Below are 42236 nucleotides of genomic sequence, written 5' to 3'. Positions count from 1 at the left end.
CTCGCGAGCGCAGGCCCTTGACAACACGCACCAGCCGCAAACTTCACGGCCTTGGCACTAGACCCCCGCCCGCTTCTGGGCCTCCCCCACCGCCCGCACGGCCTCCTCCACCTCGGCCTCGCTCGTCAGCACGACGGCCAGATCCCGCCCCGCGACGCTGATCTGGTCCGCCGCCGCGAACATCCCCGCGTCCGGCATCTCCCGCGGCTCACTGCCCGGCGCCTCCACCGACTGGGCCCACCGCGCGAACTCCCTGGCCAGCGCCAGCGCCTCGGCGGCGGCGCCCCGCTGCAACCGGCTCTGCGGCGCCGCCCGCAACCGGTCCGCGAATTGGTCAACCGCACTGATCAGACGCGTCGTATCCACCACGGCCGCAGGCTACCCGCACTGTTGCCAACGGACGAACGCTCAGGCACGGTGACCTGAAGGACCGGCTTACACCCGATTGCGTCCGGAGGCGCCGATGTCCCAAGTCTTCTCCGAGGAGACCCATCGCAATCTGCTCGCCCGCATCCCCCATTGCACCGGTCGCGAAGTCGGCGACTGGCTGCGCACCGTCGAGGAAGGCCCCGCTCTCCGCTTCGAGGAGAAGGTCAGCTGGCTGCGCCACGAGTACGACCTGGCGTACGGCCACGCCAAGGCGATCATCCACGAGTACGACCTGAGGAGGGCCGCGCGCAAGCTGCTCTGAGCGCGCGGACAGCGAAAAGGGCCCCGGGTCGAACCCGGGGCCCTTCGCGTCCTGCGGCGTGCGCGGCGGCGGTCGGCCGCGCGCCGTCACTCAGTCGTCGCTCAGTCGTCGCCGCTGAAGATGGCGACCAGCCGCAGCATCTCGATGTAGATCCACACGAGCGTCATGGTCAGGCCGAACGCGGCCAGCCAGGACTCCTCGCGCGGAGCGCCGTAGGCGATGCCGTCCTCGACCTGCTTGAAGTCCAGCGTCAGGAAGAACGCGCCGAGCACGATCGCGATGATGCCCACGATCGCACCGAGCGGACCCATGCTGCGCAGTCCGCCGTCCTCGGCGACGCCGAAGGCGACCAGCAGCAGGTTGACGGCCATGACCAGGACGAAGGCGATGGCGATCGCCATGCCGATCCGGGCGTAGCGCGCGGTGACGCGGACCCAGCCGGCCTTGTAGACGAGCAGCGTGGCGCCCGAGACCGCCATCGTGCCGAGCACCGCCTGGAAGGGCGCGCCGGACCACGCGGTGTTGAACATCTCGCTGATCACGCCGAGGAAGACACCCTCGAACGCGGCGTAGGACAGGATCAGCGCGGGCGAGGCCTTGCGCTTGAAGGACTGCACCATCGCCAGGACGAAGGCGATCAGCGCGGCGCCGATCGCCAGGCCGTAGCTGCCGGACGACACCGGCAGCAGCGCCCAGGCGAGGACGGCACCGACGACGACCGTGCCGAGCGTCATCGCCGAGCGCATGACGACGTCGTCCATCGTCATCCGGCCGGCGCCGGCCGGGGCCTGCGGCGGGGCGCCGTGCTGCAGGTCCTGCTGGGCGTACGGGTTCTGTGCGTAAGGGTTCTGCGCGTACGGGCTGGCGCCGGGCTGGGCGTAGGGGTTGCCCTGCGCGTACGGGGTGCCCTGGGTGCCCACAGCTGCGCCCCCGGCCTGCGGCGCGGTGTTGAAGCCCGCGTAGCCGTTGTCGCGGCTGAACCCCCGTCGCGAGAAGACCGGGTTGCTGCTCCTCATTTCACTCCTCCATGGCCACCCTGCGTAGCCTTGGCTCAAGAGTAATAGACAGGCAAAGGAATGACCCTAGTGCTTGGGGAGGATCTTTCCCTCCTCGTGCTGCGCAACACGCTAGCCGGATGCCTGATTCCCGCCTGCGGAGCACGTCATTCCTGACGAACTCGGTACACGGCCGGGACCGGTCGGTGATCAAGCGCGCGGGTGGCCCGGGTGATCAGTGCAGCGGGAACCCGGTGTGGGCCTCGGCCAGGTCGGTCTCCGCGGCCCGCGAGGAGGCGATCCGCTCCAGCCGGGCGAGCCGGAGCCGGTCCTGGAAGGCGGTGGTGGCGTCCGGGGCGCGGCGCAGCAGCGTCGTCATGGCGTACGAGAACCGCTCGGCCTGCCAAACGCGGCGCAGGCAGGTCTTTGAGCAGGCGTCGAGCAGCCCGGTGGAACCCGGCCGCCACCGGCGGGTCAGTGCCCGGGCGAAGGTGACGACGTCGCCGACGGCGGGGTTGAGGCCCTTGGCGTCGGCCGGCGGCGCGATGTGCGCGGGCGTCGACGGCCGGGAAGAGCCGTCCGCGCCGCATCGGCTCGTGCACGAAGGAGCGCGGGGGCGTGACCGCCTTCCGGGTGATCGGCCCGCGCCGCAGCCGTTGGCCGTCGGCGGGGACGCGGTGGCGGCACCGGTCGAAGCGCAGTTCGATGCCGTCGTGCCGCAGCCCCCCGCGGTCCGTCCGCTCCCCGGCCCCGGCCGCGCGGAGCACGTCCACCGTCCCCTGTTCCAGGATCCCGGCCCGCATGTTCCGAAGGGTGAGTCTCCGCCCCGTACGCCGGGTGTCAACGGTTGCGCGGTGAAGTCAGCGATGCGCGGAGCAACCGGCCGACAGCCGTCGGAGATGCCCGGAACCGGACTCGAACCGGTACGCCCGCGAGGGGCAGCGAGGTTTAAGCTCGCCGTGTCTGCATTCCACCATCCGGGCAGGCCATGGGCTCCGCATCGAGCGCCCCGAGCCTAGCGGGACGCATCCCCCGAACAGCGGACGGGCGGACCGATGTTGTCTTATTTTATTGACGTCTGAGGGGGCATCAGCAGGCGGGGCAAGCCGTCGTCACTTGCCAATAGCCTTGCGTGCGAGGGTCGGCCGTGCATGCGGAATGACGGAATTTCACCGCCCGAACGAGGGGGCTCCACCTGTTCTCGACAGGTGGCCCCTCCGGGGGTGCCGCAGGGCCCGTCCGTCATCCCCAGGGATGAGACGGGCGCCCGCAGTGCGACCCCAGACTGCCTCCGGAACCGGAACAGCGGCTGACTCCACGGCGCCGCCCGGCCGAGACGATGGAGCACGTCCCGAGCACCACCCGTCGTCCCCCAGGAGCGTCACCCCGTGACCAGCACACCCGTCACCGGCCGGACCACCGCCGTGGCCGCGCGCGCCACGGACCTGTCGAAGATCTACGGGCAGGGCGAGACCCAGGTGGTCGCCCTGGACCGGGTCTCCGTCGACTTCCGGCAGGCCGAGTTCACCGCGATCATGGGCCCCTCCGGCTCCGGCAAGTCCACCCTGATGCACTGCGTCGCCGGTCTGGACACCTTCTCCTCCGGCTCGGTGCGCATCGGCGACACCGAACTGGGCTCCCTGAAGGACAAGCAGCTCACCAGGTTGCGCCGCGACAAGGTCGGCTTCATCTTCCAGGCGTTCAACCTGCTGCCGACGCTGACCGCGCTGGAGAACATCACCCTTCCGATGGACATCGCCGGGCGCAAGGCGGACCGGCAGTGGCTGGACACCGTGATCGGGATGGTCGGCCTGTCCGACCGGCTCGGCCACCGCCCCGCGCAGCTCTCCGGCGGTCAGCAGCAGCGCGTCGCCGTCGCCCGCGCCCTGGCCTCCCGCCCCGAGATCGTCTTCGGTGACGAGCCGACCGGCAACCTGGACTCCCGCTCCGGCGCCGAGGTGCTGGGATTCCTGCGCAACTCCGTGCGCGAGCTGGGCCAGACGGTGGTCATGGTGACCCACGACCCGGTCGCGGCGGCCTACGCCGACCGGGTCGTCTTCCTCGCCGACGGCCGGATCGTGGACGAGGTGCACGGGCCCACCGCGGAGTCGGTCCTCGACTTCATGAAGCGGTTCGACGCCAAGGGCCGCACGAGCTGACGTCCCCTCATCCACCGACCGAGGACTGACACTTCCATGTTCCGCACCGCCTTGCGCAACGTACTCGCGCACAAGGCCCGGCTCCTGATGACCGTCCTCGCCGTGATGCTCGGCGTGGCGTTCGTGTCGGGGACCCTGGTCTTCACCAACACCATCTCCGAGGCCTTCCAGAGCAGGTCCGCCCAGGGCTTCGACGAGGTCGACGTCGCCGTCACGCCGCGCTCGCAGGACGCCGAGGGCGACCGGGTCGGCCGGCAGCCGGAGCTGACCGAGTCCCTGCTCGACGAGAGCGCCCGGGTGCCCGGCGCGGCGTCCGCGATCGGCGTCGTGGAGGGCTTCACCGCCCTGGCCGACCAGGACGGCAAGCTGGTCGGCGGCAACTTCGGCACCCGGGGCGGCAACTACTGGGGCCCGGAGGACCCCCGGTACCCGCTGGCCGACGGCCGCGCCCCCCGGGGCCGGGACGAGATCCTCATCGACTCCGAGACCGCCGAGCGCACCGGGTACCAGGTGGGCGACACGGTGCGGCTGTCCGTCGACGGGCCGGTCCTCACCCCGGTCGTCAGCGGCGTCTTCACCACCGACGACGGCAACGTCGCGGCCGGCGGCAGCCTCGTCCTGTTCGACACGGCGACCGCGCAGCACCTGTTCGGCAAGGTGGGCACCTACGACGAGATCGACGTCCGGGCGGAGCCGGGCGTCACCCAGGCCGCGCTCAAGACGGAGCTGGACGAGGCGCTGCCCGGGGACACCGTGGAGACCACGACCGGCGAGCGGCTCGCCGCCGACCAGGCGGAGACGATCGCCGCCTCGATGGGCGGGCTGCGGCAGGGCCTGCTGGTGTTCGCGGGCATCTCGCTCTTCGTCGGCACCTTCATCATCGCCAACACCTTCACCATGCTGGTCGCCCAGCGCACCAGGGAACTGGCGCTGCTGCGGGCGGTCGGCGCCTCCCGCCGCCAGGTCACCCGGTCGGTGCTGATCGAGGCGTTCGTGGTCGGCGCGGTCGCCGCCGTGGTCGGCCTCGTGGCCGGCATCGGCATCGGTGCCGGGCTGCGCTCCCTGATGGGCGGCCTCGACGCGCCGGTGCCGGACGGCCCGCTGGTGGTCACGCCGGGCACGGTCGGCGCGGCTCTCGCGGTCGGCGTCCTGATCACCATGCTGGCGGCGTGGCTGCCGGGCCGGCGTGCCGCGAGGATCCCGCCGGTGGCGGCGATGAGCAGCGTGCACGCCCGGGCGACGACCAGGTCGCTGGTGCTGCGCAACACCCTCGGCGCCCTGTTCTCGGCGGCCGGCGTCGCGGTGGTCCTCGCGGCCACGACGATGGACGGCTCGGACGGGCAGGCGCCGATGGGGCTCGGCGCGGTGCTGCTGATCATCGGCGTGTTCGTCCTGACGCCGCTGCTGTCCCGCCCGCTGATCGCCGCCGCGACGCCGGTACTGCGCGTGTTCGGCGTCGCCGGCAAGCTGGCCCGGCAGAACTCGGTGCGCAACCCGCGCCGCACCGCCGCCACCGCCTCGGCGCTGATGATCGGCCTCACCCTGATCACCGGTATGACGGTGCTGGCGGGCAGCCTGCAGACGTCGATCGACAAGATGGCGTCGGCCGCGATCGAGGCCGACTACGTGGTCTCCATGGCGAACTACAACCCGCTGTCCCCGGACGTCGCCGAGACACTGCGCCGGACGGACGGGGTCACCGCCACCAGTCCGCTGCGCAACGCGCCCTCCCGGATCGACGGCGGCACGGAGAACCTCACCGGCGTCACCGGTGCCACCATCGGCGAGCTGACCGACCTCCCGGTCCGCGGCGGTTCCTTCCGGGTCGGCGGCACGGACGTGGTCGTGGACGCCGTCACCGCCGAGGAGCACGGCTGGCGGGCCGGGTCGGGCTTCACCGTCACCTACGAGGACGGCGCGCGGCAGCGGCTGACGGTCGCCGGGATCTACGAGGGCAACGAGATGATCAGCGGCATCATGCTCGACACCGCCACCCTCGCCCCGCACCAGCCGGACCCGGTCGACATGCAGGTCATGGTGAAGACCGCCGACGGGGCCTCGGAGTCGGCGAAGGACGCGCTGGAGAAGGCCCTGGGCAGCAACCCGGCCATCAGGGTGCAGGACAAGCAGGACATCTCCAACGAGATCGCGCAGACGTTCACGCTGATCCTCAACATGCTCTACGGTCTGCTGGCCATGGCGGTGATCGTGGCGGTCCTCGGGGTCGTCAACACCCTGGCGATGTCCGTCTTCGAACGGTCCCAGGAGATCGGCATGCTGCGCGCCATCGGCCTGGACCGCCGGGGCGTCAAGTGGATGGTGCGCCTGGAGTCCCTGGTGATCTCCCTGTTCGGCGGCGTGCTGGGGGTCGGCCTGGGCGTGTTCTTCGGCTGGGCCGCCGGTGAGCTGCTGGGCTCGCGGATGGCGACGTACGAACTGGTGCTGCCGTGGGCGCGGATGGCGGTCTTCCTGCTGCTGGCGGCGACGGTGGGGGTGCTCGCGGCGCTCTGGCCGGCCCGCCGGGCGGCACGCCTGAACATGCTCGCGGCGATCAAGTCGGAGTAGCGCGAGCAGCGCCCAGGGGCGTACGGGGGGGCAGGGCCCCGCTTCCTTCCGGAGGCGGGGCCCTGGGCCGTTCAGGTGTTCCAGGTGCGCGAGCGCAGCGGCACCCCGGAGGCGCCGGAGTCCGGAGTGCGGACGGCCAGGACCTGGTTGACGCCGATGCGGTTGTGCTCGAAGGCCAGCGCGGAGGCGGCCATGTACAGCTGCCAGACGCGGGCGCGGCCGGGGCTGGTCAGCTTCACCGCGCGGGCCCAGTCGGCCTCCAGGTTGGCGACCCAGCGGCGCAGGGTGAGGGCGTAGTGCTCGCGGATCGACTCCGTGTCGCGCACCTCGAAGCCGGCGCGCTCCAGCTGGGTGACGGTGGTGCCGACGGGGGCGAGCTCGCCGTCCGGGAAGACGTAGGCGTCGATGAAGGCGTCCACGTCGTAGGCGGTCTCGTCGCGCTCCGGGCGCCGCGCGATCTGGTGGTTGAGCAGCCGTCCACCCGGCCGGAGCAGTCCGTACAGGGTGCGGGCGTACGCCAGATAGCGCTCGGCGCCGACGTGCTCGGCCATCCCGATGGAGGAGATCGCGTCGTAGGGTCCGTCGGTGACGTCCCGGTAGTCCTGCACGCGGATCTCCACCCGGTCGGTGAGCCCCTCGTCGGCGACGCGCTTGCGGGCGTACGCCGCCTGCTCCTGGGACAGGGTGATGCCGACGACGCGCACGCCGTGCTCGCGGGCGGCGTGCACGGCCATGGAGCCCCAGCCGCAGCCGACGTCGAGAAGGCGCTGACCGGACGTCAGGCCGAGCTTGCGGCAGACGAGTTCGAGCTTGTCGTGCTGGGCGGTCTCCAGCGTGCTGTCGGGGGCGGGCCAGTAGGCGCAGGAGTACACCATGGACGGTCCGAGGACGATCTCGTAGAAGTCGTTGCCGACGTCGTAGTGGTGGCTGACGGCGCGTTTGTCGCTGCGCCGGGTGTGCATGTTCCGGCGGGGTCTGCGCACCTCCTCGGGGGGCGGGGCGGGTGGCAGCGCCGGCCCGGCGAGCTTCACCAGCCCTCGTACGGCGGAGCGCACCTCGGGGTCGCGCAGCGCCTCACCGAGGCCGCGGGCGTCCTCGCCGCGCTCCCAGATCAGGCCGGCGAGCAGGTCCAGGGCGGTGTAGAGGTCGCCCTCCACCGCGAGGTCGCCGGCCACCCAGGCGCGGGCCAGGCCCAGTTCGCCGGGTTTCCACAGCAGCCGGCGCAGGGCCCGCCGGTTGCGGACGACCAGGACCGGCGTGTCCGGCGGACCCGCCTGCGAACCGTCCCAGGCGCGAACGCGCACCGGGATCGGACTTCCCACTGCCTGCTCCAGCAGCCCCTTCAGCCGCGACGCGGCGTCAGCCATGGCGCACACCTCCGTGACGGTGATCCGACACCACGTAAACACCTCCGGGGCCCGGCCGCAGTCCCCTGTTCGCGTCATGTCTGGGCAAAGCCCATGCGTAAGGGGCCGTCTGCACCACGGATGGCAGACGGCCCCTTCACGGGACGTGCGGGTGACCGGAGGTCAGGAGGCCTTGGCCTTCTCCTCGGTCTTCGGGGCGGCGGCGACCGGGGCCGGCTTGGCGGCCTCGTAGAACTCCTCGCGCGGGGACTCCAGCGCGCCGAGCGCGACGACCTCGCGCTTGAGGAACATGCCGAGGGTCCAGTCGGCGAAGACGCGGATCTTGCGGTTCCAGGTCGGCATCGCCATACCGTGGTAGCCGCGGTGCATGTACCAGGCGAGACGGCCCTTGAGCTTGATCTTCATCTTGCCCATGACGATCATCGCCACGCCCTTGTGCAGGCCGAGGCCCGCGACCGCGCCCTTGTTGGCGTGGCTGTAGTCCTTCTGCGGGAAGCCCCGCATGCCGGACACCACGTTGTCGCCGAGCACCTTGGCCTGGCGCAGCGCGTGCTGGGCGTTCGGCGGGCACCAGGCGTTCTCCACGCCGGCCTTGCGGGCGGCGAGGTCGGGCACCTGGGCGTTGTCGCCCGCGGCCCAGATGTAGTCGGTGCCCTTGACCTGGAGGGTGGGCTCGCAGTCGATGTGGCCGCGCGGGCCGAGCGGGAGGCCGAAGCGGGACAGCGCCGGGTTCGGCTTGACACCCGCCGTCCAGACGATGGTGCCGGCGTCGACCTCCAGGCCGTTCTTGAGCACCACGTGACCGTCGACGCAGGAGTCCAAGGAGGTGGAGAGGTAGACCTCCACGCCCCGGCTCTCCAGGTGCTCCCTGCCGTACGTGCCGAGCTTCGGCCCGACCTCGGGCAGGATCTTGTCGGCCGCGTCGACGAGGAGGAAGCGCATGTCCTCACGGGACACGTTCTTGTAGTACTTGGCCGCGTCCCGGGCCATGTCCTCGACCTCGCCGACGGTCTCCGCGCCGGCGAAGCCGCCGCCGACGAAGACGAAGGTGAGCGCCTTGCGGCGGATCTCCTCGTCGGTGGTGGAGTCGGCCTTGTCGAGCTGTTCCAGCACGTGGTTGCGCAGGCCGATGGCCTCCTCGATGCCCTTCATGCCGATGCCCTGCTCGGCGAGGCCGGGGATCGGGAAGGTGCGGGAGACCGCGCCGAGCGCGACGACGAGGTAGTCGAACGGCAGCTCGTACGCCTCGCCGACCAGCGGGGCGATCGTGGCGACCTTGCGGTCCTGGTCGATGGTGGTGACCCGGCCGGTGAGCACCTCCGCCTTCGGCAGCACGCGTCGCAGCGGGACGACGACGTGGCGCGGGGAGATGTTGCCGGCGGCGGTTTCGGGGAGGAAGGGCTGGTAGGTCATGTACGACCGGGGGTCGACGACCGTGACGGTCGCCTCGCCGTAGCGCATCTTCTTCTGGATGCGCCGAGCTGCGTACAGGCCTACGTACCCACCGCCTACTACGAGGATCCTGGGACGCTCCGTGGTGCTCATGCCATCGAGTATCCACCCGGCCTGAGGGGTGCGCTCGTGCGCCCCTTCACAAGCTCCGGCTGACCCTGTGCTACACTCCCCGGCTCGCGTGAATCAGATCATGCCCGAGTACGGGAACCGCCATCCGGCCCGCTCCGTTGTCAATGCCGCGTGAGCTGCCTCTCTGGCCGGGACGCGGGTGCGTGAGGCCGTCGAAACATCCCCTTCGGCACGGGATCCGAAGCCCCCGGACCGAGCCCATCCGAACGCGTTCAACGGGCCCTCGGGCCCCCGCAGAGGCCGTCCGGCCCCTCCCCGCGCCCCCACCGGGCCGATTTCCTTGTGAAGAACTTCACGAACTTTTCCGAAGCCACGTCAACGAGGGACTCCGGAGGGCCCCTCAAGGCCGCTCATACGCTATTCCAGCTGCTCAACCGTGGACTACCGTCGAGTAGCGAAAGTGCGCCACGCCACCGGCCACCCACCTCCTGGCAGCCCGACTCCGTGTACACACGTGCGCGTACAGGCCTCACGGCTGAGAACACCGTGACCGTACGCGAAGCCCGCACCCACCTCGCCGGCCACGTCAACCGGGCCGAGGAAGGCGTCCCGACCGTCATCACGCGCAACGGCGCCCCGGTGGCGGCTGTGGTGCCGATCTCGTACTGCGCAGCGTTGGAGGAGGCGGCCGACGTGATGCTGGCGCGTGAGGCCGAAGCGGTGCTGGCGAAGCGGTGCTGGCCCAGAACGCCCCCACCTGACGATGGCGGAACTGCTGGCGGACCTGTTCACCGAGCAGGGCGAAGAGGCGCCGTGAAGTACGCCTGCCGGTTCACCACGGCGGCACAGCGTCAGCTCCGGGCCCTGAGCCGACCCGACGCCATGCGCATCCTGACCGCGCTGACCGCACTCGGTGACGACCCGTACCGCCAGGACGCCGACGTCGAGAAGCTGACCGGCCCGTCGGGCCTCTACCGGCTCCGGGTCGGAAGCCACCGGGTCGCCTACCAGATCGACGACGGTGAACTCGTCGTCCTCGTCGTCAAGGTGGGCGACCGGCGGGACGTCTACCGCAACCGGTGACGATCCGCCGGACACCGCCGTCGGGCAACGCCTCTCAGCACGCCTCGGCGGCCGTGTGAAATGCGATGCCGTCGAGGATGTCGTGCTCGCTCACCACGACCTCCTCCGCACCGGTCCGCTCCATGATCGACAGCAGCACGAGGGCCCCCGCGGCGATCACGTCGACGCGGCCGGGGTGCATGGACGGCACCGCCGCCCGCTCGGCGTGGGTGGAGCGCAGCAGCCACTCGGTGATCTCGCGGACCCTCGCCCGGGAGACCCGCGAGTGGTGGATGGCGGTGGAGTCGTACGCGGGGAGGTCCTGGGCGATCGCCGAGACCGTGGTGACCGAGCCGGCCAGGCCGACCAGCGTGCGCGCCTCGCGCAGCGGGACCTTCTCCTCGGCCAGGTCGAGCGCGGCCTCGATGTCGGCCCGCATCGCCGCGATCTGCTCCTCGCCCGGCGGGTCGCTCACCACCCCGCCGACGACCAGGTGGCGCTCGGTCATCCGGACGCAGCCGACGTCGACCGAACGGGCGGCGCGCACGTGCTCCTCGCCGACGACGAACTCGGTCGAGCCGCCGCCGATGTCCACCACGAGGTAAGGCCGGTGCAGGTCCGTCCGGCCGGTCAGTTCCTTCGTCGCGCCGGTGAAGGAGAACTCGGCCTCCTCCTCGCCGGTGATGACCTCGGGCTCGACCCCGAGGATGTCCACCACCCCGCGGACGAAGTCGTCCCGGTTCTCCGCGTCGCGGGAGGCGGAGGTGGCGACGAAACGGACCCGCTCGGCGCCGTGCCGCTCGATGACCGCGGCGTACTCACGGCAGGCCGCGAAGGTCCGCTCCAGCGCCTCGGGGGCCAGCCGCCCGGTGCGGTCGACGCCCTGGCCGAGCCGCACGACGGTCATCCGGCGGTCCAGGTCGGTCAGTTCGCCGGTCTCCGGGTCGGCGTCGGCGACCAGGAGCCGGATGGAGTTCGTACCGCAGTCGATGGCGGCCACACGGGTCACTTTCCGTCCTCCTCGGCGTCGGCACCGGCGTCCAGGGGCCGGGCGGCGACGTGGCCGGACTCGTCCCCGTCGGCCTCCCCGTCCGCGCCCCGGGGCGGCCCCGGGACCGTCACGCACGGCCCCTTGCGCCACCACTCGGGCAGCATGGCCAGCGCCTCGTCGCCGAGCGGGTTCACGCCCGGCCCGGCGGCCAGGCTGTGCGCCACCAGCACGTGCAGGCACTTCACCCGGTCCGGCATGCCGCCCGCGCTCGGGAAGCCGGTCAGCTCCTCGATCTCGTCGCGGCGCCGGACGTAGTCCTCGTGCGCGGCACGGTACGCGGCGGCGAGCTCGGGGTCGCTCTCCAGCCGGGCCGTCATCTCCTTCATGACACCGTCGGCCTCCAGGGTGCCGATGGCGGACGAGGCCCTGGGGCACGTCAGGTAGTAGAGCGTGGGGAAGGGCGTGCCGTCGGGCAGCCGCGGGGCCGTCTCCACGACGTCCGGCTGCCCGCAGGGGCAGCGGTGCGCGATCGCGCGCAGCCCGCGCGGCGGCCGGCCGAGCTGCTGCTTGAAGGCCTCGACGTCCGCGTCGGTGGGCTCGGTGCGCGGGGTGGGCGGCGGGGGCGTTTCCATACCTGTCTTTCGGTCTGTGTCGTTCACTGGCCGGCGGCGTCGGACTTGTCGACGCCGTCCCAGACGTTCGCGTACCAGGGGCGGTCGGCCGCGCCCAGGTCGGTGCGGGACTGCCTGGCCGCGTCCGGGTCGATCACGATGTACCCGGTCTCGCCCGGCATCACGTAGTGCAGCCGCTGCCGGATCTGCTGCTCGGCGTACGCGTCGTCCTGCCAGCGCGCCTTGAGGTCGCGCAGCTCCTCGACCCGCTCCTCGGCCTGCCGCTGCTGGCGCCGCAGATCGGCGATCTCGGCCCGCTGGGCGACGTACTGCCTTATCGGGTAGGCGAGCGCGACGACCAGGGAGCAGACGACGAGGGCGAGCAGGGCCGCGCGGCCGGTGAGCCGGGAGCGGCGGGCCTGGCGGCGGGTCTGCGAGCGGTAGACACGGGCCGCGGTCTGCTCGCCGAGCAGCCTGAGCCTGGTCGCGGTGGAGAAACGGTCGCGTTCCTTCACGGCCATCTGGCTCTCGCCTCCCCATGCCTGCGTGGTGCACACGCGCGTACGTCCCCGCACACGGTACGGGACCGGGTGCGGGGACGTACGGACGACGCTGCCTGTGCGGGCGTCGCTCAGCCCTTGAAGCGGGGGAAGGCGCCGCGGCCGGCGTACACCGCGGCGTCGTCGAGGATCTCCTCGATGCGCAGCAGCTGGTTGTACTTGGCGACGCGCTCGGAGCGGGCCGGGGCGCCGGTCTTGATCTGGCCGCAGTTGGTGGCGACGGCCAGGTCGGCGATGGTGACGTCCTCGGTCTCGCCGGAGCGGTGGGACATCATGCACTTGAAGCCGTTGCGCTGGGCCAGCTCGACGGCGTCCAGGGTCTCGGTGAGCGAGCCGATCTGGTTCACCTTCACCAGCAGGGCGTTGGCCGCGCCCTCCTCGATGCCGCGGGCCAGGCGCTCGGGGTTGGTGACGAACAGGTCGTCGCCGACGAGCTGGACCTTGTCACCGAGCTTGGCGGTGATGGTCTTCCAGCCCTCCCAGTCGTCCTCGAACAGCGGGTCCTCGATGGAGACGAGCGGGTACGCGTCGACGAGCTCCGCGTAGTACTCGGTCATCTCGGCCGCCGAGCGCTCCTTGCCCTCGAACGTGTAGACGCCGTCCTTGTAGAACTCGGACGCGGCCACGTCGAGCGCGAGGGCGATCTGCTCGCCGGGGGTGTAGCCGGCCTCCTTGACGGCCTCCAGGATGAGGTCCAGGGCCTCACGGTTGGAGCCGAGGTTCGGGGCGAAGCCGCCCTCGTCGCCGAGGCCGGTGGCCAGGCCCTTGCTCTTCAGGACCTTCTTGAGGGTGTGGTAGACCTCGGCGCCCCAGCGCAGGGCCTCGGAGAAGGACTCCGCGCCGATCGGGGCGATCATGAACTCCTGGATGTCCACGTTGGAGTCGGCGTGCGAGCCGCCGTTCAGGATGTTCATCATCGGCACCGGCAGCAGGTGCGCGTTCGGGCCGCCCAGATAGCGGAAGAGCGGCAGGTCGCTGGCCTCGGAGGCGGCGTGCGCGACGGCGAGCGAGACGCCGAGGATGGCGTTGGCGCCGAGCGAGCCCTTGTTGTCGGTGGCGTCCAGGTCGAACATGGCCTGGTCGATCAGGCGCTGCTCGGTGGCGTCGTAGCCGACCAGCTCCGGGCCGATCTGCTCGATGACGGCCAGGACGGCCTTCTCGACGCCCTTGCCGAGGTAGCGGTCGGGGTCGCCGTCGCGGAGCTCGATGGCCTCGAAGGCGCCGGTGGAGGCGCCGGACGGGACGGCGGCACGACCCGTGCTGCCGTCGTCGAGGCCGACCTCGACCTCGACCGTGGGGTTGCCTCGGGAGTCCAGGATTTCCCGGGCTACGACGACGTCGATGGACGGCACGAGCATCTCCTTCGTGGATGTGACGCGGTGAGCAGGACCGCAGCGGCTCTGCGAGACGAGCCTAACCGGCTCCGTGCGATCGGCCAGCCGGTCGCCCATCTCGTGGACGGAACCGAGAGTAAATTGTTTCCGAACCAAACAAAGACATCGATGCCCAACAGTGACACAAAGAAATCCCCGCCCTGGCGCGTACGGGGGAACACGCACCGGGGCGGGGAGCCCGTGGGGACGGGGGGAGCCCGCACGGGAGACTCGGCGGCGGACTACTGCAGGTGCAGCTGCTGGCCCGGGTAGATGAGGTCGGCGTCCTCGACGATGTCCTTGTTCAGCTCGAACAGCTTCTCCCAGCCGCCCTGGACGTCGCGGTCGGCGGCGATGGTGCTGAGGGTGTCGCCCTCGACGACCTCGTACTCGCCGTCACCCTTCTCGACCTTGTCGCCGGCCGGCGTGGTGACCGTCTCCCCGGCGGCCGGGCGGTCCTGCGAGCGGGAGGCCGGCTGCTCCTCGGTCGCCCGCGTGCCGGCGCCGGCGCTCTGCTCGGTGCCCTGCTCGGCGCTCTGCTCCGTGCTCTGCCCGGTGCTCTGGGTGGAGCCGCCGCCATAGGGGGCGTTCGACAGGCCCGTGCCGCAGACCGGCCAGGCACCCTTGCCCTGACCCGCGAGCACCTTCTCGGCGATCTGGATCTGCTGCTCCTTGCCGGCCTGGTCGGCCGTGGCGGCGAACTGCGTGCCGCCGTACGCGGCCCAGGTCGACGCGGAGAACTGCAGACCGCCGTAGTAGCCGTTGCCGGTGTTGATGGCCCAGTTGCCGCCGGACTCGCACTGGGCGACGGCGTCCCACTCGGCGGCGGTGGCGGCGGAGGCGCTGCCGGCGGCCACCAGCGGGGCGGCCACGGCGGCGGCACCGGTGACGCCGACGGCGGCGATGGCGCGGACGGTCCTGGACGGACGACGGTGCTTGCCCTTGCTGGAGAACAGCATGGTTGGATCCCCTCACCGACGCCTGCGAGGTGAGCTGTCGGGTTCGGGCCGGTTGAGTTGCCCGGCCACACCTCCGTGGGAGGCGTGGCTTCACCCCTAGCCGGTTCCGGCGCTGAGTCTCCTCAACCGCCGGGCCCGGCACTTACCTTGGGTCCCCCGCTCCTGCCTACGGCGCTTGACGCGACGACTGTTCCCGGACGGCCGCTGGCAGGATTCGGCGTTGCGGCAACCGGGGCCCGCGTTGGCGAGCGGTCATGACCGTAGACAGGTGATCGGCCGGATATCAAAGACGATCAGCATTTCTGAGACTCATCCCACACTTTCGCCGTATCGGACATTCGGCTCGAAGTGTGACATGAACTCCCGTCACCTAGGGGCGTTTTCCGGACTGGTGTCCGGCTCGTCCCGGTGACTGCCCGGCATCCTGCCCGACGCCGATGTCCAGCGTCTGACCGGGGACGATGAGGTCGGGGTCGGTGCCGAGGGAGTCCTTGTTCCCGGCATAGAGGGCGGACCATCCGCCCTGCACGCCAAGGGAGTCGGCGATGCCCCAGAGGCTGTCGCCCTCCCGGACGGTGTACGCGCCCTCGACGGCCGCACGGGCGGTGGCGCCGTCGCGCGAGGCATGCCGCCCGGCGGACTCGCCGGCACGGCCGCCGGCCAGGTCTTCGTTCGCGCTTCCACCACGGTGCCGGCCGACGCTCAGGGCGCCCGTATCGGTGAGGTTCGAGGTGCTCGGCGTGTTCGACGGCACGTCAGCCGACGGAGAGGACGGGAGGAATGCGCCCGATTCGGAGGATTGGGTGGGTTCGGGCGAGGGGGTGGATCCGTCGCCGGACCCGGCGGAGGAGGAGGGGGTGGGCGAGGCGGATGCACCGCTACCGGCAGACGGGGTCGATGTATCCGCTTCGGCGGACTTGGTGGAGTCTGTGCGGGAATCGCTGGTACTGGATCCCTTGGTCCTCTTGGAGTCCTTCGTGCCCTTGGAGTCCTTGGAGCCCTTGGTGCCGCTTGAGGTGTCGGCGCCGTCGTCGCCGGAATGGGTGCGGCCGGACGAGTGGGACAATCCGAGCGAGTGGGACAGCTCGCTCGAACCGTCGGGTCTGGAGGGCAACGGCGTACTGGACGCGTCACCGGCCACGCCGGTGTCGACCTGGGCCGAGGCGGAGTCCGTGTCGAGCCCCACGAGCGGGCCGCAGGTCGCCCACGCGCCGACGCCCTGGTCCGCGAGGACCTTCTCGGCGACGGCGATCTGCTGCGAACGGCTGGCCAGGTCCGCGCTCGCGGCGTAGGTGAGGCCGCCGTACTTCTCCCAGTCCCGCTGGGAGAGTTGCAGCCCGCCGTAGTAGCCGTTGCCCGTGTCGGCGCTCCAGGAGCCGCCCGTCTCGCACTCCGCGACCCGGTCCCAGGTCGTTCCGTCGGCCGCGCTCGCGCCGGAGGCGCCGAGGAGGGGGATGGCGATGGCGGAGCCGGTCACTCCGGCCGCGACGACAAGAGCGGGTGCCTGGCGGGGGCGACGGTGACGACCGTTCCCGGAGAGCATGCGGGGGCCTTTCACGAGACAGCGGGGACCTGCGCGGCGAGTGGTGCCGGGGCGCCACGCTGATGGGTGAACGTATCGGCAGACGATCACTTGTCACAAGTTCATGCCGCGCAGATCACGTGAAGATCACAGACTTGAGAGCGTGTCACGTTGGTGCCGGTGCCCGGCGTTTGCTCAGGGGGAGGGCGTGAATTCCACCGGCAGGGTCCGCAGTCCTCGCATGATGAGCCCGCCGCGCCAGCGCAGTTCGTCCGGATCCACCGCGAGTCGCAGGTCCGGGAGGCGGGTGAGGAGGCCGGCGAGCGCGGTCCGGCCCTCCAGCCGGGCCAGGGGCGCGCCGAGGCAGTAGTGGATGCCGTGGCCGTAGCCGAGATGCTGGTTGTCGCGGCGGGCCAGGTCGAGGGTGTCCGGGTCCGCGAACCGCTCCGGGTCCCGGTCGGCGGCGGCGAGGACGACGAGCACGGGGTCGCCGGGTGCGATGTCCTGGCCGCCGATGGTGAGCGGCCGCGTGGCGAACCGCCAGGTGGCGAGCTCCACGGGGCCGTCGTAGCGCAGCAGTTCCTCGACGCCGGTGGCGAGGAGGGCGCGGTCGCCCCGGGCGAGGGACCGTTGCAGGCGGGTGCGCTGCCCGGGGTGGGTGAGCAGCGCGTACATGCCGTTGCCGATGAGGTTCACGGTGGTCTCGAACCCGGCGAACAGCAGGATGAACGCCATCGCCGCGGCCTCGTTCTCGGTGAGGTGCTCACCGTGGTCGGAGGCGCGGATGAGGCCGGAGATCAGGTCCTCGCCGGGGACGGGTTCGGCGGGCAGGGACTCGCGCTTGCGGTGGATCAGCTCCGAGAGGTAGCCGCGCATCTTCTTCACCGAGCGCGCGACACCGCCCCGGGGGCCCTTGCCGTGCCGGATCATCATGCCCGCCCAGTCCCGGAAGTCGTCCTGGTCCTCGCGCGGGACGCCGAGCAGGTCGCAGATGGCGTGGATGGGCAGCGGGAAGGCGAACTCGTGGATGAGGTCGGCGGAGCCCTCGCGGGCGAACCGGTCGATGAGGCCGTCGGTGAGCTCCTGCACGCGGGGGGCGAACTCGGCGACGCGGCGCGGGGTGAAGGCCTTGGAGACCAGCCGCCGCAGCCGGGTGTGGTCCGGCGGGTCGATGTTGAGCAGATGCGTCATCAACTCGGCCTTGCGCTCACCGGGGATCCCCGTCCTGCCCCTGGCGTGCGGGGGCTCGTCGTGGTGCGCGGGGTTCTTCGACAGCCGCTGGTCGGCGAGGGCCTGCTTGGCGTCCGCGTACCGGGTGACCAGCCAGGCCTCCACCCCGCTGGGCAGCCGCGTCCTGTGCACGGGCGCGTGCTCGCGCAGCCAGGCGTAGGCGGGGTACGGGTCGGTCGCGAACTCCCAGGTGAAGAGTTCGGGTGCCGCCGAAGCGGGGGCGGGCGCGGGGGCGTCGGGATGGTGCTGGTCGGTCACTCCTCGACGGTAGCCGCCGGGGCGACGGGAGCGTCGGGCGCGGGCCGCCCCGCCGTGCCCGCCCTCATCGGCCGGCGGTTCGCCCGCACCGCCGGCTCCCGCACCGCCTGACGCCCGCACCGCCTGACGCCCGCACCCCTTGACGCCCACACCGCCTGACGCCCACACCGCCGACGGCCGCACCGGCCCCGGGCCTCGCCCCGGCCCTGGTCACCGGCCCTGGTCACCGAAGGTCCTCCAGGATGCCGTGCCAGACCGGGGTGTGGTCCGTGTCGGTGGGGGTGCGGGGGCTCTCCGGGTCGGAGTGCGCCACCGCCGCCGCCCGGTCCGCCCCGCCGCTCCCCGGCGGTGACGGCCGCGCCGGCTGCGCGGCCTCGGGATCTCCGGCTTCGGCTCCGGCGCGCAGCCACCGTCGTGCACGGTTCAGCAGCAGTCTCCCCAGCAGCGTCGCCGCCGCCTCGTCCCCCGCTTCGGCGGCGGTCTCCAGGAAGGGCTCGGCCTCTCTGGTGCGGCCGCGCTCGGCGAGCCGTCGCCCGAGCCGCCCGGCGGACTCCGCCTGCCCCGCCTCGGCGGCCCTGCGCAGCCACGCCTCGGCCTCGTCCTGCGCGCCGAGGCCCTCGGCGACCAACGCGAGGTGGTGCATGGCGCTGCTGTCACCCGCTTCCGCGGCGGGCCGGAACGCCTGCCACGCGCGCGCGGCGACCGTCTCGAAGTCGTACGCCGCGTCCGCGTCCGCGGCCGCCAGCGCGCACCGCCACACCGCGCGGGCCACGGGCGGGAAGTCCTCGTCCTGGGCGGCGGTGTCCACGAGATACGCCGCGGGCTCCCACATCCGCGCACCGCCGCGCCGCAGCATCCGCAGCACGCCGTGACGCTTCTCCGCCGCCCACGCCAGCGCCTCGTCCACCGGCTCCCGCTCCATGCCGGTGACGGCCTGGTACCCCTCGTGCACCCGCAGGAGCAGATCTTGGGGCAGCGGGCCGCGCAGCCCGCACCGCGCCAGGTCGACGGCGGCCCGCACCAGCGCGTACCCGCGCGGATGGCGATCGGGCCGCCGGGCCCGCTGCCACTCCCGCCACACCAGTGGCCCGACCGCGAGGTAGGCCGCGACGCCCTCCGCGCCGCTGTGGCGAGCGGCCTCCGCGAGGCGCGGGTCCCCCGCCTCCTCCGCCCGCCGCCGCTCGTCCCCACTCCACTCGCGGGGCAACTCGACCACCTGCGCCACGTCCAGGACCCGCCCACCGGGGCCGTCCCGGCACGCGTCGTAGGCGCTCTCGCGCAGCGTGGCGACCACGACCGCCCGCTGCCCGAACAACTGGGCCAGCAGCCGCGGCTCCAGGCCTCCGTGACCGAGATGGGCGTCGAGATCGTCGAGCCAGAGCAGGCAGGGCTCGGGGTGGTCGCGCAGTGCGGCGGGCAGCGTCCGCAGATCCTCGCCCTGCGCGGGCACGAACACCCGCACATAGGGCAGGGCGTCGACCACCGCCTCCAGCGCCGTCCGGGTCTTCCCGGCGAACGGCTCGCCGAGGACGACCACCAGCCCGCCTTTCGGGACGGCCTGCGCGAGGGCCGACCTCACCCTGCCGTCCGCGTCCCGGCGGACATACGGGGGCAGCACCGGCAGCCCTTCCGCCCGGCGGGTCGGACGTACGCCGTGCGCGAGTGGCTCCAGGTCCACCGCCGGCGGCCAGTCGGTCGGCCGCGGGCGCCCGGAGCCCGGCGGGTCCCCGTACAGGTGCCGTACGTGCTGGACGCCGACGACCGGACCGTGGAACGTGCTGCCGCCGAAGTCGAGGTGGTCGGCGCAGGCGGCGTGCGGTGCGGGCGGGCCGGCCGGGGAGGACGGGGTGGGCGGGAGGTCGAGCGCGGTCCTGCGGTGCAGCACCAACTCGACGAGGCTGACGAGTTGGTCGGCCGCCTCCCCGGCCGGCCGCTGTCTGAGACCGGTGCGCAGACGTCCTCGCCACAGCGGTTCAAGGAAGAGGGCGGCGGTGGCGGGGGTCGCGTCGCCGTCGAAGGCGAGCAGGCTCTCGGCGTAGTCGGGCAGCTGACGGCGCTGGAACCAGTGCACGAACCAGGCCCGGTCCTCCGCCCGGTCCGGTGCCGCCAAGCACTCCACGAGTAACTTGGCGGCCTGGGCGGCCAGCAGTTCCGTATCCCGCGCCACGCCCGCCCCCCACGTCGTACGTCTGCCTGTGTCCCAACCGTACTGAGCGCGGCGCCCGTTGACACACCGACGGGGCTGCCGCCTACGCCGTGGGGTCCGCCTCCCTCGCCCTGATCGCGTCCCGGTAGGCCCGGGCCGCTCCGCGCAGTGCCGCCTCCGGGTCGACGCCCTCCGCCTCGGCGCGTATCGCCAGCGTCAGCAGCTCGTGACCGATGTCCTCGCCGGCCGGGAGCGGCACGTCCAGGCCGGCCGTGCGCACCCGGGACGCCAGCTTCGCCGCGAGGGCCAGGCCCGGCTGGTGCAGCGGGACGCCCTCGGTCACCGAGGTCCGCTGCTTCTCCTGGGCCTTGGTGCGCAGCCAGTGCTCCTTGACCTCCTCGGGGGTGGAGGCGGTCTCCTCGCCGAAGACGTGCGGGTGGCGGTGGATGAGCTTGGCGACGATGGTGGCCGCGACGTCGTCCACGGAGAAGGGGGCGTCCGGGTCCTCCTCGGCTATCCGGGCGTGGAAGACGACCTGGAGCAGGACGTCGCCCAGCTCCTCGCGGAGTTCGTCGCGGTCGCCGTCCTCGATCGCCTCGACCAGCTCGTACGCCTCCTCGATGCCGTACTTCGCCAGGCCCTGGTGGGTCTGCCGGGACGACCAGGGGCACTCCTCGCGGATGCGGTCCATCACCTGCACGAGGTCGAGGAGGCGGGCGCCGGGCAGGTCGTAGGAGGCGGGGAGCAGCTCCAGCTCCGGCATCCGCAGCCGTCCGCCGCCGGCCAGCCGTGCCAGGCCGTCGGTCAGGGCCGGTTCGCCCTCGCCGGTGGCGACGACGACCACGGTCCGTCCGTCCGCGCACGCCTCGACCAGTTCCTCGGCGGCCGGCAAGGCCTCCTCCACCGGTATCCCCGCCTCCCGCAGGTACGGCAGCTGCGGGTGCGTCCCGTCCGCGCACAGCACCCGGTCGGCGGCGTGCAGCGCCTGCCACGCGGGCCAGGAGAGCAGGCCGGGGGCGACGCGGTGGCTGGTGGTGAGCAGGACGATGCGTCCGGGGCCGGGGTTGCTGATGGCGTTCACGATCCGAACGTAACCCACGCCGCCGACAAGCCCGCGAGTTGTCCACAGGCGGCGTTGTGATCGTCAGATGATCGGGACACGCTCAGTGCGCTGCCCGCCGCGCCTGCGCTACGCCGTCCGCTTCCCGCCCCGCGCCGTCCGCTTCCCGCCCCGCGCCGTCCGCTTCCCGCCCCGCGCCGCCCGCTTCCCGCGTCAGGCCGCCCGCTTCCCGCGTCAGGCCGCCCGCTTCCCGCGTCAGGCCGTCTGCTGTCCCTGCGCCGTGACGTCCCGCACCCACGGCGTCTTCGCGTCCATCCGGCTGCTGCGCTGGACGTCCCAGCTGCCGTACCGGGGGTTGAGGTCGACGTCCAGCTTCTGCGAGGCGTCCGACAGCGCCTTCCAGAAGGCCGGCCGGCTGGTGTCGGTGTTGAGCTCGGCGGCGAGCTTCTGGGCCTCCAGCTGGAGGCGGAGGTTCTCCTCCAGGCGCCGGGGAGCCACTCCGTACTGCTGCAGCCAGGTCGTCTCCAGCGCCTGCGCGCCGCCGACCTGCTGCTCCAGCCCGTCCCGCATCTGCTGCACCTCCCTGCGGCTGACGGTGACGCCCGCGTCCTGGGCGGCGCGGTGCAGCACCCGGTCCAGGACCATGCCGTGCAGGGTGTCGCGGGTCAGGCCGCCGCTCTCGGCGATCATCTGCGCGTACTGCGCCTCGTCGCCCACCGCCGCCCGCTGCGCCTCGCGCACCTCGTTGACCCGGTTCTCCAGCTGCGCCACGGTGATCCGCTGACCGCCGACGACGGCCGCCGCGCCCGGATGCGCGTCGCTTCCGCACGCGGTGAGGACGGGGGCCGCGGCGATCGCGGCGGACAGGAGGAGCGCGGTGCGGCGGCGGCGGTGCAAGGGAACCTCCCGAGGAGATTGTGCGACGGGGCACAAAGTCTTGCGGTGATCGATGGTAGGCAGCAGTCCGGCTTTGGCCAACCCATTCGACCAACGATTCACCAGGACTTCGGGCACCGCCGCGCCGCCCGGCCGCCAGAGGACTATCCGCGCACCTGTCCCAGCCACTGCAGGGTCCGCCGCACCTCCACCGCCAGCGGATGCCCCGGCCCGTTCAGCCGTTCGACATCGTGCAGCAGGCGCACCAGCGTGTCGTGCGCGGCGGCCCGGTCGCCGAGGGCGAGCAGCAGATGCCCCATGCGGCGGCGGACGTCGTGGGCGAGCTCGGGGTCGCCGGAGACGTACTGGTTCTCGTAGTACGGCAGCAGCGCCCGGTACGCGGCGAGCGCCGCCGCCGGTTCGCCGAGCTGTTCGAGGCACTGGGCGGCCTCGTAGCGGAACCGCAGCGACTGCGGGTCGGCCTGCCCGGCCTCGGCGGCGCGTTCGTCCGCGAGGCGGCGCAGCTCGGGCAGCGCGCGCCGGTACTGGCCGTCGTCCATGAGCGTGGCGGCGTACTGCTTGCGCAGCGTGCGGACCACCGGTGAGTGCTCGCCGTGCTGCTCGGCCGCGGCCGGCAGGATCGCGCCGAGGATGTCGACGGCCTGGGTGATCCGGCCCTCGCCGAGGAGGCGCTTGACCTCATCGACGGCGCCGGCGACGTCCGGTTTCCCGGCGGCCGGCGCGACGGGGGCGGGCTGGGGCGCGGGCGTGCGCGCGCGGTCCGGCCACGGGGCGTGCGGGCGCAGGAAGGGCCGCGTGGGGTCGAGGGGGGCGCCTGTGGGGGTGCCGCGCGCGGGCAGCAGCAGCGCCAGATCCTCGTACACCTCCTGCGCGGAGCCCGGCCGGTGCTGGGGGTCCTTGGCGAGCAGCCGCAGCACCAGCGCTTCCAGCGGCCCGGGGACCTCGGGGCGGATCCGGCGCACCGGCAGCGGGGGCTCGTACAGGTGCCGGTGCAGCACCCCGAGCGCCGTGGAGCCCGCGAACGGGACCTCACCGCTGAGGAGTTCGTGCAGCAGTACGCCGAGCGCGTACAGGTCCGTGTACGGGCCGACCGCGCCGCCCATGGCCTGCTCGGGCGCCATGTACGCGGGCGAGCCGATCGGCGAACCGGTGTGCGTCAGGCGCGTGGTGTCGGTGTCCATGACCGAGGCGACGCCCAGGTCGAGGACCGTGACCGTGCCGTCCTGCTTCACCATCACGTTGCGCGGCTTCAGGTCGCGGTGCACGATCGGCACGGCGTGCACCGCGCTCAGCACGGCGCACAGTTGCGCGGCGACGGCGACCGCCCACTGCCACGGGTACGGCTCGTGCTCCGCGAGGTGGTCGGAGAGGTCGGCGCCGTCGACGTACTGCATGACGAGGAACAGCTCCTCGCCCTCGCTGCCCGCGTCGTGCACGGTGACCAGCCCCGGGTGGTCGACCTGCGCGGTCACCCGGCATTCGCGCACGAAGCGCCGGCGCAGCTCGTCGGCCTCCTGCCCGGCCACCTTGTCGGGCCGCAGCAGCTTCACCGCCACCCGCCGGTCCAGCCGCCGGTCGTACGCCGTCCAGACCTGGCCCATGCCGCCTTGGCCGATGAGCGTGGCCAGTTCGTAGCGGCCGGCGACGACACGTCCTGTCGTCACGGTCACCTTCCGCCCTCGTGCTCGCCGTCCCGCTGACCGCCCTGTTTGCGCAGGTAGTCACTGAGCTCGTCCAGTTCGGCCCGCACCTGGTCGATGCGCGCGGGCGCCGGGCGCCGCGGCGGCGGGGGCTGCGGGTGCGGCTCGGCCCGGGACGGGGGTGGGCTCTGCGGCTGGGGCGGGGGTGGGGCCAGGGGAGTGTGCGTGCCGCCGTGCGGGGTGCCCGGCGGCCGGGGCCGGGTGGTCTCGGCGGTGTACGGCGCGGGTGGCCGCGGGTAGCCGTACGCCGTGGCCGGCCGGGGTGCGTGGCCGCCGCCGAAGCGGATCTGGTGGAAGTGGCGCACCTCCGCCGCCAGGTAGTACGCGATCGTCGCCACCAGCGTGCCCAGCAGCAGGGCGAGGCCCGTCCAGCCGCCCGCGGTGTGGATCTCCTCGCCCGGTTCGGTGCCGAGCAGGACCACGGCGAGGATGTCGATCGCCAGCACGGCCACGAACAGGCCCCAGTCCAGCGACCGGCGCGTGACGATGGCCAGGCGCAGCAGCATCGTCCAGGTCAGGAAGCCGAGGCTGAGCAGGGAGATGACGACGAACAGCACACGCACGAGCACCAGCCACGCCGTCGGGGGCGGCTGCTTCACCGGCTGCGGGTAGCCGTGGCCATGCATGACTGCTCCTGGTGCCTGAAGTGCGTGTACGGAGTCGACCGGCGCCGGGCGGCGCCAGTCGTGTGATGGTCGCTTCGAGCGTATAGGTCGACACCGACAAGCGGTCCCGGGTTGTACCGAACCGTTGTCACACTGATCACTTCCCACGGCTCGTACGGCGAGGACCGGCCGGGCCCGGGATCAATCGGGGGCGACCGTGCCGTCCGTCAGGCCGTCGTACATCCCGCGCACGAGGTGCTCCCCGAGCCGGTTCGCGTGCCTGAGCGTCCGCTCGAACTCGTCCAGCGCGCGGAACCGGGCACCGTAGCGCCGCTGTTCGCCGAGTGCCAGCCGGGGCAGCCGCAGGCGGCGCACGTCGAGCCGGGTGGCGGTGGAGGCGTAACTGCTGGCCTGGCGGTTGTTGGCGGTGCCGCGCAGGAACCCGGCGAGGAACCACGGATCGAGCGCCGCCGGGTCGGGCCGCAGCAGGACCAGATGGCGGCCCAGGGCGGCGCCCGCGGTCGTCCCGTCGATGACACGGGCCACCGCGCCGCCGCCGAGCACCGGCACGACGACGTCCCCCTCCGCCGTCAGCACGGCCTCCTCGCCGCTCGCGGGAAGGGTGCCGGAGGGCGCGGTTCCGGCGCGCACGTCGTGGTCGGTGAGCACGGCCACGCGCGCGTGGCCGCCGCTGCCGCCGGTACGCAGCACCAGCGCGCCCCCGCGCACGAGTTCGCCGACGGTGGTGAGCGGCCACCGCGCGGGCGGCGCGGTGCGCACGGGCGGCGCGGTGAGGTCGGAGGTCAGCCGGAGCGTCTCACCGAGGCGCTCGCGCACCGCCGCGAGCTGTTCGGCCCCGTCGGCCGCGGTGGGCGGCGGCAGGTGCCGGGCGGGCGCGAGGTCGACGTCGTCGTCGAGGAGTTCGATGACCGGCACGGCACGCGCCAGCCCCGGCCGCTCCGTGAACGCGCCCGCCCGGTCGAAGTCCCGCCAGGCGCCGAGGACGGCGTCCCGCACGGCCGGCCAGTCCGGCCCGCCGCGCCCCTCGGCGGCGAACTGCCCCACATCGGCCAGCAGCACCTCCGGCTGCGCGGGTGCCTTGTCCGGCCTGCGCAGCACCCACAGGTGCAGCGGGATGTTGTACGGCGGCGCCGCCCCCACCGGCAGCGCGACGACGGCCCGCAGCGCTCCGCGCCGCAGCAGGTCGGCGCGGATACGGCGGCCGGAACGGCGGGACGCGGCCGCGGGCGGCATGAGCAGCACGGCGGTGCCGCCGTCCGTCAGCCGGGCGAGCGCGTGCTGCACCCAGGCCAGCTCGGACTCGGTGCGCGCGGGGAAGCCGTACTCCCACCGGGGGTCGTACGCCAGTTCGTCATGCCCCCAGTCGCGCTCGTTGAACGGCGGATGGCACAGGACGGCGTCGGCGCGCACCTGGGGGTGGGCGTCGGCCCGCAGGGTGTCGCCGACGGCGCCGTGGACGGTCGCCGCGCGGTGCAGCGCGAGCCGGAGCACGGTGAGCGCGGCGAGCTCGGGGGCGCTGTCCTGGGCGTACAGCTCCTGGCCGGGGGTGGTGGCGGTGGCGCGCAGCAGGGCACCGGTGCCGCAGGCGGGGTCCAGGACGGTGCGGGCGGGGCCGGCCAGGTCCGCCATGAGGCGGGCGAGGTCGGTGGGGGTGAGCGGGTACTGGCGGGGGTTGGCGTCCAGGTGCCTGCCGAGCAGGAAGTCGAAGGCCTGCCGGGCGCCGAGCTCGGCGGCGAGTTCGGCGGTGCCGCGGAGGAGGGGGGCGGAGGGGAGGAGCGCGGGGCCGGTGGGGACGTCGAGAGCGGGGGTGGTGGGGGTGGGATTCGTGAGGGGGGTGGGGCCGGTGGGGATGTGGAGGACGGGAGTGGGCACGCCGAACGCGCTGTGAACTGCCAACGCGGCGTTCACAACAGTGCCTTCGTTCGCACCGGGCGACTCCCCGGCGCGGTCATGAACCCGCCGCCCGCCGAACCGAGGGACGATCACCTGCTCCAGCGCCGCGGGCAGCATCGCCGCCAGTCGCTCGTCGGAACCCGCGCTCACCTCCAGCCACACCATGGGCCGGTCGTGGATGAGCAGCAGGGCACAGCCGGCGTGCGTGAGTGCGGCCACCGGGCCCCGGGGGTGCCCGGCGAGCTGCTGCCAGACCCGTTCCCGCAGGGAGACTTCCGCGAGTTTGCCCTGGCGGCGCAGCCAGCTCTCGACCTCGGCGAGGGCGAAGGAGGGGCTCGTCCCGGTACCGCCGACCGGCCTGGGGAAGTCGGCGTGGCGACGGCGCCAGTTGCTCACCGCGGCCCGGCCGACACCGGCCAGCCGGGCGATGCCGGCGGCGGTCACCTCTGTCACGTCGTCCTGCACCCGCCTGGCTCCCCTCGTCCGATGTGTGCCGAGCATATCGGCGCATTCCTCGATCCGGGCGTACACGCCGTGTACTACTGGATATCCGTGGATTGCATTGACTCGGTTCACAAGCTCCGCTGACCGTGTCGGGGCGGGCTCCGGGGCGCAGGTCGGAGACGCCCACGCGAGCATCTCGTCCCAGCCCCGGGCGGGCAGTTCGCCCCGGCCTTCGACGGCGAGCGCGAAGGGGACGCCGTGCGCGTGGGCGACGGCCTCGCCCCGCTCGTCCTGGGCGGACTGCGGCAGTTCGGCGGCGATGCGCGGGTCATGGGCGTGGCCGACCAGGTCGTTGACGGCGGACTCCGGCCGGCTGCCGGCCGTGCCGAGTACTCGGCCGACCATGGCGGGACGCTCGGCGCGGCTCGCTGTCTTCAGCTCCGTGGGGCAACGCCAGGCGTGGCATCAGGCTCGACGTGACGCGTGTTCCGTCGGCCGGTCCGGACGGCGTCAGTCCGCGTGGAAGCGCGGTGGAGCCTGGGTGGGGTTGCCGCCCGTCGGCAGGCGCTGGCCCGGGCAGTCGGTGAGGACCCGCGTCATCGCCGACTTCTCGGCGGAGGTCACCCACAGCCCGTACTTCTTCTTCACGGCGACCTGCGCGGCGACGTAGGTGCAGCGGTACGAGCGGTTGGGCGGCAGCCAGGTCGCCGTGTCGCCGTCGCCCTTGGCGCGGTTGGTGCCGGCGTCGACGGCGACGAGGTTGAGGGGGTCGTTGGCGAAGGCTATGCGCTTGCCGGGGTCCCACTGCTGGGCGCCTTTCTGCCAGGCGTCGGAGAGGGCGACCACATGGTCGATGTCCACCTGGCTGCGGCCGCGTACGAAGGTGACGTCCTTGCCGGTGTACGGGTCGGGGTCCAGGGTCCCCGAGGTCACCGTGCAGCCACCGCCACTGAACTCCACGTCGGCGAGGTCGCGTTGGAGTATGTCGTCGCGGGTGCCGCAGCTGTTGGAGTCGGTGTCCGCCCACGGTGAGCCGAACCGGTCCCGGTCGTATCCCGTCCTGGGCGCGCGTCCCTTCACGGGCAGCGCTTCCGCGGCCACCAGGGCCGCGGCGCCATCGGCCGTGCCCTGGGGCCCGCCGGTGCCGGTGGTCTGCTCGGTGCAGCCGGCCACGGCGACCAGCGCCACCGCGGCGGCGGCCGCCGCCCCGCCCTTCAGACGCATCGGTGCGCCCCTCCCCCTGCTGTCCGCCCTGCTCTTCACCCTGGTTGCCGACACGTCTTCTGCCCCCGCGCGGCCGGACCGTGCCTGGTGACACGGTAGCGGCCGGGGGGTCCGGACCGTGGGGGCACTCATCCGGCACACCACACATCTCCGGCGTATCGTCGGTTCTGAGTCACCTCCGGAAGGAGCTCTGGATGGGCATCTTCGACAGGTTCAGGAACAAGGCGGCACAGGACAAGGCCCGGGAAATGTCCGACGCCGCGGAGAAGAAGGCCAACGAGAAGACGGGCAACAAGTACGGGGACCAGGTCGACACCGCCCAGCAGCACATCGAGGGCAGGCTCGGCACGGACCGCGACCGGCCCGACCGGCCGTAGGCCGGAGATCCACGGAGGATGCCCGGCCGCTCGTGCGGGGCGACGCCCCGGCGGCGGCCCGCCGAGCCACCTCGCAAGAGGGGCCGCCCGGAGCCACCTCGCAGGAAGGGCCGCCCGCGGAGCCCACCACCCGCGGGCGGCTTCCTCTGTACGGGCGCGGGTGGTTCGTCTCAGATCTTGCCGATGCCCAGTGCCGTCTCGGAGGGCAGCAGGCCGGAACCGATGACCGTGACCCAGTAGTCGCCGAGCAGTTCCGTCAGACGGGCGGTGGCCTCGGGGCCCAGGGCGTCCCACGGGGCGGCCGCCAGCCGGTCGGTGTGGTGCTCGACCTGCCGGCGCAGGGCCCGGCCGGCCTCGGTGGCCGTGCCGTCCTCGTGCGTCAGCCCCCTCGCCGTCAGGCGGTCGCGCGCCGCCGTCCACTCGCCGGGGCTCCAGCCACGGCTCGCGAAACGCTCGACGGAGGCGGCGCCTGTCGCGGCGAAGGACACGCGAGCCTCTGCCGGACCGAGGCCGGCGACCAGCAGGGCGGCGAGGTGGCCGTCACCTCGGTGTTCCCGCAGCGTCGTCGCCGCGTGCCACAGTTGCAGGTGCGGGGCGTCCGGCCAGGGCAGCGCGGCGTTGGCGGCGGCGAGCGGGCGGCCCGCCGTGTCCGCCGCCTCGGCCGCACGCCGGGCGAGAGCGGCGGCCTCCGCCAGACCGGGGCTGTCCACACGGTCACCGAACAGCGTCCGGTACGCCCGGTCGACCGCCCGCTCCCGCGCCGCCAGCACCGACTCGGGGCTCGCGACCGTCCAGGCGCACGGGTGTGCGCTACGTCCGCTTCGCCCGCGAGCACCCCGCGCACTTCCAGGTGATGTTCACCCCCGGCCTGCTCCGCGCGGACGATCTGGAACTCACCACCGCACGCGCCCTCGCCGGTGACGCCCTGCGCGGAGCCGTCGCCGCCGTGTCCCCCGAGCAGCGCGGCACGGACGCCCGCCTCGCCGGAATCGCCGCCTGGTCCCTGGCCCACGGCTTCGCCGCACTGCTCCTCGGCCACCACCTCGACGACCCGGTCGGCGGACGGGACCCCGAGGAGGTCTTCCGGACGCCGGCGACGATGCTGTTCCGCTCCGCCTGAGAGGGTCCGCTCCGACCGGCGCAGGCCGCGCGGAGCGGGCTCGGGGGTACCTCGCCCCTACGACCCCAGGATCGACGCCAGGAACTCCCCGACCCAGCCCAGCAGATCCCGCCCGACCAGCGGCTTGCCGCCCACCTTCGCCGTCTTCGGGCGCGGCACCAGCACCTGGTGCGCCGCCGGCTTGACGACCGTTCCCGGGTACAGCCGCTTGACCCGCAGCTCCTGCGACTCGCGCAACTCCACCGGCGCGAAGCGGATGTTGTTCCCCTGGAGCACGATCTCGCCCACGCCGCACGCCCGCGCGAGCATCCGCAGGCCGGCCACCAGGAGCAGGTTCTCCACCGGCTCCGGCAGCTTGCCGTAGCGGTCGACGAGTTCCTCCCGTACGGCCTTGACGTCCTCCTCGGAGTTGGCGGAGGCGATGGCCCGGTAGGCCTGGAGGCGCAGCCGCTCGCCCGGCGCGTAGTCGTGCGGGACGTGCGCGTCGACCGGCAGCTCGATCTTGACCTCGAGCGGCGGCTCCTCCTCGATCCCGCCGGTCTCCAGCTGGCGGCGGTAGTCCGCGACGGCCTCGCCGACCATCCGGACGTACAGGTCGAAGCCCACCCCGGCGATGTGGCCGGACTGCTCGCCGCCGAGGAGGTTACCGGCGCCGCGGATCTCCAGGTCCTTCATGGCCACGTACATGCCCGCGCCCATCTCCGTGTGCTGGGCGATGGTGGCGAGCCGCTCGTGCGCGGTCTCGGTGAGCGGCTTCTCCGGCGGGTACAGGAAGTACGCGTACCCGCGCTCGCGCCCGCGGCCGACGCGCCCGCGCAACTGGTGCAGCTGCGACAGGCCGAAGGTGTCGCCCCGTTCGACGATCAGCGTGTTGGCGTTGGAGATGTCGATGCCGGACTCGACGATCGTGGTCGACACCAGCACGTCGAACTTCTTCCCCCAGAAGTCGACGACGACCTGCTCCAGCGCGGACTCCGACATCTGGCCGTGCGCGGTGGCGATGCGCGCCTCGGGGACGATCTCGCGCAGCCGGGCCGCCGCGCGGTCGATGGACTCGACGCGGTTGTGGATGTAGAAGACCTGGCCCTCGCGCAGCAGTTCGCGCCGGACGGCCGCGCCGATCTGCTTCTCCTCGTAAGGGCCGACGAAGGTCAGCACCGGGTGCCGTTCCTCGGGCGGGGTGGTGATCGTCGACATCTCGCGGATGCCGGTGACCGCCATCTCCAGCGTGCGCGGGATCGGGGTGGCGGACATGGTCAGGACGTCGACGTTGGCGCGCAGCTTCTTCAGCTGCTCCTTGTGCTCGACGCCGAACCGCTGCTCCTCGTCGACGATGACCAGGCCCAGGTCCTTGAACTCGGTCTCGGAGGAGAACAGGCGGTGGGTGCCGATGACGACGTCCACCGAGCCCTCGCGCAGGCCCTCCAGGGTGGCCTTCGCCTCGGTGTCGGTCTGGAAACGGGACAGCGCCCGCACGTTCACCGGGAACTGCGCGTACCGCTCGCTGAACGTCCCGAAGTGCTGCTGCACGAGCAGCGTCGTCGGTACCAGGACCGCCACCTGCTTGCCGTCCTGTACGGCCTTGAAGGCGGCCCGCACGGCGATCTCCGTCTTGCCGTAGCCGACGTCGCCGCAGATCAGGCGGTCCATCGGGACCGACTTCTCCATGTCCTCCTTCACCTCGGCGATGGTCGTCAGCTGGTCCGGCGTCTCCGCGTAGGGGAACGCGTCCTCCAGCTCGCGCTGCCAGGGGCTGTCCGCGCCGAACGCGTGTCCGGGCGCCGCCATCCGGGCGCTGTACAGCTTGATCAGGTCCGCGGCGATCTCCTTGACCGCCTTCTTCGCCCGCGCCTTGGTCTTCGTCCAGTCCGCGCCGCCGAGACGGTGCAGGGTGGGTGCCTCGCCGCCGACGTACTTGGTGATCTGCTCCAGCTGGTCGGTCGGGATGTACAGCCGGTCGCCGGGCTGGCCGCGTTTGGCGGGGGCGTACTCCACCACCAGGTACTCGCGGGTGGCGCCCTGCACGGTCCGCTGCACCATCTCGATGTAGCGGCCCACGCCGTGCTGCTCGTGGACGATGTGCTCGCCGGACTCCAGGGTGAGCGGGTCGATGGTCTTGCGGCGGCGGGCGGGCATGCGCGCGCCGTCCCGGCCGGCCGCCTTCTGGCCGGACAGGTCGGTCTCGGTGAGCACGGCCAGCCTGAGCGCCGGGTCGACGAAGCCGTGGTCGATCGAGCCGCACGCCACGTGCACCACGGACGGGGAGATGTCCCCCAGGTCCGCGTCCAGCCGGGCGGCGACGCCCTCGCCGCCGAGCACCTCCACGGTGCGGGCGGCCGGGCCGTGCCCCTCGGTGACGAAGACCGTGCGCCAGCCGTCGGCGAGCCAGCCCTTGGTGTCGGCGAGCGCCTTGGCGGTGTCGCCGCGGTAGGTCTCCGGGGCGCGCATGCCGAGCTTGAGCGTGTCCGGGTCGCCCGCCGCGTCGGCGGCGGACGCCAGCGCCTCGTCCGCGGCGAACGGCGCGACGGACCACCACATCATGTCCAGCTCGCGCGCCCGGTCCCGGACGTCGGCGATGGACCACAGGGAGGCCGCGTCCACGTCGATGGGTGCCTCGCCGCCGCCGGCGGTGGCCGCCCAGGACGCCTGGAGGAACTCCTGGGAGGTCGCCACGAGGTCCGCGGCACGCGTGCGCACCCGCTCCGGATCGCACACGACGGCCATGGCGCCCTTGGGCAGCACGTCGAGCAGCAGCTCCATGTCGTCGACGAGGACCGGCGCGAGGGACTCCATGCCCTCCACGGCGATACCCTCGGCGATCTTGCCGAGCAGCTCGCCCAGCTCCGGATGGTCCTCGGCGAGGGCACGCGCGCGTGCGCGCACGTCGTCGGTGAGCAGCAGCTCGCGGCACGGGGGTGCCCACAGGCCGTGCTCGGCGACTTCGAGGGAGCGCTGGTCCGCGACCTTGAAGTAGCGGATCTCCTCGACGTCGTCGCCCCAGAACTCGACGCGCAGGGGGTGTTCCTCGGTGGGCGGGAACACGTCCAGGATGCCGCCGCGCACGGCGAACTCGCCGCGCTTCTCGACCAGCTCCACGCGCGCGTACGCGGCGGCGGCGAGGGCGTCGACGACGCGGTTCAGGTCGGCGGTCTGCCCGCCGCGCAGCGCCACCGGCTCCAGCTCGCCCAGGCCCTTGACCTGCGGCTGGAGCACGGACCGCACAGGTGCCACGACGACGGAGACCGGGCCGGTCTCGGGGTCGTCGGGGCTGGGGTGGGCCAGCCTGCGCAGCACGGCCAGGCGGCGGCCCACGGTGTCGCTGCGCGGGCTCAGCCGCTCGTGCGGGAGCGTCTCCCAGGCCGGGTACTCCACGACGCCGTCCGGCGGCAGCAGCGACCGCAGGGCCGCCGCCAGGTCCTCCGCCTCGCGTCCGGTCGCGGTCACGGCCAGCACCGGGCGGCCGCTCTCGCGGGCCAGCGCGGCGACGGCGAAGGGGCGGGCCGCCTGGGGGCCGACCAGATCGACATGCATCCGGTTGCCGTCCGTGGCCGCCTTGATCGCTTCCGCGAGTGCGGCGTCCTTGACGACGGCGTCGAGCAGACCGTGCAGGCTCATGGGGGGCTTTCCGTCCGGGTGACTGAACTTCGGGTGACTGGACTTGGGGTGACTGGACTGCGGGTGACTCGGCTTGGGGTGACTGGACTGTGAGTGCTGACTGCGAGTGACTGGACTGCGGATGGCTGGACTGCGGATGGCTGGGACTGTGGGCAAGGGCCGGCCGGTGGCAGGCGTGGGCAACGCGAACCACCCGACACGCGGGGCGGGCCGGGGGTCTCCAGGGTACGTCGCCGCCGCGCCCGTCACCCGGGCGAGTGACCACACCGGGCCGGAAGCACACGGCCGTGGGGCCGGCACCCGCCCACCCGTCCTCACGGCATGCGGCAGGGCCCGGCGCCGCGAAGTCCTTCAAGGACTCCCCGGCGCCGGGCCCACCCCCGCAACCCCCGTATGCGGTGGCTACTCGGTGGCGATGGCGTCGAGCACGTTCATCCGGCCCGCCCGGAAGGCCGGTATCAGGGCGGCGAACAGCCCCACGAAGGCCGAGCCGACGAACACCGCGCCGATGGTCGGCCACGGGATCTCCAGCACCTTCAGCCCCTCCAGGGCGAGCAGCTGCTGGGCCGTGGCGCCCCAGCCCATGCCCAGCCCCAGTCCCAGCAGGGCACCGAAGAGGGCGATCACGACCGACTCCAGGCGGATCATCCGGCGCAGCTGCCGGCGCGACAGGCCGATCGCCCGCATCAGGCCGATCTCCCGGGTCCGCTCGACCACCGACAGGGCGAGCGTGTTCACCACGCCCAGGATCGCGACGATGATCGCGAGGGCCAGCAGGCCGTAGATCATGTTCAGCAGCTGCCCGATCTGGTCCTGCAGGGCCTCCTTGTAGTCGGTCTGGTCCCGGACGCTGTACTGCGGGTAGTCGTCCAGCGCGGCCTTCAGCGCGGTGTACGCGGCGGCTTCCCGGCCGTCCTGCGCCGAGGCGAAGACCAGCGAGTCGAGCGGCATCCTCTCCGCGGGAACGTACCTGGCGAGGGTGTCGATCGAGGTGTACATCGCGCCCTGGTCGATCACCGCTTCGCTGCTGGTGATCGCCCGGACCGTCAGCCGGGCCGTGGCGCCGTCGCGGAAGTCGACGGCGATGCTGGACCCGAGACGGACGCCGTGGTCCTTCGCGAACTCCTCGTGGACGGACATCGAGTCCGGCCGGTAGGCGTCGGCGAGGTCGCCCGCGACCGTCTCCACCCGCAGGTCCTGCGCGTACGTCGGGTCGGCGGCCGTGATGGCGGTGTCCTCGGACACGGCGCCGTCGGGTGTCCGGAAGTCGGCCTCGGTCCCCTTGTACTCGGTGACGCGGTCCACGCCGTCGGCCGCCCGCACGGCCTCGACCGCCTGCGGCGTGATCAGCTGCCCGCTGTCGGACTGCACGATGAAGTCCGTGCCGACGCTCTTGTCGAGCTCTTCCGTCGCCGAGGCGACCATCGAGGAGCCGACCACCGACAGGCAGGCCACCAGTGCCAGCCCGATCATCAGCGCGGCGCCGGTGGCGCCCGTGCGGCGCGGGTTGCGCAGCGCGTTGCGCTCGGCCATCCGGCCGACGGGGCCGAACACGCGCAGCACGACGGCGCCGAGCACCCGGACCACCGCGCCCGCCAGCAGCGGACCGACGACGACGAAGCCGATCAGCGACAGCACCACGCCCGCGCCCAGCCACAGGGCGCCGTTCCCGGCCGTGTCGGCGGCCGCGGCGAGGTACAGCCCGGCCCCGCCCGCGCCGGTCAGCAGCAGCCCCGCCACGGCCCGTACGGCGCCCGCCCTGGCGTCGGCCGGGGCACCCGCCTCGCGCAGCGCGGCCATCGGCGAGACCTTGCCGGCCCGGCGGGCCGGGAGGTAGGCGGCGAGCACGGTGACCACGACGCCCAGGACCAGGCCGGTGACCGGGGTGGTCCAGACGACGGTGAGGTCGTCCGTCGAGAGGTTCATGCCCATGGCGCCCATGAGCTTCATCAGGCCCACCGCGAGCCCCACGCCGGCGCCGACGCCCAGCACGGAGCCGACGACGCCGAGCAGCAGCGCCTCGATCAGCACCGAGCGGTTGACCTGCCCGCGGCTCGATCCGATGGCCCGCATCAGGCCGATCTCCCGGGTGCGCTGGGCGACCAGCATGGAGAAGGTGTTGATGATCAGGAAGACGCCGACGAGGAAGGCGATCCCGGCGAAGCCGAGCATCGCGTACTTGATGACGCCCATGAACTCCTGGACGTCCGCGGCGTTGGCGTCCGCGACCTCCTTGGCCGTCTGCACCTTGTAGCCGCCGTCGAGCGCGGCGGAGACGTTCTGCTTCAGCCGGGCGTCGCTGACGCCGGGCGCGGCGGTGACGTTGACGTGGGTGTAGACCCCGGTCTCGCCGACCAGCGTCCGCTGGGCGGTCTCCGTGTCGAGGTAGAAGATCGCCGCGCCGGGATTGGTGACGGTGAAGTCGGCGATGCCGCAGACCTTCGCCCGGTGGGTGCCGAAGGCGGTGATGACGCCGATCTCGTCGCCCAGCGCCAGGCCGTGCTTGTCGGCGGTGTCCGCGTCGACCATCACCTGGTCGGCGCTCCGGGGCGCGGCACCGGAGGTGATCTCCATGGTGCGGGCCTCGTTGGCGGTCCAGCTGCCGACGAGGGTGGGGCCGCCGTTGGTCGGCGAGAGGCTGTCCTTGTCGGCGTCGATCACGGTCACCGACGTCGAGACGACCGTCCCCTCCGCCGACTTCACGCCGTCCGTCCTGCCGACCTCGTCGACGACGGAGGCGGGCAGGACCGGCGGCCTGCCGTTGTCCGCCGTGGTCTCGCCGCTGTCCGACGAGCCCCTGGTGCTGACCGTGACGTCCGAGGCGGTGGCCGCGAACAGCTTGTCGAAGGTGGTGGTCATCGTGTCGGTGAACACGAGCGTGCCGCACACGAAGGCCACCGACAGCAGCACGGCGACGGCCGACAGGGCCATCCGCCCCTTGTGCGCGAGGAAGTTGCGCAGCGAGGTTCTCAGCACGGTCATGACGTGCGCCCCCGGGCGTCGAAGTCCTTCATGCGGTCGAGGACGGCGTCGGCGGTCGGCCGGTGCATCTCGTCGACGATCCGGCCGTCGGCGAGGTACAGCACCCGGTCCGCGTAGGACGCGGCCACCGGGTCGTGCGTGACCATCACGATGGTCTGCCCCAGCTCGTCCACGGACCGGCGCAGGAAGCCCAGCACCTCGGCGCCCGCGCGCGAGTCGAGGTTTCCGGTCGGCTCGTCACCGAAGATGATCTCGGGCCGGGCGGCCAGCGCCCGTGCCACGGCGACCCGCTGCTGCTGGCCGCCGGAGAGCTGCGCCGGCCGGTGCCTGAGCCGCCCGGCGAGCCCGACCGTGTCCACCACCCGGTCCAGCCAGGCCTTGTCGGGCTTGCGGCCGGCGATGTCCATGGGCAGCGTGATGTTCTCGATCGCGTTCAGCGTCGGCAGCAGGTTGAAGGCCTGGAAGATGAACCCGATCCGGTCCCGGCGCAGTCGCGTCAGCTTCTTGTCCTTCAGACCGGTGATCTCGGTCTCGTCCAGGTAAATCTGACCGCTGGTGACGGTGTCGAGCCCGGCCAGGCAGTGCATCAGGGTGGACTTGCCGGACCCCGACGGGCCCATGATCGCGGTGAACTGGCCGCGGGCGACGTCCACGTCGACGTGGTCGAGGGCCACGACGCGGGTCTCCCCGGACCCGTACGCCTTGACGACCTGCCGCGCCCGCGCGGCAACGGCCGTTCGCTCTCCAGTGCCCCCGTGCCTGGGAATGGTCACAGCCGATGTCACGGTATGTCTCCTATGTCGGTCAGCAATGGGACAGCACGGCCCCTCACGAACCCGTACCGGCCGGCGCGGGCTCGCGCGCAGTCGCGCGGTGTCGTGCGGTGTCGTGCGGTGTCGCGGTGTCGCGGTGTCGTGCGGTGTCGCGGTGTCGTGCGGTGTCGCGGTGTCGTGCGAAGTGGTACGCCGATGAGTCTCGCGGCAGGAGGGGCCGCCGCTCGATGGTGCACAGCCCCCTCTTGCCCTGAGGAAAACCCCACCCCCCAAGGTGCGGCCCACCGCCCTCGACTGCCCTCCCGGCGGCGCCCCCAGCGGCGTAAAGCCAGATTAGGGACGGCCCGGGCGCCCTTCGTCCTCCGCCCGGACGAACCCTCCCCGAGGCGCGGTACGGAGGTCCCCCTAGGGGCGGTCCCCCCTGCGGAGGAGTCCGCCTCAGGGTCCGGTCCCCCTCCCGGCCCACTCGGGCTGCGCCCTCCCCCGTACCGGGGTCGAGTGGGAAGCTGTCGGACGGCAGATAGGTGCAAGGGGAAGGAATCTGTGTGGGCGGCACCGGACCCGCGGTGCGCGACACCGGGCGGCGCGCCGCGAGCGGCAGGCGGGGAGCCGTCGCGGCGGCCCTCATGCTCTCCATGGCGCTGGCCGCGCTCGACTCCACCGTCGTCTCCACCGCCGTACCGCAGATCGTCGGCGACCTGGGCGGCTTCTCCGTCTTCTCCTGGCTCTTCTCCGGCTACCTGCTGGCCGTCACCGTCACCCTGCCCGTCTACGGCAAGCTCTCCGACACCTTCGGCCGCAAACCGGTCCTGGTCACGGGCGCGTCCGTCTTCCTGCTCGGCTCGCTGCTGTGCGCGCTCGCCTGGAACATGTGGGCGCTGATCGTCTTCCGCATCGTCCAGGGGCTGGGCGGCGGCGCCCTCCAGGGCACGGTGCAGACGCTCGCCGCCGACCTGTACCCGCTGGAGGAGCGTCCGAGGATCCAGGCCCGGCTGTCCACGGTGTGGGCGGTGTCGGCGGTCGCCGGCCCGGCGGTCGGCGGGGTCCTCGCGGCGTACGCCGACTGGCGGTGGATCTTCCTGCTCAACCTGCCGATCGGCGGCGTCGCCCTGTGGCTGATCGTCCGTCACCTGCACGAGCCGCGCCGCCCGAGAGCCGCCCGCGCGCGGGTGGACTGGTCGGGCGCGCTCACCGTGTTCGTCTGCGGCGGGGTGCTGCTGACCGCGCTGGTGCAGGGCGGGGTGGCCTGGCCGTGGCCGTCGGCGCCGTCGATCGCCCTGCTGGGCACGGGACTCGCGCTGGTCGCGCTGCTCGTGGTGATCGAACGCCGGGCGGCCGAGCCGATCATCCCGGGCTGGGTCTGGCGCCGCCGTACGATCGCCGCGGTCAACCTGGCGCTGGGCGCGCTGGGCCTGCTGATGGTCGCCCCGGCGGTCTTCCTGCCGACGTACGCCCAGTCGGTGCTCGGCCTCGGCCCGGTCGCGGCCGGGTTCGTGCTCTCCGTGTGGACGCTGAGCTGGCCGGTCTCGGCGGCCCTCAGCCAGCACGTCTACCGCCGGATCGGCTTCCGCGACACGGCGGCGCTCGGCATCGGCGCGGCCACCCTGGTCCTGCTCGCCTTCCCGCTCCTGCCGTACCCGGGCCGCGCCTGGCAGCCGGCGCTCGTGATGCTCCTCCTGGGGGCCGCGCTCGGCCTCTTCCAGCTCCCCCTCATCGTCGGCGTGCAGTCCACGGTGGGCTGGTCGGAGCGCGGCACGGCCACGGCCTCGGTGCTCTTCTGCCGGCAGACCGGCCAGACCGTCGGCGCGTCGGTCTTCGGCGCCGTCGCCAACGGCGTCCTCGCCGGCCGGCTCGGCAGCGCGGACCTGGACGCCGTCGCGCACGGCCTGGACACGGGGGCGGTGTCCGAGGCGACCCGGCGGGCCGTCGCGGACGCGGTCCACGCCGTGTACCTGGGCGCGGCGTGCGCGGCCGCCCTCGCCTTCGTGGTGCTGCTGGCGCTGGCGCCGCGCCGCTTCCCGGTCATCGACGAGGCGTGACCCGCCGCCGCGAGACCGCCCGGCCCTCGGACGGATCGACGCCGGTGACGGCGCGGACCACCGGCGAGTTCCCGGAGCAAGCGCACACCGACCACTCGGCCGGGTGAGGAAACGCCGCGTTGCCCGGCCCGCCGAGCAGCGAGCGTGGCTCGCCCCCCCACCTCCCTGCGGTCCGCCGCCACGGGCCCGAGCCACGCGAGGGACCCGCGATGTCCCACGACCCGTCCCGGTCCTGACGCCGGACGCCGAAGTAGTCTTCCGGACCGCCCGTCTCCGCCTTCCCCGAGGCCGGCTCCACCTCCTTCCCCCCGCACCCGCCACGGGCCTGGTCTCCGTCCCCCTGGGCTTCGCCTCCGGACGGCTGGGCACGGTGGCGTGCCGGCCGCCGCAGGGCGGAGGAGCAGCGGCGCCGGTACGAGGCGGTGGCGGGGTGGATCCTGCCAGGGGCGGTACGGAGGAGGCGCTGAAGGGGGTGCGCGGCGCCGCTCACTCCGCCGGTGCGCGCCCTCCGGTCAGGGCCGCGAGGCTGTTGCGCACGTAGTCCATCTGCGCCTGTACGTCGTCCCGGCGCTCGTCGTGCTCCCGCAGCACCTGCTCCGTCGCGCGGGCGATGTGCTCCTCGCGGGACCGCGCCTGGGCGAGCACCTCGGCGGCCAGCGCCCGCGCCTTCTCCTGCCGTCGCCGGACGGTCTGCTCGGCGTCGGCCAGTTCCCGCTGCGCCTCGGCCAGGGCGGCCTCCGCGCGGGCCATCCGCTCGGTGAGCCGCGCGTCCAGGGCCGCGGCGCTCTCCACGGCCTCGCGGTCCGCCTCGGCCCAGCGCTCGGCGTGCTCCTTCTCCTGCTCGGCGAGCATCCCGGCGGTGCGCTGCCGGACCTCGCGCAACGCGGCAAGCGCCTCCGTGCGGCCCTCCTTCACCTCATGCCGGGCGGTGATCCGGATCTCGTCGGCCTCGGCGCGCGCCGCGAGCAGCCGGTGCCGGGTGCGTTCCTCGGTTTCCGCCAGGAGCGCGTCCGCCTCCTCCTGCGCCGCCCGGCGCACGTCATCGGCGTACGCCTCCGCCTGGGCACGCCACTCGCGCGCCTCGCGCCGTGCGCGCTCCCCCACGGCCGCGGCCTCGTCCCGCGCCAGCTCGAAGAGGCGCCGCGCGCCCTCGCCCAGGGCCTCGTACGTCTGCTGCGGCAGCTCGGCCACCGCCTCCCGCAGCCGCTCGGCCTCCTCCTCCATCTCCCTGGCGAGGACGGTGAGACGGGCGGCGCGTTCCCAGGCGGCGTCACGATGCCCGGACAACGCGTCGGCGTACGCATCGACCTGTTCGGGGCGGTAGCCGCGCCCCCGGACTGTCACGAAGCCATGTGGCGACACGGATGCGCTGCTCATGCCGGAACCCCTCAAGCGACGGTGATGTAGCGCATATCTTGATCTATCAGACAGAAAGGGTCATAATCCGACACTCCGCAGCCGGGGTTCCCCCCGCGGCACCCCCGCACACGCCGTCCGACGAACGACAGGGCCGGGCCCGGTCGTACGACCGGGCCCGGCCCTGTCCTCACGTGCGTGTCCGCGTCCGCGGGGGACGTCAGTCCGGCGTCCCCGTCACAGCAGTCCGTCCCACATCTGCTCCAGCAGCACCGACCACCAGCTCTCCGGCGAGCCCAGCGCCGCCGGGTCCAGGGAGGCCAACTGGGCCTGGAAGTCGACGGTCCAGCGGCCGGCCTGCTCCTGGTTCAGCCCGAACCGCAGGCGCCACATCCGGCCGAGCAGCGCCAGGCAGCGCACGAACTCCGGCAGCCCGGTGTTCACGAACTGCGGCGGCACCGGCGCACCGCCCGGCCCGGCCTCCACCGGCACGGCCACGATGTGCGCCGTGCCGTACTGCACACAGACCGCCTTGCCGAAGTCGCTGCCCATCACCAGGTACGAGCCCGCGTCCGGCGCCGGCCGCACCCCCCGCTCCTGCGCCAGCTCGGCGAGCGTCGGCACCGGCCGCCCCGGCTGGGCCTGCGCCCAGAAGAACGGCCCCATGTCCAGCGGCAGTCCGGCCACCACCAGCGTCTGCGCCACCACCGGCGGCACACCCTGCCGGGACACCGCCGCCTGCTCGAACCGGAACACGCCCGGCCCGAACGCCCCCGCCAGCTCCTGCGCCACGCCCTCCGGCGGAACCGGCGGCACCGGCGCGACCGGCGGCAACGGCGCACGCACCGGCGCGGGGCGCGCGGGACCGTCGGCCACCTGGTGCAGTTCGCCCTGGTGCGCGAGCAGTTGCTGCATCCCCTGCCGGCGGCCGGCGTGGTCCGTGCCGTACGGCGCGATGCTGGTGATCCGCGCCTGCGGCCACTGCTCGCGGATCATCCGCGCGCAGTACGCGCCCGGAAGCTCGCACGACTCCAACTCGGTGTGCAGCTCCAGCACCTGGTCCGGCGGCACGTTCATCGCCCGCAGCTCATGGAAGATCTGCCACTCCGGATGCGGCGTGCCCGGCGCCGAACGCCGGATCAGCTGCTGCTCCGACCCGTCCTGCGCGCGGTAGCGCAGCACGGCCTGATAGCCCGGGCCCACGGTCGGCCGCCCCTGCTGCGGATAGCCGTACGCCGGGGGCCGGCCGGGGACGGGAGCGGGGGGCGGCATCGCGCCCGGCGCCGGGGGCATCGGGTGCGCGGCGCCCGGCGGCGTGCCGGGGACACCCGGAACCTGCGGGGGCGGCGGCGCGCCCGGACCGCCCACGGGGGGCGCGGCCAGCATCGTCTCGGCATGGTGTACGGCACCATGCGCGCCCCCTGCGGAACCCTGCGCACCCGGAGCGCCGGGGGCACCAGGGGCACCAGGCGGCCGAGGCGCACCCGGAGCGCCGGGAACGCCGGGCGGCTGAGGCGCGCCCGGCATGCCCGGGGCCCGCGGAGGCTGCGGGGCGCCCGGCGGCTGGGGAGCACCCGGAGGCTGCGGGGCGCCCGGCGGCTGGTGGGCACCGGCACCGAGGCCCGCCGCTCCGGGGCCGGCCAGCATCGTGGCGGCGTGGTGGACACCGCCGGGAGGCGTACCGCCCGGCGCACCCGGGGTTCCCGGCGGGGCCACGGGACCGGGCGGGGCCACGGGACCGGGCGGAGTCGGGGGACCGGGCGGAGTCGGGGGACCGGGCGGAGTCGGGGCCCCCGGCGCCTGCGGCGCGCCCGGACCGGCCGGGGCGGCGGGCCCGTCCGGGCCGTCGGGACCGAGGGACGCCATCAGCTGCGTGGGCACGTACGCGCCCGCTGCCGCACCCGGCGCACCCGGAGCGGCGGGCACACCCGGAGCACCGGGGGCTCCCGGAGCGCCCGGAGCACCCGGCGGCGGAGGCGTACCCCCCGGGCGCGCGCCCGGTGCACCCGGCGCACCCGGCGGCGGAGGCGGCGTCGCGTCCCCGCCCCGCGCGCGGCGCGGCGGAGGCGCCGCCTTGCTCGTGGCGGCGTCGGCGATGTCCCCGGCGTGCGGCGCGA

Annotated in this window: 29 protein-coding genes, 1 tRNA gene, 5 pseudogenes and 1 riboswitch; of the genes and pseudogenes, 9 read left to right on the top strand and 26 right to left on the bottom strand. The window is 73.2% G+C overall.

Going from position 1 to position 42236, the window contains the following annotated elements; genetic code table 11:
- Nucleotides 1-57 precede the first annotated feature (57 nt).
- Entirely contained in the window at nucleotides 58-369 is a 312-nt protein-coding gene (locus ACFF45_RS28465) for a hypothetical protein (RefSeq protein ID WP_381349498.1), read from the bottom strand.
- Nucleotides 370-463: 94 nt separating this feature from the next.
- On the opposite strand from ACFF45_RS28465, the gene ACFF45_RS28460 reads away from it, so the two are divergent.
- The gene (locus tag ACFF45_RS28460; protein WP_381349496.1) at nucleotides 464-691 is read left to right on the top strand and encodes a DUF4287 domain-containing protein; all 228 of its coding nucleotides are present in this window, start codon (nucleotides 464-466) and stop codon (nucleotides 689-691) included.
- Between the two features lie 101 nt (nucleotides 692-792).
- Here the strand turns inward: ACFF45_RS28460 and ACFF45_RS28455 are convergent, their stop codons facing one another.
- From ACFF45_RS28455 to ACFF45_RS28445, 3 genes and pseudogenes are all read right to left on the bottom strand, one after another.
- Nucleotides 793-1707: a Bax inhibitor-1/YccA family protein gene (locus ACFF45_RS28455; protein ID WP_381349495.1), complete on the bottom strand. Its 915-nt coding sequence runs from the start codon at nucleotides 1705-1707 to the stop codon at nucleotides 793-795.
- A 214-nt stretch (nucleotides 1708-1921) separates the two neighbouring features.
- Nucleotides 1922-2546, bottom strand: a pseudogene (locus tag ACFF45_RS28450) (FAD-dependent monooxygenase); the annotation flags it as partial.
- A gap of 40 nt (nucleotides 2547-2586) precedes the next feature.
- Nucleotides 2587-2669 (bottom strand) — tRNA-Leu (locus tag ACFF45_RS28445).
- 405 nt (nucleotides 2670-3074) lie between these two features.
- On the opposite strand from ACFF45_RS28445, the gene ACFF45_RS28440 reads away from it, so the two are divergent.
- Both ACFF45_RS28440 and ACFF45_RS28435 read left to right on the top strand, forming a co-directional pair.
- Nucleotides 3075-3845: an ABC transporter ATP-binding protein gene (locus ACFF45_RS28440; RefSeq protein WP_381349493.1), complete on the top strand. Its 771-nt coding sequence runs from the start codon at nucleotides 3075-3077 to the stop codon at nucleotides 3843-3845.
- A gap of 36 nt (nucleotides 3846-3881) precedes the next feature.
- A complete protein-coding gene (locus tag ACFF45_RS28435; RefSeq protein WP_381349492.1) occupies nucleotides 3882-6410 on the top strand; it encodes an ABC transporter permease in 2529 nt (842 codons plus the stop codon).
- 71 nt (nucleotides 6411-6481) lie between these two features.
- Here the strand turns inward: ACFF45_RS28435 and ACFF45_RS28430 are convergent, their stop codons facing one another.
- On the bottom strand, nucleotides 6482-7777 hold the full coding sequence (locus tag ACFF45_RS28430; protein WP_381349491.1) for a class I SAM-dependent methyltransferase: 1296 nt from the start codon (nucleotides 7775-7777) through the stop codon (nucleotides 6482-6484).
- 162 nt (nucleotides 7778-7939) lie between these two features.
- Nucleotides 7940-9322 carry an NAD(P)/FAD-dependent oxidoreductase gene (locus tag ACFF45_RS28425; RefSeq protein WP_381349490.1) on the bottom strand — a complete coding sequence of 461 codons (1383 nt, stop codon included), beginning with the start codon at nucleotides 9320-9322 and terminating at the stop codon, nucleotides 7940-7942.
- 525 nt (nucleotides 9323-9847) lie between these two features.
- Here ACFF45_RS28425 and ACFF45_RS28420 point away from each other — a divergent pair.
- Both ACFF45_RS28420 and ACFF45_RS28415 read left to right on the top strand, forming a co-directional pair.
- Nucleotides 9848-10118: pseudogene (locus tag ACFF45_RS28420) on the top strand (type II toxin-antitoxin system Phd/YefM family antitoxin).
- Entirely contained in the window at nucleotides 10115-10384 is a 270-nt protein-coding gene (locus tag ACFF45_RS28415; protein ID WP_381349489.1) for a type II toxin-antitoxin system RelE family toxin, read from the top strand. The pseudogene ACFF45_RS28420 and the gene ACFF45_RS28415 overlap by 4 nt, the downstream one beginning before the upstream one ends.
- A 34-nt stretch (nucleotides 10385-10418) precedes the next feature.
- On the opposite strand, the gene ACFF45_RS28410 is transcribed toward ACFF45_RS28415, so the two are convergent.
- From ACFF45_RS28410 to ACFF45_RS28345, 14 genes are all read right to left on the bottom strand, one after another.
- Nucleotides 10419-11372, bottom strand: a complete 954-nt coding sequence (locus ACFF45_RS28410) for a Ppx/GppA phosphatase family protein (protein WP_381349488.1) — start codon at nucleotides 11370-11372, stop codon at nucleotides 10419-10421.
- Nucleotides 11369-11986 carry a DUF501 domain-containing protein gene (locus ACFF45_RS28405; protein ID WP_381349487.1) on the bottom strand — a complete coding sequence of 206 codons (618 nt, stop codon included), beginning with the start codon at nucleotides 11984-11986 and terminating at the stop codon, nucleotides 11369-11371. Before ACFF45_RS28405 ends, ACFF45_RS28410 begins: the two co-directional genes overlap by 4 nt.
- A gap of 23 nt (nucleotides 11987-12009) precedes the next feature.
- Nucleotides 12010-12486, bottom strand: a complete 477-nt coding sequence (locus tag ACFF45_RS28400; RefSeq protein ID WP_381349486.1) for an FtsB family cell division protein — start codon at nucleotides 12484-12486, stop codon at nucleotides 12010-12012.
- 110 nt (nucleotides 12487-12596) lie between these two features.
- Nucleotides 12597-13877: a phosphopyruvate hydratase gene (eno, locus tag ACFF45_RS28395; RefSeq protein ID WP_381349484.1), complete on the bottom strand. Its 1281-nt coding sequence runs from the start codon at nucleotides 13875-13877 to the stop codon at nucleotides 12597-12599.
- A gap of 263 nt (nucleotides 13878-14140) precedes the next feature.
- On the bottom strand, nucleotides 14141-14857 hold the full coding sequence (locus ACFF45_RS28390) for a transglycosylase family protein (RefSeq protein ID WP_381349482.1): 717 nt from the start codon (nucleotides 14855-14857) through the stop codon (nucleotides 14141-14143).
- Between the two features lie 4 nt (nucleotides 14858-14861).
- A riboswitch (cyclic di-AMP (ydaO/yuaA leader) is annotated at nucleotides 14862-15041 on the bottom strand.
- A gap of 186 nt (nucleotides 15042-15227) precedes the next feature.
- Nucleotides 15228-16400 carry a transglycosylase family protein gene (locus tag ACFF45_RS28385; protein WP_381349481.1) on the bottom strand — a complete coding sequence of 391 codons (1173 nt, stop codon included), beginning with the start codon at nucleotides 16398-16400 and terminating at the stop codon, nucleotides 15228-15230.
- 174 nt (nucleotides 16401-16574) lie between these two features.
- Nucleotides 16575-17867: a cytochrome P450 family protein gene (locus tag ACFF45_RS28380; protein ID WP_381349480.1), complete on the bottom strand. Its 1293-nt coding sequence runs from the start codon at nucleotides 17865-17867 to the stop codon at nucleotides 16575-16577.
- 223 nt (nucleotides 17868-18090) lie between these two features.
- Nucleotides 18091-20034, bottom strand: coding sequence for a hypothetical protein (locus ACFF45_RS28375; RefSeq protein ID WP_381349479.1), 1944 nt, complete (start codon nucleotides 20032-20034; stop codon nucleotides 18091-18093).
- Between the two features lie 82 nt (nucleotides 20035-20116).
- Nucleotides 20117-21112, bottom strand: coding sequence for a nucleoside triphosphate pyrophosphohydrolase (locus ACFF45_RS28370; protein ID WP_381349478.1), 996 nt, complete (start codon nucleotides 21110-21112; stop codon nucleotides 20117-20119).
- Between the two features lie 216 nt (nucleotides 21113-21328).
- The gene (locus ACFF45_RS28365) at nucleotides 21329-21970 is read right to left on the bottom strand and encodes a SurA N-terminal domain-containing protein (RefSeq protein WP_381349476.1); all 642 of its coding nucleotides are present in this window, start codon (nucleotides 21968-21970) and stop codon (nucleotides 21329-21331) included.
- Nucleotides 21971-22113: 143 nt separating this feature from the next.
- The gene (locus ACFF45_RS28360; RefSeq protein WP_381349501.1) at nucleotides 22114-23598 is read right to left on the bottom strand and encodes a serine/threonine-protein kinase; all 1485 of its coding nucleotides are present in this window, start codon (nucleotides 23596-23598) and stop codon (nucleotides 22114-22116) included.
- 38 nt (nucleotides 23599-23636) lie between these two features.
- Nucleotides 23637-24296 carry a hypothetical protein gene (locus ACFF45_RS28355; protein WP_381349475.1) on the bottom strand — a complete coding sequence of 220 codons (660 nt, stop codon included), beginning with the start codon at nucleotides 24294-24296 and terminating at the stop codon, nucleotides 23637-23639.
- A 180-nt stretch (nucleotides 24297-24476) separates the two neighbouring features.
- Nucleotides 24477-26654, bottom strand: coding sequence for an N-6 DNA methylase (locus ACFF45_RS28350; protein ID WP_381349500.1), 2178 nt, complete (start codon nucleotides 26652-26654; stop codon nucleotides 24477-24479).
- 489 nt (nucleotides 26655-27143) lie between these two features.
- Nucleotides 27144-27857 carry an HNH endonuclease family protein gene (locus ACFF45_RS28345; protein WP_381349474.1) on the bottom strand — a complete coding sequence of 238 codons (714 nt, stop codon included), beginning with the start codon at nucleotides 27855-27857 and terminating at the stop codon, nucleotides 27144-27146.
- A 194-nt stretch (nucleotides 27858-28051) separates the two neighbouring features.
- Here ACFF45_RS28345 and ACFF45_RS28340 point away from each other — a divergent pair, with 194 nt between their 5' ends.
- The gene (locus tag ACFF45_RS28340) at nucleotides 28052-28234 is read left to right on the top strand and encodes an antitoxin (protein WP_381349472.1); all 183 of its coding nucleotides are present in this window, start codon (nucleotides 28052-28054) and stop codon (nucleotides 28232-28234) included.
- Between the two features lie 170 nt (nucleotides 28235-28404).
- Here ACFF45_RS28340 and ACFF45_RS28335 read toward each other — a convergent pair.
- Nucleotides 28405-29031 (bottom strand): annotated as a pseudogene (locus ACFF45_RS28335) (SCO6745 family protein); the annotation flags it as partial.
- Nucleotides 29032-29033: 2 nt separating this feature from the next.
- On the opposite strand from ACFF45_RS28335, the pseudogene ACFF45_RS28330 reads away from it, so the two are divergent.
- Nucleotides 29034-29354, top strand: a pseudogene (locus ACFF45_RS28330) (TetR-like C-terminal domain-containing protein); the annotation flags it as partial.
- Between the two features lie 57 nt (nucleotides 29355-29411).
- On the opposite strand, the gene mfd reads toward ACFF45_RS28330, so the two are convergent.
- The 3 genes from mfd to ACFF45_RS28315 form a co-directional block, all read right to left on the bottom strand.
- The gene (gene mfd / locus ACFF45_RS28325) at nucleotides 29412-32969 is read right to left on the bottom strand and encodes a transcription-repair coupling factor (RefSeq protein ID WP_381349469.1); all 3558 of its coding nucleotides are present in this window, start codon (nucleotides 32967-32969) and stop codon (nucleotides 29412-29414) included.
- Nucleotides 32970-33371: 402 nt separating this feature from the next.
- Complete coding sequence (locus tag ACFF45_RS28320; protein ID WP_381349468.1) at nucleotides 33372-35951, bottom strand: ABC transporter permease; 2580 nt, start codon at nucleotides 35949-35951, stop codon at nucleotides 33372-33374.
- Nucleotides 35948-36736 carry an ABC transporter ATP-binding protein gene (locus ACFF45_RS28315; protein WP_381349466.1) on the bottom strand — a complete coding sequence of 263 codons (789 nt, stop codon included), beginning with the start codon at nucleotides 36734-36736 and terminating at the stop codon, nucleotides 35948-35950. The genes ACFF45_RS28320 and ACFF45_RS28315 overlap by 4 nt, the downstream gene beginning before the upstream one ends.
- 533 nt (nucleotides 36737-37269) lie before the next feature.
- On the opposite strand from ACFF45_RS28315, the gene ACFF45_RS28310 reads away from it, so the two are divergent.
- Together ACFF45_RS28310 and ACFF45_RS35680 are read left to right on the top strand one after the other, a co-directional pair.
- A complete protein-coding gene (locus ACFF45_RS28310; protein ID WP_381349464.1) occupies nucleotides 37270-38763 on the top strand; it encodes an MFS transporter in 1494 nt (497 codons plus the stop codon).
- A 257-nt stretch (nucleotides 38764-39020) separates the two neighbouring features.
- Nucleotides 39021-39230 (top strand): annotated as a pseudogene (locus ACFF45_RS35680) (cation acetate symporter); the annotation flags it as partial.
- 19 nt (nucleotides 39231-39249) lie between these two features.
- Here ACFF45_RS35680 and ACFF45_RS28305 read toward each other — a convergent pair.
- Together ACFF45_RS28305 and ACFF45_RS28300 are read right to left on the bottom strand one after the other, a co-directional pair.
- Nucleotides 39250-40140: a coiled-coil domain-containing protein gene (locus ACFF45_RS28305; protein WP_381349463.1), complete on the bottom strand. Its 891-nt coding sequence runs from the start codon at nucleotides 40138-40140 to the stop codon at nucleotides 39250-39252.
- Between the two features lie 216 nt (nucleotides 40141-40356).
- Nucleotides 40357-42236: SUKH-4 family immunity protein (locus ACFF45_RS28300; RefSeq protein WP_381349461.1), on the bottom strand; the 1880-nt coding region annotated here is incomplete at its 5' end.

The sequence above is a fragment of the Streptomyces cinereospinus genome (genome assembly GCF_042430725.1).
Classification (GTDB): Bacteria; Actinomycetota; Actinomycetes; order Streptomycetales; family Streptomycetaceae; genus Streptomyces; species Streptomyces cinereospinus.
This window is presented reverse-complemented; position numbering and strand designations above follow the sequence as displayed.

Bases quoted from the DNA above. Each gene is read 5' to 3' on its own strand.
- ACFF45_RS28460 (WP_381349496.1), top strand. From the start codon at position 464: ATGTCCCAAGTCTTCTCCGAGGAGACCCATCGCAATCTGCTCGCCCGC.
- ACFF45_RS28455 (WP_381349495.1), bottom strand. From the start codon at position 1,707: ATGAGGAGCAGCAACCCGGTCTTCTCGCGACGGGGGTTCAGCCGCGAC.
- ACFF45_RS28435 (WP_381349492.1), top strand. From the start codon at position 3,882: ATGTTCCGCACCGCCTTGCGCAACGTACTCGCGCACAAGGCCCGGCTC.
- ACFF45_RS28430 (WP_381349491.1), bottom strand. From the start codon at position 7,777: ATGGCTGACGCCGCGTCGCGGCTGAAGGGGCTGCTGGAGCAGGCAGTG.
- ACFF45_RS28425 (WP_381349490.1), bottom strand. From the start codon at position 9,322: ATGAGCACCACGGAGCGTCCCAGGATCCTCGTAGTAGGCGGTGGGTAC.
- ACFF45_RS28405 (WP_381349487.1), bottom strand. From the start codon at position 11,986: ATGGAAACGCCCCCGCCGCCCACCCCGCGCACCGAGCCCACCGACGCG.
- ACFF45_RS28400 (WP_381349486.1), bottom strand. From the start codon at position 12,486: ATGGCCGTGAAGGAACGCGACCGTTTCTCCACCGCGACCAGGCTCAGG.
- ACFF45_RS28390 (WP_381349482.1), bottom strand. From the start codon at position 14,857: ATGCTGTTCTCCAGCAAGGGCAAGCACCGTCGTCCGTCCAGGACCGTC.
- ACFF45_RS28385 (WP_381349481.1), bottom strand. From the start codon at position 16,400: ATGCTCTCCGGGAACGGTCGTCACCGTCGCCCCCGCCAGGCACCCGCT.
- ACFF45_RS28355 (WP_381349475.1), bottom strand. From the start codon at position 24,296: ATGCATGGCCACGGCTACCCGCAGCCGGTGAAGCAGCCGCCCCCGACG.
- ACFF45_RS28345 (WP_381349474.1), bottom strand. From the start codon at position 27,857: ATGCGTCTGAAGGGCGGGGCGGCGGCCGCCGCCGCGGTGGCGCTGGTC.
- ACFF45_RS28340 (WP_381349472.1), top strand. From the start codon at position 28,052: ATGGGCATCTTCGACAGGTTCAGGAACAAGGCGGCACAGGACAAGGCC.
- mfd (WP_381349469.1), bottom strand. From the start codon at position 32,969: ATGAGCCTGCACGGTCTGCTCGACGCCGTCGTCAAGGACGCCGCACTC.
- ACFF45_RS28320 (WP_381349468.1), bottom strand. From the start codon at position 35,951: ATGACCGTGCTGAGAACCTCGCTGCGCAACTTCCTCGCGCACAAGGGG.
- ACFF45_RS28305 (WP_381349463.1), bottom strand. From the start codon at position 40,140: ATGAGCAGCGCATCCGTGTCGCCACATGGCTTCGTGACAGTCCGGGGG.